The organism is Sulfurimonas hongkongensis (assembly GCF_000445475.1).
Classification (GTDB): domain Bacteria; phylum Campylobacterota; class Campylobacteria; order Campylobacterales; family Sulfurimonadaceae; genus Sulfurimonas; species Sulfurimonas hongkongensis.
This window is the reverse complement of sequence record NZ_AUPZ01000013.1, coordinates 230686-288356: the sequence shown is the minus strand read 5'-3', so window position 1 is coordinate 288356 and position 57671 is coordinate 230686. Positions and strand designations below refer to the sequence as shown.

Sequence of the window (57671 nt, the reverse complement as noted above, 5' to 3'; positions counted from 1 at the left end):
GATGCAGACAAAAAAAAGTGGCATTTATAATGTAGGAACAGGAGTGCCAAGAAGCTTTCAAGACATAGTTGATATTTTACAACATGAGTTAGGAACTAACCTAAAGTGTGAGTATATCCCCAATCCTTTTGTTGGAAGTTATCAGTTTCATACGGAGGCTGATATAGGGAGCACAAAAGAGGCTTTAGGGTATGAGCCAGCCTACGAGATGGAAGATGCTATAAAAGATTATGTAGGCGAGATAAAAAGAGTCTATGAGCAAGAAGTCAAATAATGAACGCATTTAAAAACTATATTCCAAAGATTTTAGTTATCGGTGATTTGATGATAGATCACTACTTATGGGGCAGCTGTGAGAGAATTTCTCCAGAAGCGCCAGTTCAGGTTGTAGATATCGCTAAGGAGACTACCCTTTTAGGTGGGGCTGGAAATGTTATAAACAACCTAAAAGCTCTTGGTGCTGATGTGAGTGTTTGTAGTGTTATTGGCGATGATGACAATGGAGTTGAACTAAAAGAGATGCTAAGTGCCATCAGCGTTGATAGCTCAAATATTATAGTTCAAAAGGGAAGAAATACCTCTAAAAAGAGTCGTATCATAGCAGTTAGTCAGCAGATACTAAGATATGATAAAGAGAGTAAAGATGAGATAAAAGAAGAGAGCACATTTAAGATAATAGAGTCCATCACTAAAAATATTGCTTCTTTTGATACACTGATTTTATCTGATTATGGCAAAGGGGTTTTAACAGCTTCACTTTGTCAAAGCGTTATAACTTTGGCAAATGAAAATGGTGTAAAGGTTTTAGTAGATCCAAAAGGAAATGACTTCTCAAAGTATAGAGGTGCATATCTTTTGACTCCAAACAAAAAAGAGGCAATGCTAGCCACTAATATAGATATAAAAGATGATGAATCCTTAGAGGCGGCTCTTGTTAAACTTAAAGATGAAGTAAATCTAAATATTTCACTAATAACACTCTCAGAGGGTGGAATAGCTACATATGAAAATGAGTTAAAGCGTTTTGCCACTGTAGCAAAAGAGGTTTTTGATGTAACTGGTGCTGGAGACACGGTTATTGCATCTATTGCATTTGCTCTTAGCACTTCAAAAAGCATTGAAGATGCAGCATCTTTTGCAAACCTTGCTGCTGGCGTTGTCGTTGGAAAGCTAGGTTCTGCTACAGTTACACTTGATGAGATAGAAGAGTATGAAGCCACTCTGCATAAGAGCACCTCAGATGCACATATAAAGAGTTTTGAAGATATAAACAAAATAGTAGAACGTTATAGAGCAAATGGCAAAAAGATTGTCTTTACAAATGGTTGTTTTGATATTTTACATGTTGGTCATGTTAAGTATCTTCAAGAGGCTAAAAGCTTCGGAGATGTGCTTATAGTTGGACTAAATTCAGATGCCTCAGTTTCTAGACTTAAAGGACCAAATCGCCCTGTAAATCTTGCCGAAGATAGAGCTTATATACTTGCAGCTCTTGAAGCAGTTGACTTTGTAGTCCCTTTTGAAGATGATACTCCTTATGAACTTATAAAGATGATAAAACCCTATACTCTTGTAAAAGGTGGAGATTATGAGGGGAAGGATGTAGTTGGAACTGAGTTTGCTTGTGAGTTAAAGCTTGTTGGTTTTGTCGATGGCAAAAGTACAACAAAAACAATCCAAAAAATACAAGGAACTTCATGTTAAAAAAACTTGGACTAATAGCACTTTGTGCAGCTTCTGCTTTTGCAATGCACAATGTAGAGCTAAATATTAACGATAAAGATTTAGAATTTGGTGCAAAAGTTGATATGGGTCAGTTCAATGAAGCAGTTGATCCTGATACTGTTTTTATAGGTGCTAAGATACTTCATGGCGATGAAGATCATAGTGATTTTAATGACAATGGTGACATGAATGCCTATTATGAAGCTAACTTTCTTATGCAAAAAAGAGTTGGATCTTCAGACTTAGTTTTAGGTCTGGGTATTAAATTAAATGGGACTAAAAACTTTAGCAGTATTCCACTAGGAATAGAAGCTACTTATAAAATACTTAATGGTGCGATTCCACTATATCTTAAGGGAGCTGCATATTATGCACCTGAAGTTCTATCAATGCAAGACGCAGAAAGCTTTTTAGAGTACCGTGTGTCCTTAGATGTTGAGTTAATCACTAATGGATATGTAACTGTTGGGTATAGATCAATAGATACTAACTATGATAGTAACAAAGGCGGAGATATAAATTATAATAGATCTGCTTATATTGGGGTAAGATTCGCTTTTTAATCTCTTTTTTTTCTAGCGTACTTAAAAAATAATTTTTGTGTTGATATCTCATCAGCAATCTCTTTTTTTTCTAAGAGGTATTGGCTCAAAATCTTTGCTAAGTATGGAGCAAAAACAAAACCTCTTGAGCCTAAAGCATTTATGATATAGATGTTTTGATGGTAGAGTAGAGACTCTTTTGGAATTTTTGTTCCATTTTTTATAGATGGATGTTTCTCTAGTGTAGCCTCATAATCTATAAGCTCTCCAACTACAGGAAAATAACTCTTTATGCTAGCTCTAGCACCTTTGTATGTTTTTATAACTTCTAAATCTTTTAACTCTATTAGCTCGTATGCTTTTTTTAGAAGATACTCAACTTGTGCCTTTTGATCATCTACGTAAAAACTGCATTTATCACAACTTGTATTGCAAAGCATTTGAGTAGAGTCGTGCCTTTGCTGAGTAGCTCCGATGGCTATAGTGTTATCTTTTTTATTTGTAGAGATGGAGATAGATTTATGGATATTAAAAGGGATTTTTGTAGTTGTTTTTGCATCTAGTCTTAGTCCAAAAATAGGGTTTATCTCTATATATGGAGCATCAACTAAGGAACTACTTACCCCTTGAGTTAGTATGACGCTTTTTGCTCTTACTCCATCAGCTTCATATACTCCTTCTTTATATGTTAGCTCTACTATCTCTTTTTTGTAAAAGTCACATTCCGCTATCATTTTCTTTGAAATCTCAGCTGGATTTATATGTCCAGCATTTTTATAAAAAAAGCCTTCAATCTCTTTAAAATCACTACAAAGAGTTTGAAGTTTTTTTGATGAGTAGTGTTCATTTTTTAACTCATTTAGAGTCTCTTTTGAGAAGTTTTTATCTGCAACTCTCAAAACTCCTCTTTTTATAAGAGACTCACTTGATAGTTTTTTATAAAAGTCTAAAGAAAAGCTAAGTGAGTCGTTTACAAAAGAGTTATAAAGATTTTTCTTTCCTGCAAGTGGGGAGAGAAATGCACCAGCAGCACCACTGGCACCTGAAGCAACGCCATCTCTATCTATGATGGCTACATTTTTTCCAGCTTTTTTTAAAAAATGAGCGATGCTACAGCCTGCTGCTCCCGCTCCTATTATGAGGTAATCATACACTTAGGTATCCATGCCCTTGATTGTCTCTATAACCTCTAAAGACGTGATGCTCTTCATGCACTCATGATGTTTAAGTGGACACTCTCGCTTCATACAAGGTGAACACTCCATCTCATGTCTTATAAGGGAGTTTTTTTCATTCATCCATTGTGAAGTCTCTTTGTGCCTTGTTGGTCCAAAAATGGCAACTGTAGGTACTTGATATGCAGCTGCGGCGTGCATAGGACCACTATCATTAGTGACAAATAAAGAACAGCCTGCTATGTTTGCACAAAGCTCTTTTATATCTGTTTTTCCCGCTAGATTTTTGTAGTTATTTATATTGAAAGATTTTAAATACGACTCTATCTCATTCGCTACATCAACCTCATTTGGTCCGCCAAAGATTATGATATCGTATCTATCTGAGAACTCACGAGCGACCTCTGCAAACCTTTTTGGGTACCAGCGTTTTGCACTTCCATAAGTGGCACCTGCGTTTATTCCTAAAGTTGGTTTATCAAAGAGTTTTGGCTCAATATAGAGCTTTAGTTTTAAAGCCTCTCCATCCCAACTATCAACATCACACATCGCAAGCTTGGCATACTGTTTTACAAGATGCTGATTGGTCTTGATGTTTGGAGTGTGAGAGAGTAAAAACATGGAGTGCCATGAGCGTCTTGAGATGCAAGTAACTGTTTTGCTAAATCTTAAAAGAAGAGTTGCATGAAGTTGGTTTCTAAAGCTTATAGCCAGATGAAATTCGCCTAGTTCACGAGCTAGTTTGTATGTAGCTAAAAATCTGTTTGGTGCTTTTTTTGTCTCATCTACTATGGCACGTTCGCAAAGTGGATGATGCTTTAGAGCTTCGATGCTAACATGGCTACCAACAAAGGTAAATTTAGGGTTATGATAGTATTTTGCTAGAAGCTCAATGGCGGGAGTAGCCATGATGGCATCTCCTAACCAATTTGGTAAAATAATTAGTATCCTCATTTTGTCCACCTGTTTTTTTCTAAAAGTCCAGCTTCTGCTGTATCTATTGCAAAAAGAAGTTTCTTCATTTTAGCTATAAGATTTTCATTTTCTACATCTTTTTCAACTATATTTTTAAAGTTGTACTTTATATAGCCACTGTTAGTGATGAGACCTATAAGATTTCCAGCGTAAAAATAGACAAATCTCTCACTTATATCTTTATCAAAGAGTGAGCTTCCCATCGTTGTTATCTCAGCCTTTAGACCCAGCATATCTACTATTGTTGGAAAAATATCGTTATGTCCACCTAAAGTTTTAATCTCTTTTGGTTGAAAAATCTTTGGAGCGTAGATTATAAGCGGAATCCTAAAATGTTCTATTGGCATTAAGGGTTTGTCATCTGGGCGATACTTTCTTGCAATAGGATTTAGTGCATCTCCGCTTCCATGATCTGAGGTAAAGATAAAAATAGTCCTATCAAACCACGGCTCACTCTTTACACTCTCCATAAAGCGCTTTATAGAGTCATCTGCATATATGTAAGCATTTAGAGCTCCATTATAGTTTTTAAGATCATGTGGATATCTCTCAAATTTTGCACTTGGGAGATAAAAATCTGAGTGAGTGCTGCTAGTAAAGGCAAAGCTTAAAAAAGGCTCTTTTAGGGTGTTTAGTTTTTTATGGTAAAAGTCAAGCATATTGAAGTCGTATGTTCCAGTGAGTGGACCTCTGCCCTCATCTACAACTTCAACATTTGGCATATCTCCTGCACCATAATATTCATCAAAACCAGATAGTGCACTTACTGCATCTACTCTATATGAACGTCCGTTAGAAGCTTGCATAGAGAGAGTTGAGTAGCCATTTTCTTTTGCAACATTCCCAAGATAGCTGAGGTTAGAGAGTTCTAAACCTTTGCCTAAATATTGAGCTCCAGCTGGAATAGTGATGCCTGTAAAGATAGAAGTTATACCAAAAATTGAGCGGTAGCCATTTGAGTAGAAGTTTGTAAACTTTAGACCTTCCTCGCTTAGTTTTTTAAAGTAAGGAGTTACATTTAACTCTTTGTAACGAGTAAATCCATCAACATGCTCAGCCCCAAAAGATTCTAAAAGAATTATAACAACATTGTACTTTTGGACACTCTTAAAAGGATATTTACGAAGGAGTGGATACTCTTTATCTACAAAAGGTGCATTTGGAGTCTTTAGCGCATCTTTACTTATCTTTATGGCATCTTCAAGACTCATAAGATTATGTTTAGCTGTTTTTTTAGCAGTTCTATAAATGGTAAAAAAACCATTGAGTGCTAAGTTTCCACTACTTACTTTGTTTACCGCAAAGGCATCACTACTTCCAAAACTCTTGCCTCCTAGGTTGTTTCTGATGCCAAGAAATATAACTAGGATAGTTATAAAGGTGAAAAGGGCTAACTTTTTTGAAGAGATAAACTCTTTAGGACAATGCGAGAAAAATCTATAAACAGAGTATAAAAATAGAGCACTTAAAAGAGATGCACCAAGAGTGTAAAAAAGCATAGAGCCAAACGCCATGTTGATGATAATATCCATATCATCACCTAAATGAAAAATCTCGTTTGAGATATGTCTATGTATATAGTCATAGTAAAGTACATCACTAAAACTAATAACAAAGATAATGTTTAAGATGACAGCCCAAAGAAGAGCAACTATAGCTCTGTGTTTAGGTCTTTTAAGAAAAATTAGAGCTAAAACAAAGATAGAAGAAAAAGTAAAAATCGTTATCATATCTACACGAAAGCCCATAAAGAGTGACGCGTAAAATTCAGTAGTGCTTAGATCTGCAAAGTCCTCTGTGTAGAAGTTATAAAGAGTTAGTCTGATGGACATTAGAACTAAAAAACTAAACAGGATTAGCGAAGATATTTGGGTGAATTGATTTTTATGCACCATTTAGATTCTTTTTATTCATATTCGCAATTATACCGAGTCATTGATGTATATATATAGTGGTGATGAGCCAATATTAAGAGTTTTGTCTTGTATCGCGAGGCCAGTCATTGAGTAGACACTAAAGTACTCTTCATTTTTTAGAGTAGTATCTTTTAGCGACCAGTGGATTTGTAGTAGTTTATTTTCTACTAAACATTGAAATATATAGTAGCCTCTTTTTATATCAAGCCTTAAAAACTGTGCATCTTTTAGGTTATCAACCATAAACCTATAGACTTCAAAAGCCTCTCTTTTTCTAAGTCCTTCTCTGTTGTCAACCAAACCATAACCAGCAGCAATAAGCTGATGCCATGAGAGAGAATCAACCTGCTGAGATGCAAAAGCTAGAAGATGATATCTTAGCATATACTCAGCATAAAGTTTTTCACTAACACACTCAAATTCGCTTGTTGGTGCGTATGGTGCAGTATTGCTGATGGGCCAGTTTGCTTCTGTTATGTGTAGTGCATGTTTGCTCTTTAAAGAGAGCCAAACCATTGTACTAAGCCAAGCTATTTTATCTGAGAGATTAAAGCCTAGTTGAGTATTCTCAGGTGCACCGCGTCTATCAACATAGAGTAAAGATGCTACGCCATCATACTTGTAGTTAAAAAAATTAAAAAGAGTGTGAGCTAAAAAATGAAATTCAAAGTCTATTACTCCACTGCCAATAAGCTTTATATGTTTAAACTCACATTTCTTTAAATCATAAGCTACTTTATAAAAACGGTTATACTCATCAACACTAAAAAATCCCCATTTAGCTCTGTTGATGGTTGAGCCAATCTCATAAATATCCACAAGCCTATCAAGAGATGCAAAGATAGCTCTTAAGTCTCTCTCTAAGAGTTCTAAATCTTTTATATGTTCTCTATCTTGAAGAATTTTTAAGATGACTTTTCTCTTTTTATTTTTTTTTAGAAACTCTTTTAACTCAGGTATAGTATCAAGCTCCCAAAGTTTAAGTCTAACTAAAATTCTCTCAACTCCAAGCTCATCTAAGAGTTTTAAGCTCTCTATACTCTCTCTTTGATAATCAACTCCCATGGAAAAAAAACTCTTTGATGCTACATGTTTTCTTCGTATATAGGGCATAGCAATTATGGAGATGGGAAATACAAAGAGTGAGATAAGAAATGTTTTAAAAAAAGAGAAAAACTCTCTCTTTCGCATTTTTGTTTTAAAAACTCTATCTTTTAGTTGCGCTGGTTGGTCGGAATACTCATCCCACTCAAAAGGTTTTTTCAATCTTTTTTCATCCATTTTAAATTTTTAAATAAGGCGGATTATAACCTTTTTAAGGTAAAATCCCTAAATTAAATTTTTTAGGGATTGTTGATGAGGATTTCAGTTATAGGAACTGGTTATGTAGGTTTGGTTAGTGGAGTCTGCTTTGCTCAGATGGGTAATTCAGTCGTTTGCGTTGATATCGATGCAAAGAAGATTGAAGAGCTAAAGCAGGGTATTATCCCAATTTATGAACCTGGTTTAGAAGAAATGACGCTAGAAAATTACAAAAACAAAACTCTAAACTTCACAACAGATGCAACTAGGGCTATTAGAGAGTCTAAGATAATTTTTATAGCAGTTGGAACTCCTATGGGTGAAGACGGAAGTGCGGATCTGAAATATGTTTTAGCAGTTGCAAAGACCATAGGTGAATCTATAGAGGACTACACAGTGATAGTTGACAAATCAACTGTTCCAGTTGGAACTGCCGAGAAAGTAAGAGCTACTATACAAGAGCAACTTGATATTAGAGGTGTAGATATAGAGTTTGATGTAGTCTCCAACCCTGAATTTTTAAAAGAGGGTGCTGCTATAAAAGACTTTTTACACCCTGATCGTGTAGTTATCGGTGCTGATAATGAAAAAGCAATGAATATTATGAGAGAGTTATATGCTCCTTTTATGAAGCATCATGACCGTTTTATTGCTATGGATATAAAGTCAGCTGAGATGACAAAGTACGCTGCAAACGCGATGCTAGCGACCAAGATATCTTTTATAAATGAGATGAGCCAGATTTGTGAGAGAGTTGGAGCAGATATAAATAAGGTAAGAAACGGTATAGGAAGTGATTCTCGCATCGGTTATAGCTTTATCTATCCAGGTTGTGGCTATGGAGGGAGCTGTTTTCCAAAAGATGTTCAAGCGCTTGCTAAAACTGCTAAAGATTTTGGATATAGCCCTAGAATACTAGATGCAGTTGAAGCAGTAAACTTAGACCAAAAGTATGTAATCTCTAACAAAGTTATAGCAAAACATGGAGAAGATTTAAGCACAAAAACCTTTGGTGTTTGGGGGCTTAGTTTTAAACCTGAGACAGATGATATGAGAGAAGCAAGCTCTATTACTATCATAAATGAGCTAACTAGTAGAGGTGCAAAAGTTGTAGCTTATGATCCAAAAGCCAGATATGAGGCTGAGAGTTTTTACTTAAAGGGTAATGATAACGTCTCTTATGTGGACGCAAAGTATGATGCACTTAAAAATGCAGATGCACTCATTTTAGTTACTGAGTGGCAAGAGTTTAGAAGTCCTGATTTTCAAAAGATGAAAGAACTACTTAAAGAGGCAGTTTTCTTTGATGGAAGAAATCAGTTTAGCAAAGCTAAGATGCAAGAGTATGGTTTTGAGTATATTCAAATAGGTGTGAACTAAGCCTTGAATATTTTAGTCTGTAGAACCGATAAGTTAGGAGATTTTGTAACGGCACTCCCTTGCATCTACGCGTTAAAAAAGCACAATCCTAATAACAAAATTATCGTTTGTGTAGCTCCACTAAACAAAAATTTGGCACTCTCATGTGAGTTTATAGATGAGGTTGTAGTTGATAGTGGTGAGAATATTTTGAGCTTTGCATCTAATCTTCGTAAGTTAAATATAGATGCAAGTATTACTCTCTTCTCAAACACTCGTATAGCTTTTGCACAAGCACTAGCTCTCATCCCAAAACGGATTGCCCCTGCAACAAAAATAGCCCAGATTTTCTATACTCATAGGGTAAGGCAGAGACGTAGCGAAGTTAAGATGGCGGAGTTTGAGTACAACTTAGAACTGACTAAGGAACTCTTTAGTGATATAGATTTGAGCTATAAAAAACCTCTTTTAAAGTTTAGTGATGCAAAAGATATTTATAAGATATTTTGTATAAATAATGATATCGAAAAAGAGGTCATTGCTTTTCATGTAGGCTTTGGTGGTTCATCTGATGCAAACTGGACTTTAGATGAGTATGAAGAGCTTATACATGCAGTTTTGATAGAAAATAGATACCAAGTCGTACTAACTTTTGGACCAGATGAAAAAGAGCTATATGAAGAGATGCAAAACAGATTTGTGAACTACAATGTTGTGTGTTACTTCTCACAAGAGAGCGTTAACTATTTTGCAAAACTCATAAGTAACTTTAGACTCTTTGTAAGCACTTCAACAGGAACTTATCACTTAGCATCTCTTGTTGGCACACCAACGATGACATTTTTTGCAGACACTCTTTTTGCGAGTTCTAAGAGATGGAGAGGTATTGGAGATGAAGAGTTGCAGCAGAATTTTATGATACCACTTGATAAAAAAAAAAGAGAGATTCTTTTTAAAAAAGTTTTAAATATCCTAAAAAAAATTTAGTCTATTTTTACTCTTTATTTAGTTTATAAAGTTTGAAATATTTACTATAAAATCTTAAAAAAACTTTCTAAAGAGCATCCATTTCATACATATCCCATAAGTAGGATTATATTAAAATAATGATACTATAACCGCATTAATTTTTTGGGGTGTATTTTTGAGAAAAATTTTAGAGCTTTGTTTATCTCCAGATATTGGTGGACTTGAGCTATATATGGTTAGAGCATCTCACTATTTGCATGAAAGTGAGATGGATGTAGTAAGTGTTATAAATGAGTCAGGAAAACTAGAGCAGTATTATAAAGATACCCAGCATAAATATGAAAAAATAAAAAGAAGTTCAACCTTACTTACTTTTTTTACTGCTAAAAAATTGGCAAAAATTATAGATGATAACTATATAACTATCGTGCATCTTCACTGGACAAAAGATATACCAGTAGCTGTTTTAGCAAAACTTATTTCAAAACAAAATCCTAAACTTATACAAACTAGAAATATGACAATGACTAGATTTAAAGATGATTTTTATCATAGGTTTTTATATAAAAATATAGACTTAATGCTTGCTGTTACAAGTCAAGTTAAAGAGCAAATAGAAAAGTTTGTTCCAATCGATGTAAGACCAAAGGTTGAAGTTCTATATATGGGTGCTAAAAAGCCATCAATAATAAGTGACGAAGAGATAGAAAGTATTTGTGATAAATATAGTTTGAAAAAATCATTTATAGTCGGAATAGTAGGGCGAATAGAAGAGAGAAAAGGACAATACTTAGTAATAGATGCCATTAAAAAACTCACAGGTAAAAACATAGATGCAAAAGCTCTTATTATAGGACATACTATGAGTGATGGCTATTTAAGCTCTTTGAAAAGTGGCATAGAAAAAGATGCTATAAAAGATAAAATAGTCTTTACAGGTTTTACAAGAGAAGTCCAAAAACTTATGCAAGCTTGTGATGTAATAGTTTTAGCAACAGATAGAGAAACTTTTGGTTTAGTTTTAATAGAAGCAATGCAGTGCGAAATAGCTGTAGTGGCAAGTGATAGTGGCGGACCTTTAGAGATTATTGATAATAACAAGAGTGGACTTTTATTTAAAACTAATGACTCACATGATTTAGCTAAAAAACTTGAGTTACTCTATAGTGATAAAGCATTAAGAGATAGTCTTGCAAAAGCTGGTGCAAAAAAAGCATCGATTCTCTTTGATGCATACAAACAATTTCAAGAGCTAAAAAATGTTTTAGTAAGGATATGAAAGCAAGCGTTATTGTTGCTGCCAAATTATTTAAATAGAGGAGGAGGGAGGCGACTCGTAGATTTAGGCTACATTAACGTATTAGAGAGAAGAATTAGAAGTTTAGGTGCGGGTTAATCTTTAATACTCATCAATAACTTTTGCTCTTTGTTGAGCTCATATAGTTTGATATATTTATAAAAATTTGTAGTCATATGAGAAAATGCAATTATCAACCCTACATAGCCATCTAAGAAGCCACGCTTAAATATATATGTTCTTATAAAAGAGTAGGCTCCATTGAAAAATGCTTTAGCTGGGGAGGAATTTTTCTTGCCAACATTGTTTTTTGCAAAAAGTGTAGAATAGTGGTCTGCTTTTTTTATAAATTGCGAAATAGTATGATAACTGTAGTGCTCAACACTACCTTGGAGCTCTTTTGTAATTAGCCCATCAGTAATGATGTCCTCATGAACATCGTTACTGTTGTAGTGTGTGATTTTTTTATTATAAAGTCGTTTGATTTTTTGGTTGTTCCAGCCACAATGTTTGATTTGTATATTTTTATAAAAGGCTTTAAAATTAAGTTTGTAAACTGTATTTGAATTGAGCTTGGCTGTTGTGAGAGTTTTGAAAAGTTCGTTATCCACCACTTCATCACTATCTATAATGAGTACCCAGTCATTTTTAGTAAAACTTGCGGCTTGATTTTTAGTCCAACCAAAACCTTTAAACTCACCTTGAACTAAATGTACATTGGAAAAAGATTTTGCAATCTCTATGCTATTGTCGGTTGAGCCATTATCATATACCACCACATCATTAAAGCCTTTTAAGCTTTTTAGTGTTTTAAAAAGGGTGTCTTCATTGTTTTTTACTAGTACTACTACGCTTATATTCATGATAATCCTAAAATCTTTTTACAAAAGCTTTGAAGTGATATTTTAATCTATTTTTAAATGAAAACAGTGAATCAATTTTGCTAAGATTATCTCCATCAACTCGGTAAATTATACCTTTGATTCCTCGAAAATCCTTGTGAAGAGCGTTACCAATTCTAAAAAGATACTTATAATGCTTATGAGCTTCTTTTGCAATATCATCACTATACTTACCAAAAGGAAAAACGAAACTATCTACTTTTATATTTAGTTCCTTTTCTAAAATATGTTTAGATGTAACTAACTCTTCTTCTAAATCAACATTGTCTTCGAGTAGATTCGTATGTGAATGTGAATGTGAAGCAATTTGAACTAATCCACTATCAATCATTTCTCGTAACTCTACAAAGGTGCAAAAAGTTGCTTTGGCACTGTTATGAAACAGGTCATTATGCTCAAAGCCTAGTCTAACATCTTGTGTATAGTTTGTGTCTTCTAATATATATTTTGTAGGCACCGCCAAAAGAGCTTTTAAGTTGTACTTCTTTAGCAGAGGGAAGATAAAATAGTAAAAATCAGCATAAGCATCATCAAAGGTTAGGCAAACACTTTTAGCAGTTAGCTCTTCACCAGGAAACACAGAGGTATAGTTTTGTGCAATATATTGTAGATGTGCTTCAAAAATCTCTAAATTATTACTGCATCTATCACTATTTACATGATGGTACATTATGCTAGTCAACAATTTCTATCCCTTTTAGTCTTTTTTTCATATTGATTTTAGCTTTATGTTTTTTAGAATATAAGAGTGCCATTTGGATAGATTTCTCTTCATTTTCGTTCATACAGTGGGCGTATTCTTTTATCATTATAGTTAAATCATCATCACTAGCCCACAGTTTTGAGAAATTTTGTAATCGTTTAGCAAGTGACAAAGAGATGAATTTCATTCGATTGATATCGACTATTTTAAATATAAAATCATCATCTACTTGTTTGATAAGTATGTTTCCAGGACTATAATCTTGATGAAAGATTTTGGCTTCATGTAGCAAAAAAGTAAACCTTGCAAAGGCTTGGAAAATCTCTTCTCTTTTTGAGAAATTCTTATCAAGCAGAGGTTCTCTTATTGTAAAATCATAAGAGAATTTCTCAGCAAGAAAATAGCTTTTTTGTAAAAGTCCAAAAGTAAAGAACTCAATATATCCGATAGGATTAGGTGTAAATTCTCCGATTTTAAGTGCGTAGTCATATGATTTTTTTGCTTTAGAATCTTTGAAAAAAGTGTATACAATACGATTGATGAGATGAGGTACTTTAAATGACTTAACAACAATATCACTCTTTTCATAGTTTATAATTTTGAGTTCATTTCTAGCTTTGTGAATCGTTTCATCAACTAAATCAAAATTTGTTTGTATTGTTTGCAGTAAGGGTGTGAACTTTTCAAACCCTTTGTTTATTTTATAGTTCATATAGGTCACTTTTAGTAGAAAATAATCTCTTATTTGTTAAAAACTTCGCCATTATAACAAAGCGACTCCTAAAGAGCTGTTAAATATTTAGGACATTATGTTTTACATCGACTTATTTCACTATTATTGTCTGATTCATATTTTGAAATAGCAATAAAAATCCCTGAAAAAAATGCAAAAAATATCATAGAAGCCATAACATGTAAACTATCTCCAACTGCTGATAATAAAATATATAAAGATATAAAGGTAACATTTAGATTTCTATATATAATTGATTTAAACTTTAATCTTAAAAGAGCTATAAATAGACCAATAAATAAGGTAAGCCCAACAATTCCAAGTTGTGCAGCATATTGAATAAAGGTATTATGAAAATCTATATAGTTACTATCAAAGTTTTTAAAATATAAAAAATTATATTTTTCTATATATTTATCTATAGATTTTGCTTCATCCCCAACACCTGTTCCAATAGCTGGATTATCTAAAAAAACATGCGTTCCAATAATCCAAAGAGAAACTCTTATGGACAAAGATTCTGTAAAATCACTGTTTTCTACCATATTTTTCATATCTATATATGTATAATTCATTCTATCATGAAAAACAGGACTGAGATTATAAGCACTTGTAAAGATAATTGCACCAACAATAATCGAGCCAATAATAGCTCTTAATTTATGTTTTGTGTTTAATAATGCGACTACAAATAAAGATATAAAAAAAGCAATTTGACCAGTTCTTCCACCATTTACAAACAAGTTTGATAAAGAGCCTAGCATATAAATAGTATAAACTATTTTCATTTTTAAGTTAGTTGAAAAGAGTATTTTATGTAAAAGTATAAATACTGTAAATGCTAAATAAATGCTATAGTCAATGTGTCCTATAAAAGGGCTTGGAATACTTGGAAGCACTCCTTCTTTTGACCATATTTCAAAAAATATACCATAAGATACTATCTCACTAATTAGCATACTTATTAAAAAAGATGAAAGAATATAATCGAGATACTCTTTTTTTAATGAAGTAAATATTATAGGAATTATTAATAAATGCCAATATTTTCTTATATAATCTAGTGCGAAAAGTTTTTCACTGCTCCAAAGTACTGATAAAATACTAAAAAGTAAAAAAGTACCTAAAACAACTAAAAAACGATTATTTATAATTTGTTTTAACTTATACTTAAGATTACCCTCTAGTAGCCAAAAAACAATTAATAATATCTCTATAGTCACAACACCTGCTTTTGAGATAGGTAAGCAAAATGCGTAAAGAATTAAAAGATAGTTGAGACAAGAACTATAATCGATATTTTTTACTAAGTTTTTAATCATTTTAAATTTTCCAAATATATTTTTATTAAATAACCCAAATTGATAGTTAACTAAAAGGATTAGAAGTTGCCATAACCATAAGAAATATTAGGATAGAGGAACCTTATAGAAGACGACATAATAACAATAGTTTGTTTAGTGGAAGATATATTAAATGTTATGCATGTAAAAGATTGCAAAAAACTGGGCAATCAGAGCTGGAGTGTCAACTGATCTAGAATTTAAAAAGAAGACATAATTATTAGATCATATTTCACTAAATAAGTTTGAAAAAAGGTATAATTCAAAGTCTTTAAAAGTAGGTTTTTACTGGTTTAGTAATTGTCAAGTTTATTGGGGACATTTCAATTATATTTATAAGTAAGGATTAAATACATGGATAAAAAGCAAACTATAAAACTAAGTGTAACTGTGATTACCTATAATCAAGAAAATTTTATTAGACAAACGCTTGATAGTATTGTGACTCAAGAACTTGATGTTCCTTTTGAGATCATTATAGGAGATGATGCTTCAACTGATAAAACACCTCAAATAATAAAAGAATATGCAGACAAATATCCGGAACTTATTAAACCTATATACAGAAAAAATAATCTTGGACATACTGGTAACTACATTGAGACTACAAAAGAAGCAAAGGGCGAATATATAGCACACTTAGATGGAGATGACTTAATGTTACCAACTAAGCTTCAAAAGCAAGTTGATTTCTTAGATGAACATCCTGAGTGCAGTATGGTTCATCATATAGTACATTTAATTGACAAGCAAGGTAATATAACTGGTAAAACGAAAGCAAGGAAAGGTACAGTCGGAGGCATAAATAATATTATAGTAAGAAATAATATTGTTAATAGTTCTAATATGTTTAGAAAAATATCATTGGATGAACATTTTTATAATATACCCTATAGTCTGATGTTGCATGACCCCTTAGCCCATATGATAAAAACTCAATATGGAAAAGTTTGTTTAATCCCAGAAGTGCTAGGAAGTTATAGAGTATATTCAGAGTCGATATTTAAAAGCGGATCCCAATATCGACTTTTTAATGCACTTTTATATACAATGGATTATGCAAAAAATTTAAAAGGGGCTTCAAACGAAGCTATAAAAAAGGGTAGAAGTATTTTATATCTAACTCGTGTTCGCTTACACTATAAAAAGAAAAACTTTACACGAGCTAAATATTATTTAAAACTAGCTAGGGACCTGGTCCCATACTCGTATGATTCTTGTAGATTTGCTTTGAAGTTATGGATTAAATAGTCTACTTATTCTAACAGTTGAAGATATTGGTTTTGTTCTCGCTCTTGTGTGAAAACTTCTTTTGCAAGCTCAATATTTACCTTAGCAAAATCTATTTCTTTGTCTAAATTTTGAGCAATATAGAGTAGTTTTTTACTTAAAGCTTTAATATTTGCATCTTCAACTAGATGTATATGAAATCCCAACTCTTTAAAGTTTGTAACCGCGGTGTTATTAAAAGCTAAAACGATTATTCCATGTGATATAGCTTCCATAATAACATTACCAAAACCTTCACCTTTTGAAGGAAATATAAATATATCATGCTTTGAATATTCATCATATATATTATTTGTAAAACCACAAGGATTAAAAGAATTTTTGTATGAAAGTGTTTGTAAAAAGGATTCAAATTCATTTTTGTACGTATCGAACATACTTCCATAGCTATTAAGAGAAAAGACAATTTTATTGTCATATAAAATTTTACAAGCTTGAAGTGCTTCTTTTAGTCCTTTTCCTGGTGCTATTCTGCCAACATGTAAAAGTTTTAACTCACTAGTATATATTTTCTCTTTATTCGAAATCTCTTTTGACATAGATGGGTATATAGTTACAAGTTGAGTTTTTTTACCAAAGGGAACTATCTCTTTTACATTTTTTGATAGATGTTTTGATATTGCGACATGGTAAGCTACATCTGAGTATATTAGTTTATGAAACCAGTCTTTTTTTGGAGTTGACTTTGTTGTACCATGTCTTACTATTAAGTTTATATCAAGTCCTAAAAAAGAAAAATATAAAGATTTAAGTTCTGAGGCGCCTAAAAATATAACATTTTTGATATTGTTTTTTTTCACTATATCTCTAACAGTAAAAATTATTGATGGGCTAAAAGTAGATTTAAAAGATATGGTTTTATAATTTAAACTAATATAGTCGCTGTTGTTTAAACATTGCTCATGTATAAAATGCTTTTCTTTTATAATTAAAGTTATCTCAGTAAATTTAGATAGCATAATAGCAAGCTTTAGTGAGTCAAGCTCCATCCCTCCTTTATTGGGAGAGAGGCATATGATTGCTGTATTTTGTTTGTTCAAGTAGTTACCTTGTAAAATATAATAGTAGTTTTATTATAAACTTTTATTGTAGCCTAAAATGTTAATTCGTAAAAATTAAAAAGTATTAAGACATATTAGAGGTTTTTTTTGAAGCAACTACATAGTATTGGTCAGTTATAAGTTCTTCAAAAAATACTTTCATGATAAATCTAGACAACCTAAGCCTTTTTAAGTAGCCTAAAGGAGAGGTGGTGTTACTACTTATTATATTTTTTATAAAAAAACCTTGATTTTCAAAGAGTTCTATAATATTTTTCTTTGTGAAAAATCTTAAGTGGGTTTTGTCCAAAATACCAGAGTTTTCGTATCTAAAATCACCTTGAAATAGGATCTTTTTCATAGTTTTCCATTCACGAATATTTGGAAGGCTTGCAATTATAACACCATCATCTTTTAGGTATTTTTTTAACTTTTGTAATGTGGTATATGGGTCCACTAAGTGTTCTAGCACATCACCACATAATATAACATCAAATGAAGATTCTAAAAAAGGTAGTTTCATATTTTCAATATTGCCAATAATAAACTCACATAAGAGCTTACTATCTTGGTTAGAGTTAGCAATTTCACACAACTCTACACCATATATTTCTTTAGCAAAACCATGTTCTTTAGCATAAATTAAAGTATTGCCTTCCGCGGCTCCTACTTCTAATAAATGACCCTCTCTATTTGATACTGGGATGAGATTTAAAAGCTCTACTCTTGCATGCTGGAAATAGTTTGTTGCTTTTTTTTCATACATTATTTAACTCCAATTTTTCTAAATACCACTCAACGGTCTTAACTATTCCACTATTAAAGTCTTCATCAGCTCTCCAACCTAGTTCACTCTCTAGCTTAGTAGCATCTATAGCATAGCGTCTGTCGTGCCCAGCCCTATCTTCTATAAAAGTTATAAGTTCTTTATAGCTAGATCCTGAATCAAGTTCAGGATGACTGGTTGTCGTCATTTCTTGCTCTAACACGGAATCTCTTTTTGTATGGCATTTCAAACGTGGATATTTTTCATCTAATATCTCACATATTTTATTTGCTATCTCAAGATTAGTTCTTTCATTTCTCCCACCAATGTTATAAACATTACCCTCTTTACCTGTATGATAAACTAAGTCTATTCCTTTACAGTGGTCAAGTACATAGAGCCAGTCACGAACATTTTTGCCATCTCCGTATATTGGAATACTCTTGCCAGCTAGTGCTTTTCTAATAATAGTAGGGATGAGTTTTTCATCGTGCTGTTTTGGTCCATAGTTGTTAGAGCAGTTTGTTATAACTGTGTTCATTCCAAAAGTCTCTTGGTAGCTTCTAACTATCATGTCGCTTGATGCTTTAGATGCTGAGTATGGAGAGTTTGGGGCATATGGAGTCTTCTCTGTAAAGAGATCTGTTTCGTTTAGTGTTCCGTAGACTTCATCTGTTGAGATATGGTGGAATCTTGCATCTTTATATCTCTCTTTATAATTAAAAGGTTCATACATCCAGTACTCTTTAGCTACATCTAAAAGTGTGAAAGTTCCATTTACATTTGTCTCTATAAATAGACCTGGATTTTTGATGGAGTTATCAACATGGCTCTCTGCTGCAAAGTGAATAACACCATTTATATCATACTCTCTAAATATAAATTCAACTAGTTCACGGTTGCAGATATTACCTGTTATAAACTTGTAATTAGGGTTGTCCTCACACTCTCTTAGATTTTCTAAGTCACCTGCGTATGTTAGCAAGTCAAGGTTTATGATGTTGTACTCTGGGTACTTATCTAAAAAGTAGGGTACAAAATTACTTCCGATAAAACCCGCACACCCTGTTACTAAAATGTTTTTACTACTTAGCATTTACTGCCTCATTGTTCTGAATCTCAGTTTTTATCATCTTCTCTCTCCTAAAACTTTTAAACACTCATCTAAGCTATCTTTGTAAAAAGGAATATTTATGTCAAAATCTTTTTTTATTTTTGATTTGTTTAAGATGCTAAAGTGTGGTCTTGGCGCTGGTGTAGGGTATTTAAAGCTCTCTATAGGATGGATGGTACACTCTCTTTTTGTCATCTTCATAATCTCTTTTGCAAAATCATACCAAGAGAGGACACCTTCATTTGAGTAGTGGTAAATCTCTACATTTTCATTTTTTACTTTTGGAACTATTTCTAAGATAGTCTTAGCCAAATCTCTAGCATATGTAGGAGTTCCAACTTGATCATAAACAACACTTAACTCATCTCTGTTCTTAGCAAGAGAGAGCATAGTTTTTACAAAGTTTGCTCCAAAAGAAGAGTAAACCCATGAAGTTCTTATGATAATGGAATTTTTTGGGTTTATAGCTTGTAGGGCTTTTTCTCCAGCAAGTTTAGTTTTCCCATAGATTGATTTTGGTGCTGTAGCGTTATCCTCTTTATATGGTTTGTGATTTGTTCCATCAAATACATAGTCAGTTGAGATATGAATAAGTTTAATGCTTTTCTCTTTAGAGATTTGTGCTAAATTCTTAACTGCCTGATGATTTATAGCATCTGCATTTTTTTCATCTGTCTGGGCTTTGTCTACTGCTGTATAAGCTGCACAGTTTATGATGATGTTTATCTTATTCATATCAATAAACTTATTAACAGCTTCTTTATCTGAAATATCTAGTGTCGTTTTGTCTGTAAAAAAAAAGTAATGTTCATTATTCTCAGCTAGATTCCGTGTCGGAGCACAAAATGACGTAAGTTCTCCATCATTCTCAGCTTGACTGGGAATCTCATTTATTAACTCTCTTATCTCAGAACCTAACTGACCATTACTTCCTGTTACTAAAATATTAAGCATAGTAATTCACACCATATTCAAACAAATCGTTTGTTTCTTTTAACTTTGGTTGTTTGGTATCTTTTTGTGAGAGTTTTAGCTCATCATACGCTATTTGCCAATCAATGTCTAGATCTACATCATCAAAAGCTATACCTTTATCATTTTTTGGTGAATAGTAATTGTCTACTTTATAAGCAAAGATAGTATCATCTTCTAAAACTACAAAGCCATGTGCAAAGCCACGAGGGATAAATAGTTGTTTTTTACTTTTAGCATCTAGCTCAATTGCTACATGTTTGCCAAAAGTTGGACTTCCTCTTCTTATATCTAATGCGATATCTAAGACCCTTCCTTTTATTACACGCACAAGTTTAGTTTGAGCAGCGGGGGCTAGTTGATAGTGAAGTCCGCGAAGAACACCGCGAGAGCTTTTAGACTCGTTGTCCTGGCAGAACTTTATCTTATAATCTAAAAACTCTTCAAGCCTATCTTGTCTAAAAGTTTCAACAAAGTATCCTCTTGCATCTCCATGAACTTCTGGTTCACAAATAATGACATCAGCTATATTAGTTCTTGTAAATTTCATTCTTCTAAAATCCCCTCTTTAGCTCTTCTTATAAGATACTCTCCATATTGGTTTTTCTTTAATGGTTCAGCTAGCTCAAGAAGTTTTTTCTTTGAGATATAACCCATCTCATAAGCTATCTCTTCGATGCAAGCAACTTTTAAAGCTTGGCGATTTTCTATAGTTTGAATAAATGAAGATGCCTCTAAAAGGCTCTCATGTGTGCCAGTATCTAACCATGCAAAACCTCTTCCCATTAGCTCAACTTTGAGTCTATTTTCATCTAAATAGTCTTGGTTTAGAGTTGTTATCTCTAACTCACCTCTAGCACTAGGGCTTACAAGTTTTGCTTTTTTTACTACATCGTTTGGGTAGAAGTATAGTCCTATAACTGCATAGTTTGATTTTGGATGTGTAGGTTTTTCTTCTAATGATGTAACATTTCCTTTTGTATCAAACTCTGCAACTCCATAACGCTCAGGATCTTTTACATAGTAACCAAATACAGTTGCTTTGTTTTGCTCTTTTGCATTTTTAACACTTTGAGATAAAAGATTAGTTAAACCATGACCGTAAAAGATGTTATCACCTAAAACTAAACAAGCGTCGCTATCTCCTATAAACTCTTCGCCTAAGATAAAAGCTTGCGCAAGTCCATCAGGTGTGGGTTGTTCTTTGTAACTAAAACTCATCCCAAGATCACTTCCATCACCTAGTAAATCTTCAAATCTAGGTAAATCATGAGGAGTAGAGATGATTAAAATCTCTTTGATGCCAGCTAACATGAGCACTGAGAGCGGATAGTAGATCATAGGTTTATCATAGATAGGAACAAGTTGCTTACTAATACCTTTTGTTATGGGATAGAGTCTAGTGCCACTTCCACCCGCTAAAATTATACCTTTCATTTGTCTACTTTTACCTCCAATTGGTTGCTTTTGCTTCTTCTATATACTCTTTAATGCTACGAGTCGGCTTCCACCCAAGAGCTTCAGTTTTAGCAGTCATTACATCTGCTGTCATTCTATTGCCTTTTCTCTCAGGTAGCATCTCTATCTCTGCTCCAAACATCTCAGCTATCTCTTTGATGCTAAAAGCCTCAGGACTTCCGATGCCAAACTCATCCCCGTAACCATTTTTCCCAACTAAGATAAGTCCATTTATAATATCATCTATGTGAGTGAAATTTCTTTTTTGAGTTCCAGGGCTTACAATTGTGAGCTTTTCTTTGTTTTTCATCTTCTCTTTAAAAAGAGCTATAAGAGTTGCATACTTTCCTGTTTGAATCTCTCTTGGTCCATAAACATTATAAAAGTAAGTGATGGCATAGGGGACATTAAACCATGCTCCATAGTTTTGTACGAGTTCAGTGTTTGAAGCTTTTGTCCACGCATATGGAGATGCACTTCGCCCAAGACCTCCATCCCCAAACTTTGTAGAACTTCCTGCATAGAGGATTTTGCATCCATGCTTCCTAACAAATTCTAAGACTGCGAAGATTCCATCTTTGTTAAACTTCCAAACTTTATCTATATCATCAAAGCTCTGTTCAACTCTTGAGTACTCGCCTAGATGATAAACTATGTCTGGTGCAAATGAGATAAGTTTGTCTATGTCTGAGGTTAAACCCTCGATATAGGTAACATTTGGAACATGATTGTCTTTTGAGCCAGTAAAATAATTGTCTAGTGAGTAGACCTCATTACTCTCATCTCTAGAGAGTCTCTCACAAAGGTGACTCCCTACAAATCCTGCTCCGCCAGTTACTAAAATCTTCTTTATCATATTTTTTTAGCCTTTTTTATAAGATCTTCATTTTTTGCATGAGTCCATTTCCCTCTAGGTTTGTCAATATATTGAAAATACTCATTTGTAAAACTACCTTGAATGCAAGTAATTTTGTAATATCTATGATTAACATTACTATTTCCTATCGCTTTATTTATTACCATAGGACCAGTTAAACTATAAACACCACCATCTAAAGTTTTATTTTTTATATTTTGTACAATTATGGATATACTTTTTTCTAGTACTGGATTGTTCTTTTGACTAGCTATGAAATAGTTGGTAAAATGTTGTTTATTTAGTAAAAATATTTCTGTGTCATCTTCTTTTATTATTTTAGATAGTGGCCATACAAGATGAGCATCAATATCCATATAGATACCACCAATATCATTTAAAACAAATACTCTCCAAAAATCAGCTTGTGAAGCACCGTCTGTTAGTTGTTCAAAAGCATCACTTACTTCCTTAGATGCATTTGTCTTCATGTATTGCAGTCTATCTTCTGTACTAACATAACGATATTCATAACTCAAAGACATAAGACGGTTAAATAGGTAATTTAAATATACAGGTAAACTTACACTATTAGTATAGTTAGTTTGCCAAATAATTTTTGGGATTTTAGTTGTTTTATTTGAAGGTAAAATAGGCTTACTTATCTTTGGGATTTCAAAGCGTTTTTTGGGAAAAATAAAATGAAATAGATAGCATAAGGATTTGGAGATTGTTCCAAAAAATTTGGTTAAACGGTTTACAAGAATTATAGGAAATGACACTGGAACTACCCTTTAGTTTTATAGGCTATAAATTAATCAGAGGATTAAATTGAAATTCTAACAAAATCATATTGTCATTAACTTGAAATCTATGTAAGTATTGTAAAATAGCGTTATTATTTAACGGAGATATTTTGAAAAAAGTTTTAAAGCGTTTTTGGCCCTATATAAAAGAGTATAAACTACAATATCTTTTAGTCTTATTTGGCATCATATTAACGGTTGCTGCTACAACTGCAACTGCTCACATTATGAAGCCTCTGATGGATGATATGTTTATCGATAAAAAAGAGCAGATGCTCTATCTTATCCCTTTTGGACTTACTGCTATCTACTTTTTAAAGGCTTTAGGACGTTATATACAGTCTGTTTATATGAGTTATATTGGTCAGCATATTGTCTCAAGGCTAAGAGAAATTCTTCTTGCAAAAATCATCAGTATGGATATGGGTTTTTTGTATAAAAACAGAAGTGGAGAGCTGATATCTAGAGTTATAAATGACATCGGACGCATAGAGTATTTTGTATCAAATATGCTTCCAGAACTCTTTCGTGAGAGCATGACTGTTATTGCCCTTGTAGCTTATGTTACATACTTAAACCCAATGCTTTCATTTTACTCCTTAGTTCTTGTTCCCTTAATTATATACCCTTTGATTTTAATAGCAAATAAATTAAAAAAATACTCTCATCGTTCACAAGAAAAGAGTGCAGATGTTATAACTCGCCTTACAGAGATTTTTAACTCTAGTGAGATTATAAAAGCAAATGCTACACAAAAGCATGAACTTGAGCGTTTTAGTGGTGAAAACTGGAAGTTTTTTAAGATAAATATGAAGGCTGTATATGTTGGGGAGATAGTCTCACCTATGATGGAGATTATCGGTGCAACTGGACTCGCTTTAGTTATTTTTGTAGGTGGTAGAGAAGTTTATGATGGTCAAATGAGTGTTGGAGAGTTTACAGCATTTTTAACCGCAGTAGGACTTGTATTTCAGCCAATTCGTCGAATCAGCTCCATCTATAGACGTATTCAAGATGCAGTAGCAGCTAGTGAGAGAGTCTTTGAAATTCTTGACACTCAAAATAAAATCATAGATGGAGATACTCTCTTAAGAGAGGACATAAAAGCTATAGAATTTCATAATGTTTCTTTAAAATATGAAGATATTTATGCATTAAGAGATATTAATATATCTATAAAGCAAGGTGAAAATATAGCTTTAGTAGGAGATAGTGGTGGGGGAAAATCTACTTTTATAAATATGCTCCTTCGCTTTTATGATGCTGATGAGGGTGAGATTTTAGTAAACAACAAAAACATAAAAGAGTATAACCAAGACTCATTAAAGCATCACATCTCTCTTGTGAGTCAACGCATCTATATCTTTCAAGATTCACTCGCTGCAAATGTAGCTTATGGGCAAGCCATAGATGAAAAAAGAGTAGAAAATTCCTTAAAATTAGCAGATGCATCAGAGTTTGTGTCATCTCTTGAAAATGGTGTAAATACTATGATGGAAGAGTTTGGATCAAACCTCTCAGGAGGTCAGCGTCAGCGTATAGCCATCGCTCGTGCCATCTACAAACACTCATCACTCTTGCTCTTTGATGAAGCAACTTCTGCACTCGATAATGAGAGTGAGAAAAGAATCCAAGCTGCACTTCATGAGTACACAAAAGATAAGATAACCATCACAATAGCTCATAGACTCAGTACTATAGAGAGTGCTGATAAAATCTTAGTGATGCAAAAAGGAAGAGTTGTTGCATCTGGAACCCATGCTGAACTTTTAGTAGGTAGCGAAGTTTATCAAAGATTGGCAGGAAAATTTGAGCATTAACTAGCTTTAAATTTATAACGATATAATTGCTTAAAATTTCATAAATGTATTATTAGGCTAAGGGATAAAAGATGTTAGATTTTTCAAAATTTTTAAAATACTCAAAACCGGGACCTCGTTATACGAGCTATCCAACTGCTTTAGAGTTTAGTGATGCTTATGGATATGATGAGTATATACAAAAGTTAGAGGCACAAGATCCATCTCGCCCAATTAGCTTATACTTTCACCTTCCTTTTTGTAGAAATGCTTGTTATTTTTGTGGCTGTAATGTTGTTTTTACTTCAAAAGAAGACAAAATGCTTCGTTATATAGACTACCTAAAGCGAGAGCTAAATATCCTCTCAAAACATCTTGATTGTTCACGTGAAGTTCTGCAGATGCACTTTGGTGGTGGAACTCCTACTTTTTTTAGTGCTGCGCAACTTAAAGAGATTATAAATGAGATAAAATCTTATTTTCCTAATTTTCGCTCAGATGCAGAGGTTAGCTGTGAGATAGATCCTAGGCATATCGATGAAGATCAGATGCGAGTGATGAGTGAAGCTGGTTTTAATCGTGTGAGCTTTGGTATACAAGATTTTAATGAAAAAGTCCAAACTGCCATTCATAGAATCCAACCATACTCTATAACAAAAGATGCGATGGATCTGGCAAGAAAGTACAACATGATTTCAGTTAATGTTGACCTTATTTATGGTCTGCCATACCAATCTTTAGAGACTTTTAAAGAGACATTAGAGTTAGCTTTAACACTTGACCCAGATAGATTTGCAGTCTTTAACTACGCTCATGTTCCATGGCTTAAAAAGACTATGAGAAAGATAGATGAGACAACTCTTCCGCTTCCAGATGAAAAGCTTGCTATTATGCAATACACTATAGACTTTTTAACTTCTCATGGGTATAGAATGATAGGAATGGATCACTTTGCAAAGCCAGAAGATGAGCTGTTTAAAGCCATAGAAAAAGGTGAGCTTCATAGAAACTTTCAAGGCTACACAACTAAAGGCGGAGCAGATCTTATAGGAGTGGGGCTTACTTCTATAGGCGAGGGTATTGATAGTTATAACCAAAACTTTAAAGTGATGGGTGAGTATGAAGAAGCCATTGATAATGGGAGGCTTCCATTTGAGCGAGGTATTGTCTTAAATGAGGATGACAGAATCAGACAATACGTTATCATGGAGCTTATGAGTAACTTCAAACTAGATATAAAAAGGTTTGAGAAATTATTTAACATAGAGTTTAAGAGTTACTTCGCTGATGCTATAGAAGCACTAAAACCATTTAGAGATGATGATTTGCTAACTATGGATGAAGACTTCATCGAGTGTAGTCAAACAGGAACTCTACTTATTAGAAATATTGCGATGCCTTTTGATGCTTATATGAAAAAACATGTCGCAAACTCTAAAACATTTTCAAAAACGGTGTAAAAAATGAGCAAAACCCCTCAAGACATCTTTAACTACAGAGGTGTGACTGATGAGTGCATAAAGTGTGCAAAATGTATCCCAGTCTGTACCATCTACAATGTAAATCCTGACGAGGTGACTTCTCCGCGTGGTTTTTTAGACTTGCTTGGAGCCTATCAAAGAGGAAACTTAGAGCTTGATAAAAATGCAAAGGATATATTTGAGAGCTGTTTTTTATGTACAGCTTGTGTAGAAGTTTGCCCAAAATCACTCCCAACAGATATGGTAATAGAGCAGGTTCGCTCAGACATTGCTAAAAAGTTTGGCATAGCATGGTATAAAAAACTCTTCTTTTTACTTCTTCGTCATCGTTGGATGAACGACATAGCTTTTAAACTAGGTTGGGTTTTTCAAACTTGTGGTTTTAAGATAAGAGCAGACATAGACTCTATGAACTCAAGATTTTCCATCCCGATGCTAAAAGCTGATAGGCTTCTTCCAAGCCTTACAAAAACCTCATTTTTAAACTCATATCCTGAGAATATTTCAAATGGTGGAAAGAGAAAAGTGGCTATTTTTATAGGATGTTTAGCAAATTATAACTATAAAAGCATAGGTGATTCACTCTTAGAGATATTAGAGACTCTTGAAATTGATGCTTTTTTAGCAAAGAGTCAAAAGTGTTGTTCTGCTCCTGCATACTTTACAGGTGATTTTGACACGGTTGATTATAATGCTAAGTTTAATATTGAGTATTTTGAGAGTTTTTCAAAGGATGTTGAGGCTATTATAGTTCCAGAAGCCACTTGTTCAGCAATGCTTAAAATCGACTATGAGCACTATTTTCACGACCAACCAGAGTGGAAGGCAAGAGCTATAGCCCTTAGAAGTAAGATCTTTATGGCTACGGAGTGGCTTCAACACCATACACATTTAGAGCAACTCTTAAAGAGCAAACAAAAAGATACTCGTATAGTTACATATCACGATCCATGTCATGCTAAGAAGATGCAGGGGTTATATTTAGAGCCTAGAAACCTCATAAGTAAAAACTACAACATTGTAGAGATGAGTGATCCAGATAGATGTTGTGGTTTTGGTGGAGTGACAATGCAGACTGAAAAATATCACTTTGCTAAAGCTGCCGGAGCTCCAAAAGCTGCGATGATTAAAGAGACAAAAGCAGATGTAGTTAGTGCTGAGTGTAGTGCTTGTAGGATGCAGATAAATGATTCTATGGGTTATGCGGATGTTGAGACTGTCTTTAAAAATCCTATAGAGTTGATTGCTGAGGCTTTGAGAGAGTAGATGAATGCTTGGAATAATATCTATGAGAGTTTTGACCCTGTAGCTTTTTATATCTTCTCTTTTCCAGTTCACTGGTATGGCATGATGTATGTTTTAGCACTTGTTAGTGCTCTTTACATCGGAAAGTATTTTATAAAAAGAGATAAGTTAGAATTTGAGGGGATTGATAACTACTTTATCTATGTAGAGATTGGCGTGATTTTGGGTGCAAGACTCGGTTATATCCTCTTTTATGATACACAAACACTATATTACCTCTCTCATCCATGGCAGATTTTTAATCCTTTTGTTAATGGTGAGTTTGTTGGGATTCGTGGTATGAGTTATCATGGTGCTATTATTGGGTTTTTGCTTAGTTCATATCTTTATTCTAAAAAGCATAAGATGGCATTTGGTAGTATTATGGACCTTGTTGCCATCAGTGTTCCTTTGGCTTTTGTATTTGGTCGCATAGGTAACTTTTTAAACCAAGAGTTGGTGGGACGACAGACTGATGTAAGTTGGGGGATTTTAGTTGATGGAGTGCTTCGTCATCCATCACAACTTTATGAGGCAATCCTTGAGGGGTTTGGTGTTTTTATAGTTGTTTATGTCTATAGAAGATACCAAAAATTTAGTGGAGAGTTGATTTTGGTCTATGCTATTAGTTATGGCATATTTAGAGCAATAGCTGAGATCTACCGAGCACCAGATCCGCAAATTGGCTATGTTTGTTGCCAGATGGTAACTCAAGGGCAGGTTATGAGTCTTACTATGAGTTTAGTTGGTGTAGCTGCATGGGTTTACTACTACAAAAAAGCAAAAAAAGCTTAAATCTTTCTATCATTTCTATGGAGTTTTTTATCTCTCTCTACTGAGCCTCTCCAAATAAAGTTTACTAAAAAGTAAGCCAAGAGTGAGCCCACGGTAGAGTAGAAAAAAGCCCCAACATAGAGGTCTATAAAGATGGCATCTATATTGTTAGTAAACCACTCTAGTGTCATCTCAACTTCAAGAGTCTCACTTCCTAGAAAAAATGAACCAGTTTGGTACTCCATATAGTACATTGGTGGCATAGTAAAAGGATTGCTTAGCCAACACATAGCAAGAGCTATGGGGACATTAAATTTGAAAAATGGCATCATAGCAATGACTAAGAGCATCTGCATAGGCATAGGTATAAAAGCTATAAATATACCTATAAATACAGCTTTTGAGACCATCTTTCTATTGGTGGATAGGTATTCTGTAGGCACTTTGTATTTTTTGATAAACTCTTTTAACTTTTGGCTTCTTGAGATTTTTTTAAGATTTTTTCTAACCATGATACAACTCGTTTTTTAAGTGATGAAATTATATCTTATACAACTTACAATTTGGATAATTTAAGACTCATCTTCTAAATATTTACTAGGTTCTCCAAAGTAGTAACCTTGTGCAAAATCAACATCAAGCTCTGCTACTTTATCAAAAACATTTTTTGAGTAAACAAACTCGGCTACAGTTTTTATATTCATCTTTTTGGCAAAGTCTACTATGGTTTGGGTGATGAGCTCCGAGTCCTTGTTTATATCTATATTTTTTATCATAGAACCATCTATCTTGATGTAGTCAACTTTTAACTTCATAAGATACTCAAAGTTAGAATATCCCGTTCCAAAATCATCAATAGAGACTTTGGCATCATAAGACTTGACTTCGTTGATAAACTTGATAACTTCATCAAAATTTTCAATACCCTCAGACTCAATAATTTCAAAAACAACTCTATTGCCCATCCCATATGTAGCTAATTTTTTAAGTATAAGATTATGAATATCTCTGTTTAGTATATCTTCTACTGAGATATTTATAGATACTAAATGTGGGGATTTTTTAAACTTATCAAATGTTTTTTCTATCATAATTTTAGTGAGCTTATGATAGAGCTTATTCTTTTTAGCAAGCTCTAAAAAGTGAATAGGGGCTATATATCTACCATCTTTATCAACTATACGCATGAGAGATTCATATTTTATTGTTTTTTGAGTTTTAACATCTACTATAGGTTGAAAAAGAGGCTCAACTCTATCTTCATCTATGGCAGCTTTTAGTTTCTTGGTCCAAATCACATTTCTTTCATAAACTTTTGACATAGCCATAGACTCATTGTAGAGCAAAAAGTTCTTTTTCTTTCTCTTTGCTACAACTAGAGCGGTGTCTGCATTTACAAGAAGCATATCAGTCCCGTATGACATTCCAATAGTAGCACTTAGGCTAACCTCTGCTTTTGATCCAAGAGAGAATGTTTTTTTTGAGATTTTTTCACTTATAAGCTCTGCAAAAGTTACAAACTCTTTTAAATCTACATCCTTTTGACAAAGATATGCAAACTCATCTGCATGTAGTCTATAAAGATTACCCTCTTTTGGTGTAAGTTTTTTTAAGAACTTAGCAAACTCTTTTAGAAGCATATCTCCGATATCGTCTCCATATAGGTCATTTATCTCTTGAAAAGAGTCTATATTTATGATCATCAAAAATGAGTGAAGTCTAAGTTCTAAAACCTCGGTAAGTCTTCTTCTATTTTGAAAAGATGTTAAATTATCATAATAAAATTGACGCTCAATAGAGTCAAGCATAGAGTTAAATATTTGCTTTATAGAGTCAAGTTCTTCTATATTGTCATTTACTTCAACTCTCTTAGTTATATCCTGAGATGAGGTAATACTTTTTATCATATCTGAGAAGTTTCTTATGGGTTTTATAAGAAGGGTATCAAGCTCAATGAAGATTGCTAAAAAGATTATAAGTGAAAAAACAACTATAAAGACTATGAAAAAATTTATCATCTGCGTAAGTGATATCTTTAAGTTAGTCGTGGGAAAAGAGATGTTTATAACTCCTAAAATATCTCCTCTTTTTGCATTTACGTGACACTTTAAACACTCAGCTTTAGCAACTATGGGATAGTAGTAATTTATAAGCTCTGAGCTTGAGATGTCTAAAATCTCCTTTCCTTGCATGGCCTTTTTAAGGTTTGGATTTGACTTGATGGCTACTTTGTCTTTTTCAATCTCTCCATAAAGAGCATCTACTAAAGAAGATCTATACGCATTTACTCTCATGCTCTCTTCTATAGAGTTTAGTCTTATGATTATTTTTTCTAAATCCTCTTTGTTCCAGCCCATTTGCATGCCAGTATAGAGTGTTTCAAAAACAAGTCTACTGCTTTTTTTGGCATCTATTTGTGCTAAGTTAGAGATGGCACTTTGTTTCATGTACTCACTGTAAATATACGCCGCGCCTATAGTAAAAAAAAGTGTTGTAAGTATTATTTTAGCAGTGATTTTTTTATAGGTTGTTTTTTTGGACATAAAGTTTTAAATCCTCTTGAAGCATAAATAAAGTCTATTATCATACTCTAATTTGAAATAAATAAAAAGCAAGTAGGTTTATTTGTTTAATAATATGCTAAAATCGGATTTATATTCACATAAGGTCAAATAAAGATGTCATTTGAAAAACTAGGACTTATAGAACCGCTTCTTCAAGCTATAAAAGAGTTAGGTTATAAAGAGCCAACTCTAGTACAAAAAAGAGCTATTCCTTTAGTACAAGCTAAGAGTGATATCTTTGCAACTGCACAAACTGGAACAGGAAAAACTGCAGCTTTTGCTTTGCCAATTTTGCAAAAACTAAGAAATGCAAGAGAGGATGAGAGCAAAGGTATAAGAGCAGTCATTCTCTCTCCTACTCGCGAACTCTCCATCCAGATACATCAAGATATACTAAACTACTCAAAATATATGAACATAAAGAGTGCAGTTATTGTTGGCGGAAAAGATATAGAAGCACAAAGAGCTTCGCTAAGAAGAGGGGTTGATATAGTTGTAGGAACTCCGGGGCGATTTATGGAACTTATGGAGAGTGGCATGAGTCTAGCAGATATTGTAGTTTTTGTAGTTGATGAAGCCGATAGAATGTTAGATATGGGCTTTTCAAAAGAGATAAGAAAAATCCACTTAAAACTTCCAAAGAGGCATCAAAGCCTACTTTTTTCAGCTACTTATAGTGATAAAGTAAGAAAACTCTCAAAACAGATACTTACAAAACCAGCATTTATAGAAACGGCCAAGAAAAACACTACGGTTGAGACTATAAATCAAGTAGCATATCTGGTAGATAGTGACAAAAAAGCCCAGCTTTTAGCATACTTAATAGGCTCAAGAAACTTTCCACAAGTTTTAGTCTTTACAAGAACAAAGGCGAGTGCTGATGAACTCTTTGTTGAGCTTAAAAAAGATGGTTTAAAGTGTGGAATCATTCATGGAGATAAAACTCAAGCAAACAGATTAAAAACACTCACACAGTTTAAAGAGAAAAAGATAAAAGTCCTCATAGCTACAGATATCGCATCTCGTGGGCTTGATATTGAAGAGCTTCCATATGTTATAAACTACGAACTTCCATCGATTCCAGAAGATTATGTTCACAGAGTCGGAAGAACGGGACGAGCTGGTCGTGATGGAGAGGCTATTTCGCTTTTAGATATTTACGAGAAGTATGATATACGAGATGTTGAGAGACTCATCGGTCAAAAAATACCACAAGAGACAGTAGAGGGTTTTGAGCCAGATCCAACCATCAGACGAAAAGATCAAGATGAGTTAAAACTCAAGAGTGAACATAAAAAACAAGAAGTTAAAAGAGATAGAAAAAAAGCATATATAAAACCAACTTCAAAGAAGAAGAAGAAAAAAACCACAAAAAGAGATGCTAAAGGTTAGCAATCATCTTTTGTGGTTGATTCTTGAATAGTTTTGTAAAACCAACCAAGACCTACGAGCATAATAGTTGTTCCTATAAGCAGATAAAAGGCACTTAGCATTTTTGAAGCATCATCAAGAGCTATTTTAAACACTACCATCAGGGTCTCGATTGAGAGGGCGATGATTATTGAGATTAGAAACTTTCCAAGAACTTTATATTGTTTATCCTCTGTTTGGTGAAAAGATTGGTACATAACCTCATGCTCAAAAATTTGTTTTGCAAGGTCATAGATGGCAAGACCAAGTGTCATGGATATGATGGAAGTAAATATATCGTGCAAAAAATCTGAGGTTGAGAGTGAAAATAGTAGTGTAAAAAATATATATCCACCATAGGCTATAAGTGCAATAGCTACAAACGCTAGCATTGTAGAGCCAAAGAAGTAGATAGTTCGCTTTACTTTGTCATGAAAGCTGTTGTACTCTATAAGCTTTAAATCCTCTAAAAGATGTATAAGATTGATATCAAAAACATAATAAATAGAGTCAACATACTGAACAACACTAAGACTCGCTTTTCCTGTTTTGTGATGGATGTATGGGTTTGAGATATAGATATCATCACCATCAAGTTGAAGTTTTATAAAGTAGTGACTCTTGTCATTTCCAATTTGTGAAGAGTCAGACTCTTTTTTTGAGATAACGGGGGTAGACTGTTTAAAATCTGAATCAACTCCATACATCAACTGTATAAATCTATTTTTCTTTAAAATTTCTAAAGAGTTATCCATATAGTTTCTAGGAAGACTATTTATAAAAGTTTTTAAAAAAGAATCAACATTTATTTTTTGTGTTCTATATGCGTTTATAACTTCTTTCATGATTGCTTCCATATATTATAGATTTGCCAAGTATGCGAGATTATAGTTTAGTATATTTAGATTATTAGAAATAATTATGGACTCTTTATTTGTTTAAGCTAGATTAAATATTGGAAAAAAGTTACAAATTTACCCACAAAATAAAAATTTATCCATATTTATCTAAAATTTTTAGCATGCTATGTTCATGCTATTTTTGTGCTTTAGTATACAAGGGTAAAAAATCACAAAGGGAAGATGTATGAAAAAGCATATAACATTAAGCCTAATGGCAATAGGATTCTTAAGCTCAGCAAACCTTCAAGCCGCTGAGGATTTAAGTACGATGTTTAGTGAGGGAAAGGTGAGTGGACAAATTAGAGCTTTTAGTATTTCTAGGGCAATGGATTATAGTACGGCTACAGCAGATGACTTTACAAGAAATGCGAATGCTATCGGTGGTCATTTAAAGTATGAAACTGCAGATTTTAAAGGTTTAAACTTTGGAGCTGCTTTTTATACTACAAATGGTTTTTTAAATGAGAGTGATAAAACTAGTAAAAAGTTTGATCCAACACTTTTGGGAAAAGATAATGAGAGTTACTCTATTTTAGGTGAAGCCTATATCGCCTACGACGCTAAAGATTTAGGAACCCAAACAAATATAAAGTTTGGTCGTCAAAAATTAGATACTCCAATGGCTGGCTCAGACGATGCAAGAATGCTGCCAAACCTTTTTGAGGCAGTAGTAGTAAGCAACACAGATATCACAGATACAACTCTTATAGCAGCTCACGTAACTCGTTTTGCCCAAGGTACATTCGGTCGTGCTTACGGTACGGGTGGGATTTTGGGTGCAACCTCAGGTTACTCAGCAGTTGATGCTTCAAATCAGGTAGGTGATTTTAATAATGTAGGTAGTTATGCTGTTGGCAAAAGTACTGATGGTATTTCAATTGTTTCTGCAATATATAAAAAAGGTGCATTTAAAGCCCAACTTTGGGATTATTATGCACATGATATTTTAAATGTTATCTATGGTGATGTTAGTTTTTCATGGAAATGCTTACTTAATGACAATGTAACACCTTTTGTAGCAGCTCAGTTTATTAAAGAAAATGATGTTGGAGACAAACAACTAAAAGCAATAGGGGGTAACGGTAAGGTAGATAGTTCATACTGGGCTGTTAAAACTGGAGCTTCTATAGAAAACTTTACAGCTTTTGTAGCATATTCACAAACAAGTGAAAATTCCGCAGGTGATGCATCTTATGCAAATGCCATCATTTCTCCATGGGGTGGAATGCCAGCATATACTCAAGGTATGGTAACTCGTCATCAGTTTTTAGCAGGAACAAAGGCTTATAAACTAGCTGCTTCATACAACTTCAAAGCATTTGGACCAGACTTTAAAGCTGTTATTTACTATGCAAACTTTGATATGGACAAATACAACGGTTATACCGAGGATGATGCAAGTGAAAGCGGTTTTGATCTGATATACAACACAGACTTTGTTAAAGAGTTACAACTTCGTCTTCGCGGAAACTATGCAAGAGACTTTAATGTAAATACAACTAGCGATACAGTTAGTTGGAACGAATACAGATTTATAGTTAACTATAATTTTTAGTATTTATTCTACCTCAAAAGAGGTGGAGCGAGAGAAAACGTAAATAAAATTAAGGAAATAAAGTATGAAAAAAGAAATGGTGGAACACATCAAAGCAAATCCTCATTATCAAGAACTCATAGCAAAAAGATCTAGCTTTGCTATTAAACTAACTATTCTTATGTTGGCGGTATATTTTATATTTATCCTAACTATAGCATTTAATCCATCAGTCCTTGGAACTCCACTGTCTGCTGACTCTGTAACAACTATAGGTATCCCAATAGGAATGGCAGTGATTGTTTTTGCTTTTATCTTAACTGGTATCTATACAAAAAGAGCTAACGGCGAATTTGATGAGCTTAGCAACAAAGTTAAAGAATCACTAAAGGAAGATAAATGATGAATATAAATAGAATATTTTTATTTTTAATACTTGGCACGATTGCAGTATTTGCAGCTGGTGCTATTGAGGGTGAAGTTCAAAAGCAAGCCCTTAATGTATCTGCTATTGTAATGTTTATAATCTTTGTTGGTGGAACTCTTGGTATCACTTACTGGGCTGCAAAACGCACAAAGAGTGCGAAAGATTTCTATACTGCTGGTGGTGGAATCACTGGTTTTCAAAATGGTATGGCAATCGCAGGTGACTATATGTCAGCGGCTTCTTTTTTAGGAATTTCTGGTCTAGTCTACTTAAAAGGTTATGATGGACTTATCTACTCTATAGGTTTTTTAGTTGGTTGGCCAATTATCCTTTTTATGATTGCAGAGCCTCTAAGAAACTTAGGAAAATACACTTTTGCTGACGTTGCTTCATATAGACTTCGCCAAACTCCCATTCGCTCACTTGCAGCTTCTGGATCTATTGCAACTGTTATTCTTTATCTAATCGCTCAAATGGTAGGTTCGGGTAAACTTATACAACTTCTATTTGGTCTTCAGTATGAGATAGCTGTTATTATAGTTGGTGTTCTTATGATACTTTATGTAACATTTGGTGGTATGCTTGCTACTACTTGGGTACAAATCATTAAGGCATTTTTACTACTCTCTGGTGCTACATTTATGGCAGTAGCTGTTATGGCACACTACAACTTTAACTTTGGCGAGCTCTTCTCACATGCTACAGAGTTAAAAGGCATAGAAATAATGTCTCCGGGTGGGCTCGTCTCAGATCCGATCTCGGCCATCTCGCTTGCCATCGCTCTTATGTTTGGTACTGCGGGACTTCCTCATATCCTTATGAGATTTTTTACAGTTAGTGATGCAAAAGAGGCTAGAAAGTCGGTTTTTTATGCAACTGGTTTTATCGGTTACTTCTATATCCTAACTTTTATCATTGGTTTTGGCGCTATCGTTATGGTCTTTCAAAATCCTCAATACTTAGATATGGCTAAACAAGCTATAGACGGAGGTTATCCAATTTTAGGTGGAAACAACATGGCAGCAATTCACTTAAGCCATGCAGTTGGTGGTGACTTTTTCTTAGGGTTTATCTCAGCGGTTGCTTTTGCTACTATTTTAGCTGTTGTTTCAGGTCTTACTTTAGCTGGTGCATCTGCAATCAGTCATGACCTCTACTCATCTGTTATCAAAAAAGGTAAGGTTGATGGTATTACTGAGATGAAAGTTTCAAAAGCTGCAACTGTAGTTTTAGGTATTCTTGCTATTATTATGGGTATCGCGTTTGAGAAACAAAATATCGCATTTGTTGTTGGTCTTGCTTTTGCTATTGCAGCATCTGCTAACTTTCCAATACTTTTTCTTTCAATGTATTGGGGTAAACTTACAACTCGTGGTGCAGTGATTGGTGGCTCAGTAGGTCTTGCTACTGCTGTTATACTTGTTATCTTAGGTCCAATTGTATGGGTTGATATTTTAGGAAATGCTACGGCAATCTTCCCTTATAAATACCCAGCACTATTCTCAGTATTAGCTGCTTTTATCTCTATATGGTTCTTCTCTATAACTGACTCTTCTCACGATGCTAAAGCTGAGAGAGAAGCTTTTGAAGCTCAGTATATTAGAAGTCAAACAGGTATTGGTGCAGAGGGTGCTTCTGAGCATTGATTTTACGCACTCAAACGAACAAGTCCGTTTGAGTGGCAGGGACAAAAATTGTCCCTTGCAACCCCCTAAAGCTACGAAAATAAATTTTCGAGAGCCTGAAAATTGTAGAGAGTAAAATCTCTACCCTTTAATTTTTAAACTTAATAAGGAGATGTAAAGTTGAGTATATTAGATCAACGAAAACTTATAGAATCCATACATCCTTTTGGACTCTTAAGTAGAGAGACACTTGATAATCTTATGCAAAAGATTGATATAGCCTACTATCCAAAAGACACACTGCTCATCTCTAAAAATCTCCCATCCATCGCTTTTTACATCATTATAAAAGGCTCAGTAACAGAGTATATAGATGATGAAGTTCAAAATGTTTACTCTCATGGCGATACTTTTGATGCAGATGCACTTATATATGGAAAATGTGAAGGAAGATTTGTAGTAGATGAGGATCTTATCTGTTATGAGATTAAAAAAGATGATTTTTTAGAACTAATGCAAAATAAAAAGGTGCAAAACTACTTTCTTCAAGACTTTGTAACAAGACATCAACAACTTAAAAACTATGATATGCAGAGTGATTTTTCTGGATTTTTAATGGCGAGAGTCTCAGATATATTTTTACATAAAGCTTGTGTAGTTGAGTCACATGAGAGTATATTTAGTGCTTTGAGCAAACAAGAAAAACTAAAAGCACATGTAATCATCGTAAAAAAGGAGAATGAATACTCCATAGTTACAGACACTGACCTAAGAAAACATGTGCTCTTAGGTGGGGCTGATGTAGAAGATGAGATAGTAACGATTGCTACAAAGGGGCTTATAAGCATTGATATTGAAGATTTTTTGTTTAACGCTCTTTTGATAATGACTCAAAATGGGATAAAAAGAGTAGTTGTGATGAAAGACAATAAGGTCTTTGGAGTGCTAGAGCAACTAGACCTTCTTAGCTACTTCGCAAACCATTCGCACCTCGTAGCAGTGCAGATAGACAAAGCTCAAAATATCGATGACTTAAAAATTCTGCAAGCTGATATGAAAAACATCATAATAACACTTCGTGCCAAAGGTGTAAAGGTAAGATATATTACAAAACTAATCTCAACTCTTAATATCAAAGTCTATAAAAAAGTCTTTGATATGTGTGTTGAGAAGGAGTTACAAGAGAATTGCGCTTTAATAGTTATGGGAAGCGAAGGAAGAGAAGAGCAGACTCTAAAGTCTGACCAAGATAATGCTCTAATCATTAGAAATGGCACAGATGTAAAACTCTATGAAGAGCCTATGATGAAGTTAAACTCATATTTGTTAGAGCTCGGTTTTCCAAAGTGTCCTGGCAATATCATGGTAAGTAACGAGTTTTGGAGAAGAGATGAGAGTGGATATAAGAAGTTAATAGCTGGATGGACACAGAGTATGGGTGAAGCTGATGTTCAAAATTTAAGCATCTTTTTAGACGCAAAGTGTGTAGCAGGAGATGAAGAGCTTTTAAGCTCACTCATTACGCATCTCCATCAGCACTTCCATCAAAGAGATGATGTTTTAGCTCATGTTGCAAAAGCAGTTCTTAATTTTGAGACTCCACTCACTATGTTTTCAGGGTTTGTTTTAGAAAAAGGGCAACAAAATAGACTTGATTTAAAAAAAGGTGGACTTTTTGCACTTGTTCATGGAGTTAGAACTCTATGTTTGGAGTATGAAATAACCCAAACAAACACTATAGAGAGGATAAAAGAGCTCAATAACAAGGGCATTATTGACAAAGTTTTTGCTACAGAGCTTATAGAGAGTTTTGACACACTTAGTGCGATTCGCTTAAAGGCAACGTTAGAGGCGAAATCTTTGGATGAGAGTGACTATATAAATCCGCAATCTTTGGAGAAGATTCAAAGAGATCTGCTAAAAGATAGTTTTAAAATCATAAACAAGTTTAAAAAGTTTATGAGCTTTCACTTTCACTTAAATATGGTCTCATAATGCTATTTTCTTTTATACAAAAGATGAAAACAAAGGCAAATCGTTCAAGACTTAAAGAGAAAAAGTATGAGTTTTTATTTCAAGAGGATTTGAGTGGCGAGTATGTTGTTTTTGATACAGAGACAACAGGATTAAACCCTAAAAAAGATGAGATTGTCTCTATAGGGGCAGTAAAGGTAAAAAACAATAAGATACTAACTTCACAAACTTTTGAAGTTTTTATAAAAAACTCTTGTGAAATGAGCTCAAAAAGTATAGAGATTCACCGCATAAGACCGATAGATCTAGAAAATGCTAAGACTACGGAGGTCGCAATTCGTGAGTTTTTAGACTTTATAGGTTCAAGACCACTCGTTGGTTACTACTTAGAGTTTGATGTTAGTATGATAAACAAATATATTAAGCCAATGTTGGGTATTACTCTTCCTAACAAAAAGATAGAAGTCTCTGAAATATACTTTGATGAGACAATTTCTTTGATACCTCAAGGAAATATTGATTTGAGATTTGATACAATTTTAAAAAATTGTGGTGTCCCCAATATGGGTGCCCATAATGCAGTCAATGATGCAATCATGACAGCCATGATATTTTTAAAATTGAAGAAAGCTTAACGTAGTCAAAGGGAATAGTTGCTTTGATGTACTAAATAATAAAAAAAGGAAAAAAAATGATAGAAAAAAAACAAGTTTTTAAACCAAACAAAGAGTTTGCAAAAGTGGCAAATATTAAAAATATGTGTGAATATTATGAACTTCAAGAGAGTGCTATGGAGGATTATGAGGGTTTTTGGGGCGATGCAGCTAAAGAAAAGATCGACTGGATAGAACCATTTACTGATGTATTAGATGAGAGCAAAGCACCCTTTGTTAAGTGGTTTGGTGGTGGAAAGTTAAATGTTGCTCAGCAGTGTATCGATCGCCATTTAGAGACTCGCAAAAATAAAGCGGCTATCATTTTTGAAGGCGATAGAGGAGATATTCAGACTATTACTTACTTAGATTTATATAAACATGTAAACAGATTTGCTAACCTTTTAAAAGAGGATTTTGATGTAAAAAGAGGAGATAGAGTTATTATCTATATGCCAATGATTCCAGAAGCTGCTTATGCGATGCTAGCATGTGCTAGAATAGGTGCTATTCACTCTATAGTTTTTGGTGGATTTTCTTCAGAAGCTCTTCGTGATAGAATCGAAGATGCGGAGGCCAAAGTGGTTATAACAGCAGATGGAGCTTATAGAAAAGAGCGTCCTTATATGCTAAAGCCAGTTGTTGATGAAGCGCTTGAAGGTAAAACTCCAGTTAAAAAAGTTCTAGTTGTTGAGAGAAACAATGAAGATGTGGCTTGGGTGGCAGGGCGAGACTACTCATACAACGAGCTCATAAAAGATAAGTCATCAGTCTGCGAGGCTGAGGTTATGGATGCTGAGGATCCGCTATTTTTACTATATACATCAGGCTCAACTGGAAAACCAAAGGGTGTTCAACACAATTCTGCTGGATATATTCTTTGGGCACAGATGACTATGGAATGGGTTTTTGATGTAAAAGAAAATGATACTTACTGGTGTACAGCTGATATTGGTTGGATTACTGGACATACTTATATAGTTTATGGACCACTTGCTATGGGAGCTACTACTGTAATGTTTGAGGGTGTTATCACATTCCCAGATGCAGGGCGCCCTTGGGCAATGGTTGAAGATCATAGAGTTAACCAATTTTATACAGCTCCTACTGCAATCCGTGTTTTACATAAAATGGGAGAAGATGAGCCTGCAAAATATGATCTTAGCTCTTTAAAAGTTCTAGGAACAGTTGGCGAACCAATAGATCCTCCAGCTTGGAAATGGTACCATGAAGAAGTTGGCGGAGGCAGATGCCCTATAGTTGATACTTACTGGCAGACTGAAACGGGCGGACACATGGTCTCTCCTCTTCCAGGTGCTACTCCTATAAAACCAGGATGTGCGACTCTACCACTTCCGGGTATTATGGCTGAGGTGCTTGACCCCGCAACTGGAGAAAAATCAGAAGTAGGTGAGACTGGATATATGTGTGTAACTCGCCCTTGGCCAGCACAAATTCGCAATGTTTGGGGTGATGAAGAGAGATATATAACGTCTTACTATAGCGATGTGAAAAAAGATGGCAGAGCTGTATATTTTACAGGTGACGGTGCTATGTATGATGAAGATGGCTACATTACAATCACAGGACGTACAGATGATGTTATCAATGTAAGTGGACATAGAATGGGAACAGCTGAAGTTGAAGCTGCCATCAAGAAACACTCAAATGTTGCAGAGGTTGCAGTTGTTGGTAAACCGCATCCATTAAAAGGTGAGGGCATCTTTGCCTACATCGTTTTAAAAGAGGATGAAGGTCTTGCCGATGAAGTTGAAGAGGTTAGAACTATTAACAATATTATCAAAAAAGAGATTGGAAATATCGCTCTTTGTGATGATATGGTTTTTGTATCAGGACTACCTAAAACTCGCTCAGGAAAAATCATGAGAAGAATCTTGCGTATTATTGCTAAAGGTGAAGTTGTTACCCAAGATATCTCAACTCTTGAAGATCCAAGTATAGTGGCAACAATAGCTAGTAAAGTTCAAAGTTGTTCTTTATAAATAAGACTTAGGATTTGATATACTTTCATAAATAAAATATAAAAGAGTTTAGATGCAGTTATGTGTAGCACTTGATTTGCCCACAAAAGAAGAGAACTTAGAGCTGGTTAAAAAGATAAAGAAGTATGATGTTTGGCTAAAAGTCGGGCTTCGTAGTTATATAAGGGATGGAGAGAATTTTTTAGTCCAAATCAAAAAGATAAATCCTGACTTTAAAATATTTTTGGATTTAAAACTCTATGACATACCAAATACAATGGCAGACGCAGCAGAGTCCATCGTGGGCTTGGGTGTTGATATGTTTAATATTCATGCATCGGCTGGTAAAAGAGCTATGAGTGAGGTTATGAAGAGACTTAGCAAGTATGAGACTAGACCAATAGTCTTAGCTGTAACAGCTCTTACCTCTTTTAGCGAAGATGAGTTTTTAGAGGTTTATGAAAAGGATATTGCATTTAAAGCTGACCAGTTTGCAAAAGATGCAATGAGCAGTGGACTTGATGGAGTAGTGTGCTCAGCCTTTGAGAGTACTTCTATTAAGAGTGCTACAACTAAAGAGTTTATGACTCTAACTCCAGGTATTCGTCCTTTTGGAGAGGATGCAGGTGATCAACAAAGAGTAGCAAACGTTGCATATGCAAAAAATGCTATGGTTGACTTCATAGTAGTTGGTCGTCCAATTTATCAAGCTTCAAATCCATCAGAAGTTGTTGAGAGAATAATAAAAGGGCTTTAAAAACTCTACTTTTTTTGATATAAAATATATACTCAAAAGTTCTAATATTTAAGCTTGTTATTATCAAGGAGTGACTATAATTGCACTCTTCAACGGATAGATGGGTGAGCGGCTGAAACCACATCCCTGCTAAGGATGCGTATGGGTAACTGTACCGAGGGTTCGAATCCCTCTCTGTCCACCATGAAGCCCTATTTTTAGGACTTTGTAGCCCCTTAAAAAAATAACTAAAATCCCTTGCTTACCCCTAAAGTTAAAATTATTGATAAATAGAGATACTTCTATCAAAATCTTTGTAGTTTGATTGTAGATAAATTACGCCAATTCAAGTTTGAGCTTTTTGCAGTTAACCTTTTCTGTTTACCCGCCTATTGAATTTTAAGAGTGTTGCACTTTAAACTTGAATTGGCGTATAAATACTACTTATAAGTACCCTCACGAGTAGTTACATGTAAGACTAAAATCACAAGCCTGTCTTCATACTTTTTATATATAACTCTATATGTTCGGAGTTTTAAGCGGTAAAGTGTCTCTTTTTGTCCTTTAAGCTTTTTAATTTTAGCAGAGCGCATAAGTGATTTTTCATTAGTAGAAGAAAAACTTTGTGCAAACGCTTCAAGAGAATCAAGTATGAAAGCTTGATTTTGTTTATCTATTGATTTTAAATCTTTTTTAGCAGAATTAAAAAACTCAAGAACATACAAATTAAAGTCCTAATTCTTTTCTTAACTCTTCAAGAGATATAGTAGGCTCGTTATCATTAAGTCTTTTTTCGGCCACCCTAATATCTAGGTAGTCAAAATACATATCAAGTGCAGAAGAAATAATATGACTTTTCTTTTCATTTAACTCTTTAGCATAATGATTTATATCTTCATTTACGGAAGCTGGTAATGTAATGTTTAATCTAACTGTACTCATTTTGTCATTCCTTGTTTATGTGTATAATTATACACCAATTTTAGGTAATAAAAAATAACTAAAATCCCTTGCTTACCTTTAAGAGTCAAACTGTAGATTTGCAAACGCAATCTTAAACTTTTTATATAGTTTGTATTCTATAAACACTGCAAAAATTCCCAGAACTGCTAAAAAGATAAGCATATTTAATAGTCTTATCCCAAGGTAGTCAAATATCATAGCAGTTACAGCACCTCCAATAATGGCAGCTGAGACAAAAAACGATCTTAGCATAAGGTAGTCTTTAATATCTATCTCATTTTTCATAAAGTCAACTGTGTGAATCCTTGATATCTCAAAAGTTATGGCTTGAAGTGTGAAGATACTAAGTATGACATAAGTAAATACTACCATATCATACATCGAGAGTGAGTAACTGATAACTTGGATAATGTCTAAAATGATTACAAAAAGGTAGATATTGTAAATTTTCATTCTTTTAAAAAGAGGCTGAATTAGGCCATCAGTTGCACCAAGAAGCATATAAAAGCTTATCATAAAGGCAAGTGTAAGCTTCTAGTTTTGTGATATAGGGCATGATAATCCAGTCTATATATGTTGTAAAAAAGAGTACAATGATTTGGAGTTTTAAAAATTTGCTCTTATTTAGTTCAGTATAGATATTTTTATAATTTTTCACTGCCATAGTTTAACTCCATAAGATAAGCATCACAGCCATCTTTATAAAAAGCTTTTAATTTTTTTGCAACTTTAAAACCATTTTTTTCATACAGAGAAAATGCAACGATATTATCTACTCTTACTTCTAAGATAAACTTTTGAAATCCTAAATCCTTAAGATTTTTTGAAGCTTGCTGTAGCAGAGCTTTTGAGATGCCTCTTCCTCTAAAAGAGTCTTTTACTCCAAGGGAGTATAGTTTTGCATCTTTTCTTTTTGTAAGGATTAAAATATACCCAGCAAGAGTACCTTCTACTTCCGATAAGAGTACAAGAGAGTTTTTAGCGTGGTAGTAAAGGGAACCTTTTGAGAGAGGGTAGTTTTTAGAGCAAAAGAGTTCTCTCTCTAAGCCGTACAAAGCATTAACATCAGATGTTTTAGCTTCTCTTAGTTTCATTTTTGGTAGATAGTATATTTTGCAACAAGCTTAGAAGGACGATATGACATCTTTACCTTACGAAGGTTTTCAAAGCCCATATCATCGCCTACATTTATATATGTGATCTTATAATGATCTTTTAATATCTTAGAAAATTCTCTAAATATAAACTGTGCACATCCTAAAATCTCAAAGTCTGTTTTTTCTATGATAACAGTAGCTGTGTCCAATCTTATACGCTCTCCAACTGTAAAACCTTTTAGCTCGCCATTTATATATATAACTATCCCAAGCAAAGATAGCTCTGCGTAGTGTTTTAGCATCTGTTTAACTGCACTTCTCTCTTGATGTATTCCCTCTAAGTAAACTTCTGCCTCTTCTTTTGGCATATATCTAACTCTATCTGATGTCCATTTATTAAAAAGATTCATAATCTCAACTTTATGTTTAATGCTGTCTAACTCTTCTATTTTATAGTCAGGATAAGACTTTACAAACTTGTTTATTTCAGTTCTTTTTGTGTGATAACTGTTTCCTCTAAGACCTATAAGAGCTTCAACTTCATAGATATAATCAACTAATTTTTTCTCAACTATATAAGACTCCAACATCTCAAACATGCTCTGAGCTTCATCAGCATCTTGGATAAACTCTTCTACCATCGAGCCTTGGACATAGTCTATGCGTGAGTAGTAGTGCGAAGAGTTGTTTTCATTCATAATTTCAAAACACTTTATGATGGCATCTGTGATGTTTTTCTTTTTTCCCAAAGGAGGCAGTAGCATTGTAAGCTCTCCGCCAGTCATAACAAAAAGACAAAAACATTTGTTTATAACAGCATAAAATCCACTGCTATTTGCAAGCCAGATAAAATTTGCGGCAAAAGTATAGTCGCTAAGCTCAGCGTCTACCCTTGAGAGATACTTCTCCATAATAGGTCTTGTATCTATTGTAAACTTTTTTAATTTCTTTCTATTTACAGTTAAACTTCCCACTTAAAATCCTCTTTTTTTATATAAAAATCATCAATGGAACTATACATCTTTTTTAGAGTTTTGCAGTTGCAAAATGAAGGATATTTAACTGAGAAATAAGGACAAATAAATAGTTGTTTTGAGTTCATATTTACAAACTATATTTTGTCTTTACAATAAAGGTTGAAGTAGCTGTTATTTTAAAATATCATGGAGCTTATAACCATCCTGCATGGTTTTGTTTACCTCGCTCCACTCCTCTTTTTCAATGGAACTCTTTAGCATCTTAAGTTCACCTTCAAAGAGTTCTATTGCTTCAAGAAGATTTGTTTTGTTTTGTCTAAAGATATCTTCCCACATATTTGGCGAACTTTTTGCAAGGCGACTCATCGAGCGGAAACCACCAGCTGCTAGGGCTATGATATTGTTTTTATTCTCTTGTTTCATAACTGTATTTGCTAAAGAGTAGGAGATAGCGTGAGGCATATGAGAGATAAAAGCAGCGTGACGGTCATGCTCAACAGCTCTCATAAAGTACTTTTTCATGCCTAGTGCTTTGAAGATTTTTTTACTAACTTCTCTTTGGATTTCACCACTATCTTCTAAATCACACAAGACTACAACTTGGTCTTCATAAAGTCCTTCTATGGCTGCCGTTGGACCGTAGTTTTCTGTTCCAGTCATTGGATGTGCTGCTATAAAGTTTTTTCTAATGGACTCTGGAGTAGATGCAACTATCTTTGACTTAGTACTTCCAAGGTCTATAATAGTAGTGTCTGATGGCACATTTTGTAGTTTCTCTAAAGCTAAGATAACCCCATCAACAGGGATAGCTAGAAAGATGACATCATAGTTATAAACCTCTTCAAACTCTACTATCTCACTAACGAGCCCAAGCCGAAGTGCTACTTTTTTGTGCTCTTTGTTGTGATCACTTCCAACAACTCTCTTTACAAAATCCAATTTTTTCAGACTCAAAGCTAAAGAACCACCCATGAGTCCAAGTCCCACTATTGCTACATTCATATTTATATTCTTTTTTTTGTGAAATTATACATGAGTTTTTGGTTTTTAGCCTAATTTTTAAGTAAAAAACCTTTGTTTAAAAAAATTTTGGCATAATCTCAAGACAAAAGGATTTTAGATGTTTGATAAGGTAAGTTTAAAAGATATAAAAACTATAGCAAAAGTTGCAGGCGATGAAATTATGAAAATCTATGAAAGAGATTTTGAAATTGAGTATAAAGAAGATAACTCGCCACTCACAGAAGCTGACATTAAGTCAAATGAGATTATCTGTAACTCACTTTTTAGTCTATATCCAGAGATTCCAATCCTCTCTGAAGAAAATAGCATCGTAGAGTATAAAGTTAGAAAAAAGTGGAACTATTACTGGTGTATTGACCCTATAGATGGAACAAAAGAGTTTATTAAAAAAAATGGAGAGTTTACTGTAAATATAGCTTTGATACGTAAAGATACTCCAGTCTTAGGTGTTGTTTATGCTCCAGCACTAGATTTGATGTATGCGGCTAAAAAGGATGAGGGTGCTTACTTAAATGATAAAAGGCTACCTTTATATACAAATGAGAATAAAAAAGAAAAACTTTTTGTTGTGGCATCAAAATCACACCTCTCATCTAAAACTCAAAAATTTATAGACGCTCTTGATACAAAAGAGGTAGAACAAGTCTCAAAAGGGAGTTCACTAAAACTTTGTATGGTTGCAGATGGAAGTGCTGATATCTATCCAAGACTTGCTCCAACTATGGAGTGGGATACGGCAGCAGCTGATGCAATAGTAAGGGAAGCTGGAAAGATGAGTTATGATTTTAAGACGAATAAGCCTATGGTGTACAACAAGCAAGACCTTTTAAATCCTTGGTTTGTTATAAAGTAGACAAATGACAAAATTTATAGCTCGTGTAACTTAAGATTAACCATATAAAAGGTAAAATCTTCACTTATTTTATATCTATGGAACTTCAATGAGAATATTTTTAGCACTACTGCTAACCCTACTTACTATTAATCTATCTGCTATGACTATAAAGTCTATTGATTATGTTGGAATGGTACACATTTCAAAACCTGTTGCTCTTAGAATGCTTGAGTTTAGTGTTGGAGATGATGTCGATATAGAGACTATAGATGAGTCTATAAAAAAGTACTTTAAGCAAGGCTATTTTGATGATGTTTGGGCTGAGTTTGATGATGGCAAGCTTACCTTTCACTTTAAAGAAAAAGCTATCATCTCAAAAATTGAGTTAAAAGGTTGGAAAGAGAGCGATAAAGATATTTTAGAGACAGTAGTTCAGATTAAAAAAGGCTCACTCTATGATAAAAAGAAACTCCAAGCTGCAAAAAAAAGAATTCAAGAAGCCATAGCACAAAGTGGAAAGATAGATAGTGTTGTCGAGGTAGAAGAAGAGATACTTGACAATGGAAGCATAAAAGTAACTTTTATAGTAAATGAAGGTGAAGAAATAGTTATTCAAAAAATAGACTATAGTGGTGTTTTAGGGCTTGATAGTGATCTTTTCAATGACGTTATAGCGAACAAAGAGAAGCAGTTTATGGGTTGGTTTTGGGGTAGAAATGATGGGGAGATGAAACTTCTAGATCTTTCATATGACCCGCTTAGAATCCGTGACTTGTATATGCAATATGGGTATTTAGATGCAAAGGTTGATGAGCCATTTACTAGAGTAAACTTTGACCACTATACAGCTGAGATGAGCTATCAGATAGAAGAGGGCGAAGTTTATACTATTAGTGGCATCTCTATAAATCAACTTAAGCAAGTTATAGATGAAGATAAGATTAAAGAGATTGTAAGCTTAGAAGTAGGTGAGCCTTTTAATATCAAGACCTTTCGTGAAGATGCAGAGAAGGTAAAGACTCTTATTGCAGACCTAAGTTACGCTTTTGTTCAAGTTGTTCCTGACTTAAAAAAGAACAAGGATGACAATACAGTTGAAGTCGTCTTTAAAATCACACCCGGCGATAAAGTAAAGATAAGAAATGTAGTTATCTCAGGGAACAATAGAACACTAGATAGAATCATCAGAAGAGAGTTATACCTCGGACCTGGTGATATGTACTCATTAACTGATTTAAAAGATTCAAGAAATTCACTAGGAAGACTAGGTTTTTTTGATGGAAATACTATAGAAGAAAAAAGAGTAGATAACTCTACTATGGATCTTGTTGTTAAGGTAAAAGAGGCTCCAACTGGGAACATCCAACTCGGTGGTGGATATGGAAGTTATGGTGGACTTTTAGTTACTGTGGCAGTAAACGATAGAAATATTTGGGGTTCTGGTATAGACATGGGAGTACAAGTTGAGAAGTCTGAGACTTCACAAAACTACTCCTTTAATATCTCTAATTCAAGATTAAATGATAGTGACTTTAGTGGTAACTTCTCTATATTTAAATCATTTTATGAGTATAATGATTATAGTGTTGATTCTCAAGGTTTAAGCTTTGGAGTAGGGCATAGATTTACTAGATATATTAGCGGATACTTAGGCTATAGTTTCTCTGATAATAGTTATAGTGATGTAACTATTGACCCCGAAGAATTAGACCCAAGATACTTTGAAAGCTATTCTAAAAGTTCAGTTATTGTAAATGTTAAGTTTGACAATACAGATGATTATTATCTTCCTAGAGAGGGATATACTATGAGTCAAAGTTTTGAAAATGCAGGGGTTGGTGGTGATGCAGACTTCCTTAAAAGTAGAACGAATTTTGCCAAATTTACTGGACTAGAAGAGTATATAGGCTTTGATGCTATCTTTAGATATAAGGCTAGATTTTATTATGCAGAGGATACTGGCTATTTACCAATCGCAGATAAATTTTATATGGGTGGTATGGGAAGTGTTAGAGGATATGAGTCTTATTCAATTTCCCCAACTGAAGACAGAACTGATGGCAGCGTAGCTAGAGTAGGTGCAAAGCAGACCTTTTCTAACAATGTAGAGGTGAGTTTTCCACTAGTCCCAAAAGCAAAAATGAGGCTTGTTACTTACGTAGACTGGGGTTTTATAGGTGATAGCTCCTTAAGTGAGTATTCTAGAGGTGGCTATGGTCTAGGACTTGAGTGGTTTTCGCCAGTTGGTCCTATTCAGCTTATGTTTTCACAACCTTTGGCAGAAGAAGAAGGAGACAAAACTACCGCATTTGAATTTAGCATGGGGCAGAGATTTTAGTAGAGAATCTTAAAAAATAACTTTTAAATTCTCTATGGTGTCTAGTTTATTAAAAGACTCTCTACTTAGATGGAGAGTTTCATCTGCATTAATATTTAATATCCCATCTTCAAAAACAAAATTATATTTTAAATTTCTAGGTCTATGAGCTACAAGTGAAACGCTTAAAGAGAGTATAAAGCTAAGAGCATCTAGAGTGTTTTTTTCTGGTAGAAGTTCTTTATATTTTTGTATATGAGAAGAAGATGGAAGTTTCTTTTTAGCGTATTTGCAAAGTGTAGAAATTAGAGTTATCTGTTTATGAGTAAAACCATATTCTAACGCACTTTGGAGTATGTAGTAGCTATGTTTATTTTTAGAGTAGAAATGAATAGAATTACCACAAGGATAAAGTTTTGCAGCTATGCTTAAATCTCTTCTATAACTTTTATCTATAGCAAGATGTTTGTGAGTAAGATCAAAAATTTTCTTTACAAGGAAGCTTAACTGGCTTGCTATAGCTTTCTCGCTTATGTGTGAGTCTAAGATATATCTAGTTGAGATACTGTAATGCTCGGGAAATCTATCCTTAGAGTTTCTAAGTAAATCTGCAAGAAATGCGCCTTCTCTTACCCCGACTCCACTTGTTACAATATCTTTTATAGAGAGTTTTTTTAAAACTCTTTGAAGTATTAAAGCACCTGGCCTTATAATATCAAATCTATCTGCTTTGATACCTAGCTTTTTAAGCTCATTTTTTGTTGCATCCATAACTTGTGAGAGATAATCATAAAGCTCCTTTGCACTATAACTAAAAGCATGTAGTTTGTTTAGAGGATGTTTTTTTCTTGTTAAAATTGCACTAGAGAGTGCTCTGAAGGTACCGCCAATACCAACTAAAGCAGAAGCATTCAGACCATCTAAAACACTTAGTTTTTCATCTATATACTCTATAGCTTCATCTTTTTTTCTATCATCGCAGAAGAGCTCTTTTATTCTGATAGTTCCAAGATTTAATGAGATTGTATTTGAGATATCTTTATTATTTATCAGTGCAAATTCTGTCGAGCCACCACCAATATCAATAGTAAGAGACTCTTGTTGAGCTGGAAGAAGGTTTGCACAGGCAATTGCCCCAAGATAAGCCTCTTTTTGGCCATCTATAATTTTTATATTTAGTTTTAACTCTTTTTTAGCTCTTTGCAAAAACTCTTTTTTATTTGGAGCATCTCTTAGAGCTGAAGTAGCTATGCAGAGAGTTTTTCTAGCTTTATATGAAGATATGATGCTTAAAAAATCTCTTAGCACATCTATGGTTCTACTCATGGCAATTTCGGAGAGATTGCCACTGTTTTGATAGGCATTTTCAGAGAGTCTAACTTTGCTTTTAGACTCATTGAGTAGATGAAAAGCAAAGCGAGAAGTTCTTTCATAAACAACTAATCTAACTGAGTTAGAACCAATGTCTATAACTGCTACTCGCTTTGGCATAAAGAAAACTTTACTCTTCGTCTTGTAGATTTTTGTATTTAAATTGTAACTCTGCAATTGATTCTACATTGTCTTTATCCAAGACTATACAATCAACAGGGCACACAGAGATACAAGCAGGTTCATCATATATACCAACACACTCGATACATCTATCTGGATCTATAAAGTAGATAGGATCACCCTCTTCTATAGCCATCGTCGGACACTCTTCACGACATGCATCACATGCAATACACTCATCATTTATTAGTAGAGCCATTCAAAAACCTTATATTTTATAGTAATCTTTTATATAAATTCTTATCTATATATTAGTGTCCGATTTATATCAGATTAAAGCTTTATCTTCTTTTAAATTATCTAGCTTTTAGGAAGTAAGCATGACAATTTTGAGTTTATCTCTAGTGATGAGATAGTTCCATCTATTCCATCGGTTCTGTTTTTCACGCGTATCTTTGCGCCTAGTGCGTCAGCCGCACTTTTTGCCAAAAAAAGACCAAGTCCTACACCAGACTTATTTCCTTGTCTTGTAAAAGGAGCAAAAAGATCAACGCTCTCATCTATACCACAACCCTCATCTATAACCTCTATGAGTAGCCCAAATTCACTTTGAGAACTTCTAAGGGTTACAGCTTTGTTTTTTGGAGTAAATTTTAGTGCATTTTGTAAAAAATTTTGAACTATTTGATTTAGAAGTGAAGTCTGCAGAGTAGCCATAAAAGCATTTGGTTCAAAGTGCATACGAAGAGTTTTACCTTCATTTTTGGCGAGTAGATTAAAGTCGTTTGCTTTTTCACGCAAAAGAGATATAACATCAACTTCTACAGGTTTCTCAAGCTGTGCACCTTCTTGACGGCCAATGTTTAAGATATCTGAGACTATGATATTCATCTCATCTATGGTTTTATTTGTGATTTTTAAAGCTTCTATGTACTCCTCTGGAGTTCTTTTTTTTATAAGAGTAACTTGGTTTTTAAGCTTAATGACTGCTAGAGGAGTTTTTAACTCATGAGCCGTTCCGATAAAGAGTTCTTTTTGATACTTCACAAAGTTTTGTATTCTAGATATTAGATGGTTTATGGTGCTTCCTAGTTGTTCAAACTCTTGTGGTAGCTCCTCTACTTTAATGGGTCGCATAAGATGTTCATTCATATTTGAGAGTCTTAAACTGATGGTCCGTATGGGTGATATTAACATCTTTGATAGTGCGATAGCGTAGATAATTACAAGGATAAAACCTACTATATTTATGATAAAAATATAACGCAAAATTTTATTAAGAAGCATTTTTGTAGAAGTTACTTTTTTTGTGATTTTGAGGTAGCTTAACTCTTCAAAGTTAAAGGGATAGATTAAGGTTAAGTATGTTTGTTTGTTTTTTGTGCTTTCATAGAGATCTATATCTTGGTTTACTCTTTTTATATGTATGACTTCTACTTCGATGCCAAGTAGTGCATCTGTAGTTTCTGAATCTGCATTAAAAAGGGATTGGTTATTTGCTATATTTTTAGCATATTGTTGTAGCTCTTCACGCTTTTCATCATAAATGGAGTTCTCAATATAGAGATATAAAAAGGATGAAAATATAAATATAAGTGACATAGATGCAAAGATAAGTTGGATGAGAAAGTTTATACGAATACTTCTTTTTAAAAACATAAATAAGCCTAGTGTTAAATATGTGAAATTATATCTAAAATGAAGTTTTATAAGGTAAAAGAGACTTGTCTAAACGAGCAATTTATTATTGACATTTAAGTGTGATTTATCTCAAAAAACTCGTTTTTTTGTAGCTTTTAGGTATGCTAACCAATGGCATACTCCATGCTAAGGGGGTTGTGGGGACAATCTTGTCCCTGCCACTAAAATGGGCTTTGCTCAATCTTTAATGTAAAAATCTCAAAAAACTCGTTTTTTTGTAGCTTTAGGGGGTTGTAGGGACAATCTTGTCCCTGCCACTAAAATGGGCTTTGCTCATTTTAGTGTTTAAATTAATGTACCTCTTTAGGAAAACAAAAACGATAGCCACGACGACGAACGGTCTCAATAGTAGTTATACCTAGAGGTTTATCCATCTTTTGTCTAATTTGGTTTATCGCAACTTCAATAACATTTGGAGTAACAAGTTCAGGTTCTTCCCAGATTGCATCAAGGAGCTGTTCTTTTGAAACTATTTGATCGCGATGGCGAGCAAGATGAGTTAAAACTTCAAAAGGTTTGCCTTTTAGCTCTATCTCTTGTTCTTTGTAAGTTATTTTTTCTTCTTCAGGATTTATTATTAAATCTTCAATCTCTATAATATTGCTTCCGCCAAAACGAAGGCGAGCCTCTATGCGAGCAATTAAAACATCAAAATCAAAAGGTTTTCTGATATAGTCATCAGCCCCATTTCTTAGAGCTTCTATCTCGCTTTCATTATCATCTCTTGCAGATAAAACTACTACAATAGTCTTTGGAGTGTTTGTTTTTATATCGCCGATAATATCAACAGAGTTACCATCTGGTAGCATCCAGTCCATTAAAACTAAATCATAATTACGAATATCAAGATAGTACTCTCCATCTTTAAGAGTCTCTACTACATCGCTTTGGTAACCAAACTCTTTTAATCCCTCAGCTAGCATCTTGTTTAATGTAACTTCATCTTCTATAATCAGAATTCGCATAAATTTTTTCCTATAAGTGAATATTTGCGAAATGATATCATATTTTTAGCTAAGTTTAAAGTGTTTTTCAAGTATATTTAATAATTCTTTAACTTATAATTAAGATATGGGAGTAAAATGTTTGCTTACACTAACCTTTGCATCCCTTAAAATGGAGGGTTTTGTAATTTTTAAGTAGATGCTGTTTATGGCTAAAAATTCTTTAGTTAAGTTTAAATTTATAGCCTCAAGAGCATCTTCTATAAGTAAAAATTCACTTTTTATCATAATAATCTTTACAGTATCTACTATCTCTGCATAGTTTATAAAACCATTTTCATGGTTATACTCTATTAAAATATTTACAATAACATCTTGGGGTGACACTCTCTCAAAATCTAAAATTCCAATAATGCACTGAAATTTCAGATCTTCTATATGAATAGTCATTTATCAGTCCTTGCTTTGGTCAAACTACTCTTACTTCTTGTCCTTGAATCAGGCGAATAATGTTTGGGATATGTTTATAAAAAAGTATAAATACTATAAAAACAACAGGAGCATGAGCCATCTCGGGATGCAATATAAAACTAGCAACTAAAAGTGACGCAACCGCAGTTAGTGAAGAGATGGAAGAGATGCGGATAGTCTTAGCGCCAATCGCCCATACAATAAGAGCTATAATAGTCTCTAGTGGAAGCATAAACATCATAACACCAAAACCAGTAGCTATACCTTTTCCACCTTCAAGTCCTAGGTAAGGACTAAAACAGTGTCCAATAACAGCTAAAACTGCAATAGCCCAAAGCGTAGCTTCGCTAAGACCTACAAAGTAAGCAGTAACCAATACCACTACACCCTTTATAGCATCTAAAGCTAAAGTAGCAATGCCTAATTTTTTTGCTAGGACTGGGTCTTTTTCCTTTACAACTCTTAAAACATTTGTAGCACCAATACTTTTGCTACCACTACTCTTTATATCAACTCCAGCAAATTGCTTAGCCAAGAGAAGCCCAAAAGGTATACCGCCAACTAGATAAGCAGCTATAAAAAACTGTACATTTGTATTTAATAAAAATTCCATAAAAACCTCAAATATTAGTTGTGACATTTTACTTTAGTTATAGTTATAAGTTTATAAAATGCGATATAATTTTAAAATTAAAAACTAAGGGAAGTTTGTTGAAGTTTACAAATGAAGAATTAAAGCAAAAAATTATTGAGTTAAAAAAGAAATTAAGTGTAACTCTTGTTGCACATTTTTACCAAAGAGATGAAGTTTTTGAGATGGCAGATATCACAGGGGATTCATTAGAGCTTGCTATAAAAACAAGAGATGATGATGCTGAGTTTGTTGTCTTTAGTGGTGTTGGCTTTATGGGACAAAGTGTAAAAATTCTCTCTCCACATAAAAGGGTTGTGATGCCAAAGGCAGCTTGCTGTGCTATGGCTAGAATGATTGACTCCATGTACTATGATGATTCAGTTAAGTTTTTAGAAGATCATGGGATAAAAAAAGAAAATATTATGCCTATTACTTATATAAATTCAAATGCTGATGTAAAAGCAAAAGTAGGCGAGATGGGTGGTATGGTTTGTACAAGCTCAAATGCTAAAACAATCATCACAACAGCGATGGGAGAGGGTAAAAAAATTCTTTTTGTTCCAGATAGATGTTTAGGCCAAAACATAGCAAATCAGATGGGGCTAAAATCATGCGTAATAGGGGATGGTAAAGACCCAAATGATGTAGATATTATCTGTTATAACGGTTTTTGCTCAGTCCATCAACTCTTTAGTGTAGAAGATATTGAATTTTACCGTAAGAAATATCCAGGTATTTTAATAGCTGTGCATCCTGAATGTGATCCAGCTATTTGTAATGCTGCAGATTTTGTAGGTTCAACTTCTCAACTAATAAAATATATAAAAGAGTTGCCACTAGAGCAAAAAGTTGCAGTTGGGACGGAGTTTAACCTTGTAAACCGTCTAAGGAAGAAAAACACATATGTTCTCTCATCTACAAAACCAGAGTGTCCAACTATGAATGAGACAACCTTAGAAGATGTTTATCTAACACTAAAGTCCATAGATGATGGCGAACCTTTAAATGAGATAGAGATAGATCCAAAAGTTCAAAAATGGGCAAAGGTAGCGCTAGAGAGAATGTTGGCACTATGATAAAAGAGTTTGTATCAGCCACGCTAAGAGAAGATATAGGTCGTGGAGATTTGTATGCATTAGTAGAGCCAAGCGTAGGTGCAAAGGCTAAAATAATAGCTAAGAGTGATGGAGTTGTAGCTGGAGAGATCTACCTAAACGCACTAAGCGAGATAAAGAACTTTGAGATTATCTGGCATAAGTGTGATTCGCAAAGTTTTGTAAGTGGTGATATTATAGCCACACTAAGTGGAGACTCGCACACAATTTTAAGTATAGAGAGAACACTTTTAAATATCTTATTACACGCAAGCTCCATAGCTACACTTACAAGAAAATACGCAGATATAGTAAAACCATATGGTGTAAAACTGCTTGATACTAGAAAGACTAGACCGCATCTAAGAGTTTTTGAAAAGTATGCTACAAGAATCGGCGGAGCGGTGAATCATCGTATGGGTTTAGATGACTCGCTCATGATAAAAGATACTCACCTAAAAACTATCAAAAACCTAAAAGACTACATTAACAAAGCAAGAAAAAAAATACCTTTTACTGCAAACATAGAAGTTGAAGCTGAGACTTATGAGATGGCAAAAGAGGCGATGGAGAGCGGTGCTGATATAGTTATGTGTGATAATATGTCACCTGATAAAATAGCTAGGGTAGTAGCTTTTAGAGATGAGAATTTTTCACATATTTTACTAGAAGCGAGTGGGAATATTTCACTTGAAACTATAGAATCTTATGCAAAAAGTGGAGTTGATGCCATAAGTAGCGGTGCGTTGATTCATCAAGCTAATTGGATAGACTTATCCATGAAGATTGATTAAGAATTTTACAAAAAACCTAATATAGGTTTTTTGTGTGTTCTTCTAGGAGAGTTAAATGGCAGATGATGCAGAAAAAACCGAAGATTGCTACCATTTGAACAAAAAAGGAACAAGTCCCTTTTTTTACGCTAAGCGCTATGCTACTAAAGAAAAACCTAATATAGGTTTTTTGTATGTTCTTCAGGAGAGTTAAATGGCAGATGATGCAGAAAAAACCGAAGAACCCACCTCCAAAAAGATTGAGGATGCTAGGAAAGAGGGGAATGTTCCAAAGTCTCAGGATGCTTCTGGGGTTGTAACTCTTTTTGTAGCTATATTAGCTTTTTTGATGCTTTTTCCTTATATGGCTACTCATGTTTTAAACCTTTTTAAATACTACTTCTCACTTGTAGGAACTCCACTAGACAAGCTTTTTATGCTTGATATTGCCATAGTTACGATAAAAGAGTTTCTCTTAATTATTATGCCAATTGCCCTCTCAGTTGCTTTAGCTGGGGTTGTAGCTGCTTTGTCTCAGTTTGGTTTTTTGTTTACTCTCCAAGCTATCGAGCCAAAATTTAGTAAGCTAGATCCCATCAAGGGAATGAAAAATCTGATATCCATAAAAAAATTTATAGAGGGAATTAAGGTCACTTTTAAATCTTTTACCACTTTGGGAATCGGCTTTGTGTTTTTCTTTTACTTTATATTAGAGCTCCCAACCGTAGCACTTTTTGGTTTAGGCGACCAACTCTCATGGCTTAGAGATAAGGCGATAATTTTAGCTTTTGTTATGCTTTTTATTGTTTTTGTTTTCGCAATTATTGATATTATTATTGTAAGAAAACAGTACTTTGATGGACTAAAGATGAGTAAACAAGAGGTTAAAGATGAGATGAAAAACATGGATGGAGATCCAATGGTAAAGGGAAAAATTCGTCAAATCCAGATGGAAGCATC

At 33.9% G+C, this 57671-nt stretch carries 57 protein-coding genes and 1 tRNA gene (2 of these 58 only partly in view); 26 read left to right on the top strand and 32 right to left on the bottom strand.

From position 1 onward, the window contains the following. The 3 genes in view from rfaD to M947_RS21750 are tightly spaced (each overlapping or abutting the next) and all read left to right on the top strand, a layout consistent with a single transcriptional unit that may run on beyond the window. A protein-coding gene (gene rfaD / locus M947_RS21760) for an ADP-glyceromanno-heptose 6-epimerase (RefSeq protein ID WP_021288275.1) crosses the window boundary here: on the top strand, positions 1-274 show its 3' end. The gene continues 734 nt to the left of window position 1, outside the view; only the last 274 of its 1008 coding nucleotides appear in the window; its start codon lies beyond the left edge, outside the window; its stop codon occupies positions 272-274. After that, complete coding sequence (gene rfaE1 / locus M947_RS21755; RefSeq protein ID WP_021288274.1) at positions 274-1704, top strand: D-glycero-beta-D-manno-heptose-7-phosphate kinase; 1431 nt, start codon at positions 274-276, stop codon at positions 1702-1704. The genes rfaD and rfaE1 overlap by 1 nt, the downstream gene beginning before the upstream one ends. Then, positions 1698-2288 carry a YfaZ family outer membrane protein gene (locus M947_RS21750; RefSeq protein ID WP_021288273.1) on the top strand — a complete coding sequence of 197 codons (591 nt, stop codon included), beginning with the start codon at positions 1698-1700 and terminating at the stop codon, positions 2286-2288. Before rfaE1 ends, M947_RS21750 begins: the two co-directional genes overlap by 7 nt. Here M947_RS21750 and M947_RS21745 read toward each other — a convergent pair. From M947_RS21745 to M947_RS21730, 4 genes are read right to left on the bottom strand one after another with little or no spacing between them, the layout of a single operon-like run. Then, positions 2285-3421: an NAD(P)/FAD-dependent oxidoreductase gene (locus tag M947_RS21745; protein WP_021288272.1), complete on the bottom strand. Its 1137-nt coding sequence runs from the start codon at positions 3419-3421 to the stop codon at positions 2285-2287. The genes M947_RS21750 and M947_RS21745 overlap by 4 nt on opposite strands. After that, complete coding sequence (gene waaF / locus M947_RS21740; RefSeq protein ID WP_021288271.1) at positions 3422-4396, bottom strand: lipopolysaccharide heptosyltransferase II; 975 nt, start codon at positions 4394-4396, stop codon at positions 3422-3424. Then, positions 4393-6312 (bottom strand): LTA synthase family protein, encoded by a 1920-nt coding sequence (locus M947_RS21735; RefSeq protein WP_021288270.1) that lies wholly within the window; start codon positions 6310-6312, stop codon positions 4393-4395. Before M947_RS21735 ends, waaF begins: the two co-directional genes overlap by 4 nt. A 27-nt stretch (positions 6313-6339) precedes the next feature. Continuing rightward, on the bottom strand, positions 6340-7599 hold the full coding sequence (locus M947_RS21730) for a hypothetical protein (RefSeq protein WP_031348123.1): 1260 nt from the start codon (positions 7597-7599) through the stop codon (positions 6340-6342). Positions 7600-7689: 90 nt separating this feature from the next. On the opposite strand from M947_RS21730, the gene M947_RS21725 reads away from it, so the two are divergent. The 3 genes from M947_RS21725 to M947_RS21715 all read left to right on the top strand — a co-directional run bounded on the left by M947_RS21725 (position 7690) and on the right by M947_RS21715 (position 11242). Next, positions 7690-9015 (top strand): UDP-glucose dehydrogenase family protein, encoded by a 1326-nt coding sequence (locus tag M947_RS21725; RefSeq protein WP_021288268.1) that lies wholly within the window; start codon positions 7690-7692, stop codon positions 9013-9015. A 3-nt stretch (positions 9016-9018) separates the two neighbouring features. Then, positions 9019-9981 carry a glycosyltransferase family 9 protein gene (locus tag M947_RS21720; RefSeq protein WP_021288267.1) on the top strand — a complete coding sequence of 321 codons (963 nt, stop codon included), beginning with the start codon at positions 9019-9021 and terminating at the stop codon, positions 9979-9981. A 157-nt stretch (positions 9982-10138) separates the two neighbouring features. Continuing rightward, positions 10139-11242: a glycosyltransferase family 4 protein gene (locus M947_RS21715; protein WP_021288266.1), complete on the top strand. Its 1104-nt coding sequence runs from the start codon at positions 10139-10141 to the stop codon at positions 11240-11242. 113 nt (positions 11243-11355) lie between these two features. Here the strand turns inward: M947_RS21715 and M947_RS21710 are convergent, their stop codons facing one another. From M947_RS21710 to M947_RS21695, 4 genes are all read right to left on the bottom strand, one after another. Next, positions 11356-12123, bottom strand: coding sequence for a glycosyltransferase family 2 protein (locus tag M947_RS21710; RefSeq protein WP_021288265.1), 768 nt, complete (start codon positions 12121-12123; stop codon positions 11356-11358). A gap of 7 nt (positions 12124-12130) precedes the next feature. After that, on the bottom strand, positions 12131-12847 hold the full coding sequence (locus tag M947_RS21705; RefSeq protein WP_021288264.1) for a polysaccharide deacetylase family protein: 717 nt from the start codon (positions 12845-12847) through the stop codon (positions 12131-12133). Next, complete coding sequence (locus M947_RS21700) at positions 12837-13577, bottom strand: hypothetical protein (RefSeq protein ID WP_021288263.1); 741 nt, start codon at positions 13575-13577, stop codon at positions 12837-12839. The genes M947_RS21705 and M947_RS21700 overlap by 11 nt, the downstream gene beginning before the upstream one ends. A gap of 95 nt (positions 13578-13672) precedes the next feature. Then, positions 13673-14920 carry an O-antigen ligase family protein gene (locus tag M947_RS21695; protein WP_021288262.1) on the bottom strand — a complete coding sequence of 416 codons (1248 nt, stop codon included), beginning with the start codon at positions 14918-14920 and terminating at the stop codon, positions 13673-13675. A 375-nt stretch (positions 14921-15295) separates the two neighbouring features. Here M947_RS21695 and M947_RS0112095 point away from each other — a divergent pair, with 375 nt between their 5' ends. Continuing rightward, a complete protein-coding gene (locus M947_RS0112095) occupies positions 15296-16192 on the top strand; it encodes a glycosyltransferase (protein ID WP_021288261.1) in 897 nt (298 codons plus the stop codon). 5 nt (positions 16193-16197) lie between these two features. Here M947_RS0112095 and M947_RS21690 read toward each other — a convergent pair whose 3' ends face one another. From M947_RS21690 to M947_RS0112090, 8 genes are all read right to left on the bottom strand, one after another. Then, positions 16198-17031: a glycosyltransferase gene (locus tag M947_RS21690; RefSeq protein ID WP_162139354.1), complete on the bottom strand. Its 834-nt coding sequence runs from the start codon at positions 17029-17031 to the stop codon at positions 16198-16200. Positions 17032-17356: 325 nt separating this feature from the next. After that, positions 17357-18037 (bottom strand): class I SAM-dependent methyltransferase, encoded by a 681-nt coding sequence (locus M947_RS21685; RefSeq protein ID WP_021288259.1) that lies wholly within the window; start codon positions 18035-18037, stop codon positions 17357-17359. Beyond that, positions 18030-19133, bottom strand: a complete 1104-nt coding sequence (rfbB, locus tag M947_RS21680) for a dTDP-glucose 4,6-dehydratase (RefSeq protein WP_021288258.1) — start codon at positions 19131-19133, stop codon at positions 18030-18032. Before rfbB ends, M947_RS21685 begins: the two co-directional genes overlap by 8 nt. Before the next feature lie 33 nt (positions 19134-19166). Next, positions 19167-20105 (bottom strand): dTDP-4-dehydrorhamnose reductase, encoded by a 939-nt coding sequence (gene rfbD, locus M947_RS21675; RefSeq protein ID WP_021288257.1) that lies wholly within the window; start codon positions 20103-20105, stop codon positions 19167-19169. Next, positions 20098-20673 (bottom strand): dTDP-4-dehydrorhamnose 3,5-epimerase, encoded by a 576-nt coding sequence (gene rfbC / locus M947_RS21670; RefSeq protein WP_021288256.1) that lies wholly within the window; start codon positions 20671-20673, stop codon positions 20098-20100. Before rfbC ends, rfbD begins: the two co-directional genes overlap by 8 nt. Continuing rightward, a complete protein-coding gene (gene rfbA, locus M947_RS21665) occupies positions 20670-21560 on the bottom strand; it encodes a glucose-1-phosphate thymidylyltransferase RfbA (RefSeq protein WP_021288255.1) in 891 nt (296 codons plus the stop codon). The genes rfbC and rfbA overlap by 4 nt, the downstream gene beginning before the upstream one ends. Before the next feature lie 10 nt (positions 21561-21570). Then, on the bottom strand, positions 21571-22437 hold the full coding sequence (locus tag M947_RS21660; protein ID WP_021288254.1) for an NAD-dependent epimerase/dehydratase family protein: 867 nt from the start codon (positions 22435-22437) through the stop codon (positions 21571-21573). Next, a complete protein-coding gene (locus tag M947_RS0112090) occupies positions 22434-23219 on the bottom strand; it encodes a glycosyltransferase family 32 protein (RefSeq protein WP_031348120.1) in 786 nt (261 codons plus the stop codon). The genes M947_RS21660 and M947_RS0112090 overlap by 4 nt, the downstream gene beginning before the upstream one ends. 134 nt (positions 23220-23353) lie before the next feature. Here M947_RS0112090 and M947_RS21655 point away from each other — a divergent pair, with 134 nt between their 5' ends. The 4 genes from M947_RS21655 to lgt all read left to right on the top strand — a co-directional run bounded on the left by M947_RS21655 (position 23354) and on the right by lgt (position 28602). Then, entirely contained in the window at positions 23354-25063 is a 1710-nt protein-coding gene (locus M947_RS21655; protein ID WP_021288252.1) for an ABC transporter ATP-binding protein, read from the top strand. A 71-nt stretch (positions 25064-25134) separates the two neighbouring features. Beyond that, a complete protein-coding gene (gene hemN, locus M947_RS21650) occupies positions 25135-26502 on the top strand; it encodes an oxygen-independent coproporphyrinogen III oxidase (protein ID WP_021288251.1) in 1368 nt (455 codons plus the stop codon). 3 nt (positions 26503-26505) lie between these two features. Continuing rightward, on the top strand, positions 26506-27789 hold the full coding sequence (locus M947_RS21645) for a (Fe-S)-binding protein (RefSeq protein WP_021288250.1): 1284 nt from the start codon (positions 26506-26508) through the stop codon (positions 27787-27789). After that, positions 27790-28602, top strand: a complete 813-nt coding sequence (gene lgt, locus M947_RS21640) for a prolipoprotein diacylglyceryl transferase (protein WP_021288249.1) — start codon at positions 27790-27792, stop codon at positions 28600-28602. Here the strand turns inward: lgt and M947_RS21635 are convergent. Together M947_RS21635 and M947_RS21630 are read right to left on the bottom strand one after the other, a co-directional pair. Continuing rightward, positions 28599-29093, bottom strand: coding sequence for a DUF2062 domain-containing protein (locus M947_RS21635; protein WP_021288248.1), 495 nt, complete (start codon positions 29091-29093; stop codon positions 28599-28601). The two genes, lgt and M947_RS21635, sit on opposite strands and share 4 nt — an antisense overlap. 60 nt (positions 29094-29153) lie before the next feature. Next, positions 29154-31124: an EAL domain-containing protein gene (locus M947_RS21630; protein WP_021288247.1), complete on the bottom strand. Its 1971-nt coding sequence runs from the start codon at positions 31122-31124 to the stop codon at positions 29154-29156. 135 nt (positions 31125-31259) lie between these two features. On the opposite strand from M947_RS21630, the gene M947_RS21625 reads away from it, so the two are divergent. Then, positions 31260-32537, top strand: a complete 1278-nt coding sequence (locus M947_RS21625; protein WP_021288246.1) for a DEAD/DEAH box helicase — start codon at positions 31260-31262, stop codon at positions 32535-32537. Here M947_RS21625 and M947_RS21620 read toward each other — a convergent pair. Next, complete coding sequence (locus M947_RS21620; protein ID WP_021288245.1) at positions 32534-33400, bottom strand: hypothetical protein; 867 nt, start codon at positions 33398-33400, stop codon at positions 32534-32536. The two genes, M947_RS21625 and M947_RS21620, sit on opposite strands and share 4 nt — an antisense overlap. A 241-nt stretch (positions 33401-33641) precedes the next feature. On the opposite strand from M947_RS21620, the gene M947_RS21615 reads away from it, so the two are divergent. From M947_RS21615 to M947_RS21580, 8 genes are all read left to right on the top strand, one after another. After that, the gene (locus M947_RS21615) at positions 33642-35012 is read left to right on the top strand and encodes an OprD family outer membrane porin (RefSeq protein WP_021288244.1); all 1371 of its coding nucleotides are present in this window, start codon (positions 33642-33644) and stop codon (positions 35010-35012) included. Between the two features lie 64 nt (positions 35013-35076). Continuing rightward, entirely contained in the window at positions 35077-35394 is a 318-nt protein-coding gene (locus M947_RS21610; RefSeq protein ID WP_021288243.1) for a DUF485 domain-containing protein, read from the top strand. Then, positions 35394-37064: a cation acetate symporter gene (locus tag M947_RS21605; RefSeq protein WP_031348119.1), complete on the top strand. Its 1671-nt coding sequence runs from the start codon at positions 35394-35396 to the stop codon at positions 37062-37064. The genes M947_RS21610 and M947_RS21605 overlap by 1 nt, the downstream gene beginning before the upstream one ends. Positions 37065-37223: 159 nt before the next feature. Continuing rightward, entirely contained in the window at positions 37224-39038 is a 1815-nt protein-coding gene (locus tag M947_RS21600; protein ID WP_021288241.1) for a putative nucleotidyltransferase substrate binding domain-containing protein, read from the top strand. Next, entirely contained in the window at positions 39038-39652 is a 615-nt protein-coding gene (locus tag M947_RS21595; RefSeq protein ID WP_021288240.1) for a 3'-5' exonuclease, read from the top strand. The genes M947_RS21600 and M947_RS21595 overlap by 1 nt, the downstream gene beginning before the upstream one ends. Before the next feature lie 56 nt (positions 39653-39708). Next, positions 39709-41673 (top strand): acetate--CoA ligase, encoded by a 1965-nt coding sequence (gene acs, locus M947_RS21590; RefSeq protein WP_021288239.1) that lies wholly within the window; start codon positions 39709-39711, stop codon positions 41671-41673. A 52-nt stretch (positions 41674-41725) separates the two neighbouring features. Then, positions 41726-42409 carry an orotidine-5'-phosphate decarboxylase gene (gene pyrF, locus M947_RS21585; RefSeq protein WP_021288238.1) on the top strand — a complete coding sequence of 228 codons (684 nt, stop codon included), beginning with the start codon at positions 41726-41728 and terminating at the stop codon, positions 42407-42409. Positions 42410-42503: 94 nt separating this feature from the next. Beyond that, positions 42504-42593 (top strand) — tRNA-Ser (locus tag M947_RS21580). A gap of 235 nt (positions 42594-42828) precedes the next feature. Here M947_RS21580 and M947_RS21575 read toward each other — a convergent pair. The 7 genes from M947_RS21575 to M947_RS21550 form a co-directional block, all read right to left on the bottom strand. Then, positions 42829-43113: a type II toxin-antitoxin system RelE family toxin gene (locus M947_RS21575; RefSeq protein ID WP_021288237.1), complete on the bottom strand. Its 285-nt coding sequence runs from the start codon at positions 43111-43113 to the stop codon at positions 42829-42831. 1 nt (position 43114) lies between these two features. Next, on the bottom strand, positions 43115-43330 hold the full coding sequence (locus M947_RS21570) for a hypothetical protein (protein WP_021288236.1): 216 nt from the start codon (positions 43328-43330) through the stop codon (positions 43115-43117). A gap of 78 nt (positions 43331-43408) precedes the next feature. Continuing rightward, positions 43409-43852: a hypothetical protein gene (locus M947_RS21565; RefSeq protein ID WP_021288235.1), complete on the bottom strand. Its 444-nt coding sequence runs from the start codon at positions 43850-43852 to the stop codon at positions 43409-43411. After that, on the bottom strand, positions 43833-44015 hold the full coding sequence (locus tag M947_RS23715; protein ID WP_021288234.1) for a hypothetical protein: 183 nt from the start codon (positions 44013-44015) through the stop codon (positions 43833-43835). The genes M947_RS21565 and M947_RS23715 overlap by 20 nt, the downstream gene beginning before the upstream one ends. Then, positions 43996-44445, bottom strand: a complete 450-nt coding sequence (rimI, locus tag M947_RS21560; RefSeq protein ID WP_021288233.1) for a ribosomal protein S18-alanine N-acetyltransferase — start codon at positions 44443-44445, stop codon at positions 43996-43998. The genes M947_RS23715 and rimI overlap by 20 nt, the downstream gene beginning before the upstream one ends. Next, positions 44442-45422, bottom strand: coding sequence for a DUF2156 domain-containing protein (locus M947_RS21555; protein WP_021288232.1), 981 nt, complete (start codon positions 45420-45422; stop codon positions 44442-44444). Before M947_RS21555 ends, rimI begins: the two co-directional genes overlap by 4 nt. Before the next feature lie 174 nt (positions 45423-45596). Then, positions 45597-46427 carry a prephenate dehydrogenase gene (locus tag M947_RS21550; RefSeq protein ID WP_021288231.1) on the bottom strand — a complete coding sequence of 277 codons (831 nt, stop codon included), beginning with the start codon at positions 46425-46427 and terminating at the stop codon, positions 45597-45599. Positions 46428-46545: 118 nt separating this feature from the next. Here M947_RS21550 and cysQ point away from each other — a divergent pair, with 118 nt between their 5' ends. Further along, positions 46546-47301 carry a 3'(2'),5'-bisphosphate nucleotidase CysQ gene (gene cysQ / locus M947_RS21545; RefSeq protein ID WP_021288230.1) on the top strand — a complete coding sequence of 252 codons (756 nt, stop codon included), beginning with the start codon at positions 46546-46548 and terminating at the stop codon, positions 47299-47301. Positions 47302-47389: 88 nt separating this feature from the next. Then, positions 47390-49621, top strand: coding sequence for an outer membrane protein assembly factor BamA (gene bamA / locus M947_RS21540; protein WP_021288229.1), 2232 nt, complete (start codon positions 47390-47392; stop codon positions 49619-49621). 9 nt (positions 49622-49630) lie between these two features. Here bamA and M947_RS21535 read toward each other — a convergent pair whose 3' ends face one another. The 6 genes from M947_RS21535 to plsY all read right to left on the bottom strand — a co-directional run bounded on the left by M947_RS21535 (position 49631) and on the right by plsY (position 54823). Continuing rightward, positions 49631-51091, bottom strand: a complete 1461-nt coding sequence (locus M947_RS21535; protein WP_021288228.1) for a Ppx/GppA phosphatase family protein — start codon at positions 51089-51091, stop codon at positions 49631-49633. Positions 51092-51101: 10 nt separating this feature from the next. Beyond that, entirely contained in the window at positions 51102-51353 is a 252-nt protein-coding gene (locus M947_RS21530; RefSeq protein ID WP_021288227.1) for a YfhL family 4Fe-4S dicluster ferredoxin, read from the bottom strand. A 101-nt stretch (positions 51354-51454) separates the two neighbouring features. Continuing rightward, complete coding sequence (locus M947_RS21525; protein ID WP_021288226.1) at positions 51455-52753, bottom strand: sensor histidine kinase; 1299 nt, start codon at positions 52751-52753, stop codon at positions 51455-51457. Between the two features lie 332 nt (positions 52754-53085). Next, positions 53086-53760: a homeostatic response regulator transcription factor HsrA gene (gene hsrA / locus M947_RS21520; protein WP_021288225.1), complete on the bottom strand. Its 675-nt coding sequence runs from the start codon at positions 53758-53760 to the stop codon at positions 53086-53088. Positions 53761-53859: 99 nt separating this feature from the next. Further along, positions 53860-54189, bottom strand: coding sequence for a dihydroneopterin aldolase (locus tag M947_RS21515; RefSeq protein WP_021288224.1), 330 nt, complete (start codon positions 54187-54189; stop codon positions 53860-53862). A gap of 19 nt (positions 54190-54208) precedes the next feature. Further along, the gene (gene plsY / locus M947_RS21510; RefSeq protein ID WP_031348117.1) at positions 54209-54823 is read right to left on the bottom strand and encodes a glycerol-3-phosphate 1-O-acyltransferase PlsY; all 615 of its coding nucleotides are present in this window, start codon (positions 54821-54823) and stop codon (positions 54209-54211) included. A gap of 98 nt (positions 54824-54921) precedes the next feature. Between plsY and nadA the strand changes: the two genes are divergently transcribed. The 4 genes in view from nadA to flhB are tightly spaced (at most 55 nt apart) and all read left to right on the top strand, a layout consistent with a single transcriptional unit that may run on beyond the window. Then, complete coding sequence (gene nadA, locus M947_RS21505; protein ID WP_021288222.1) at positions 54922-55920, top strand: quinolinate synthase NadA; 999 nt, start codon at positions 54922-54924, stop codon at positions 55918-55920. Continuing rightward, positions 55917-56732: a carboxylating nicotinate-nucleotide diphosphorylase gene (nadC, locus tag M947_RS21500; protein ID WP_031348115.1), complete on the top strand. Its 816-nt coding sequence runs from the start codon at positions 55917-55919 to the stop codon at positions 56730-56732. The genes nadA and nadC overlap by 4 nt, the downstream gene beginning before the upstream one ends. A gap of 55 nt (positions 56733-56787) precedes the next feature. Further along, positions 56788-56925 (top strand): hypothetical protein, encoded by a 138-nt coding sequence (locus M947_RS23545; RefSeq protein WP_021288220.1) that lies wholly within the window; start codon positions 56788-56790, stop codon positions 56923-56925. Then, a protein-coding gene (gene flhB / locus M947_RS21495; protein WP_021288219.1) for a flagellar biosynthesis protein FlhB crosses the window boundary here: on the top strand, positions 56926-57671 show its 5' portion. It continues 304 nt past the right edge of the window; the window shows 746 of its 1050 coding nt (coding positions 1-746); its start codon is at positions 56926-56928; its stop codon lies beyond the right edge, outside the window.

What these genes read in the sequence shown, in the direction of transcription:
- rfaE1 (WP_021288274.1), top strand. Translation starts at nt 274, where the DNA reads ATGAACGCATTTAAAAACTATATTCCAAAGATTTTAGTTATCGGTGAT.
- M947_RS21750 (WP_021288273.1), top strand. Translation starts at nt 1,698, where the DNA reads ATGTTAAAAAAACTTGGACTAATAGCACTTTGTGCAGCTTCTGCTTTT.
- waaF (WP_021288271.1), bottom strand. Translation starts at nt 4,396, where the DNA reads ATGAGGATACTAATTATTTTACCAAATTGGTTAGGAGATGCCATCATG.
- M947_RS21735 (WP_021288270.1), bottom strand. Translation starts at nt 6,312, where the DNA reads ATGGTGCATAAAAATCAATTCACCCAAATATCTTCGCTAATCCTGTTT.
- M947_RS21725 (WP_021288268.1), top strand. Translation starts at nt 7,690, where the DNA reads ATGAGGATTTCAGTTATAGGAACTGGTTATGTAGGTTTGGTTAGTGGA.
- M947_RS21710 (WP_021288265.1), bottom strand. Translation starts at nt 12,123, where the DNA reads ATGAATATAAGCGTAGTAGTACTAGTAAAAAACAATGAAGACACCCTT.
- M947_RS21700 (WP_021288263.1), bottom strand. Translation starts at nt 13,577, where the DNA reads ATGAACTATAAAATAAACAAAGGGTTTGAAAAGTTCACACCCTTACTG.
- M947_RS21695 (WP_021288262.1), bottom strand. Translation starts at nt 14,920, where the DNA reads ATGATTAAAAACTTAGTAAAAAATATCGATTATAGTTCTTGTCTCAAC.
- M947_RS0112095 (WP_021288261.1), top strand. Translation starts at nt 15,296, where the DNA reads ATGGATAAAAAGCAAACTATAAAACTAAGTGTAACTGTGATTACCTAT.
- M947_RS21685 (WP_021288259.1), bottom strand. Translation starts at nt 18,037, where the DNA reads ATGTATGAAAAAAAAGCAACAAACTATTTCCAGCATGCAAGAGTAGAG.
- rfbB (WP_021288258.1), bottom strand. Translation starts at nt 19,133, where the DNA reads ATGCTAAGTAGTAAAAACATTTTAGTAACAGGGTGTGCGGGTTTTATC.
- rfbD (WP_021288257.1), bottom strand. Translation starts at nt 20,105, where the DNA reads ATGCTTAATATTTTAGTAACAGGAAGTAATGGTCAGTTAGGTTCTGAG.
- rfbC (WP_021288256.1), bottom strand. Translation starts at nt 20,673, where the DNA reads ATGAAATTTACAAGAACTAATATAGCTGATGTCATTATTTGTGAACCA.
- rfbA (WP_021288255.1), bottom strand. Translation starts at nt 21,560, where the DNA reads ATGAAAGGTATAATTTTAGCGGGTGGAAGTGGCACTAGACTCTATCCC.
- M947_RS21660 (WP_021288254.1), bottom strand. Translation starts at nt 22,437, where the DNA reads ATGATAAAGAAGATTTTAGTAACTGGCGGAGCAGGATTTGTAGGGAGT.
- hemN (WP_021288251.1), top strand. Translation starts at nt 25,135, where the DNA reads ATGTTAGATTTTTCAAAATTTTTAAAATACTCAAAACCGGGACCTCGT.
- M947_RS21645 (WP_021288250.1), top strand. Translation starts at nt 26,506, where the DNA reads ATGAGCAAAACCCCTCAAGACATCTTTAACTACAGAGGTGTGACTGAT.
- lgt (WP_021288249.1), top strand. Translation starts at nt 27,790, where the DNA reads ATGAATGCTTGGAATAATATCTATGAGAGTTTTGACCCTGTAGCTTTT.
- M947_RS21635 (WP_021288248.1), bottom strand. Translation starts at nt 29,093, where the DNA reads ATGGTTAGAAAAAATCTTAAAAAAATCTCAAGAAGCCAAAAGTTAAAA.
- M947_RS21630 (WP_021288247.1), bottom strand. Translation starts at nt 31,124, where the DNA reads ATGTCCAAAAAAACAACCTATAAAAAAATCACTGCTAAAATAATACTT.
- M947_RS21625 (WP_021288246.1), top strand. Translation starts at nt 31,260, where the DNA reads ATGTCATTTGAAAAACTAGGACTTATAGAACCGCTTCTTCAAGCTATA.
- M947_RS21620 (WP_021288245.1), bottom strand. Translation starts at nt 33,400, where the DNA reads ATGAAAGAAGTTATAAACGCATATAGAACACAAAAAATAAATGTTGAT.
- M947_RS21615 (WP_021288244.1), top strand. Translation starts at nt 33,642, where the DNA reads ATGAAAAAGCATATAACATTAAGCCTAATGGCAATAGGATTCTTAAGC.
- M947_RS21610 (WP_021288243.1), top strand. Translation starts at nt 35,077, where the DNA reads ATGAAAAAAGAAATGGTGGAACACATCAAAGCAAATCCTCATTATCAA.
- M947_RS21605 (WP_031348119.1), top strand. Translation starts at nt 35,394, where the DNA reads ATGAATATAAATAGAATATTTTTATTTTTAATACTTGGCACGATTGCA.
- M947_RS21595 (WP_021288240.1), top strand. Translation starts at nt 39,038, where the DNA reads ATGCTATTTTCTTTTATACAAAAGATGAAAACAAAGGCAAATCGTTCA.
- acs (WP_021288239.1), top strand. Translation starts at nt 39,709, where the DNA reads ATGATAGAAAAAAAACAAGTTTTTAAACCAAACAAAGAGTTTGCAAAA.
- pyrF (WP_021288238.1), top strand. Translation starts at nt 41,726, where the DNA reads ATGCAGTTATGTGTAGCACTTGATTTGCCCACAAAAGAAGAGAACTTA.
- M947_RS21570 (WP_021288236.1), bottom strand. Translation starts at nt 43,330, where the DNA reads ATGAGTACAGTTAGATTAAACATTACATTACCAGCTTCCGTAAATGAA.
- M947_RS21565 (WP_021288235.1), bottom strand. Translation starts at nt 43,852, where the DNA reads ATGCTTCTTGGTGCAACTGATGGCCTAATTCAGCCTCTTTTTAAAAGA.
- M947_RS23715 (WP_021288234.1), bottom strand. Translation starts at nt 44,015, where the DNA reads ATGGCAGTGAAAAATTATAAAAATATCTATACTGAACTAAATAAGAGC.
- rimI (WP_021288233.1), bottom strand. Translation starts at nt 44,445, where the DNA reads ATGAAACTAAGAGAAGCTAAAACATCTGATGTTAATGCTTTGTACGGC.
- M947_RS21550 (WP_021288231.1), bottom strand. Translation starts at nt 46,427, where the DNA reads ATGAATGTAGCAATAGTGGGACTTGGACTCATGGGTGGTTCTTTAGCT.
- cysQ (WP_021288230.1), top strand. Translation starts at nt 46,546, where the DNA reads ATGTTTGATAAGGTAAGTTTAAAAGATATAAAAACTATAGCAAAAGTT.
- bamA (WP_021288229.1), top strand. Translation starts at nt 47,390, where the DNA reads ATGAGAATATTTTTAGCACTACTGCTAACCCTACTTACTATTAATCTA.
- M947_RS21535 (WP_021288228.1), bottom strand. Translation starts at nt 51,091, where the DNA reads ATGCCAAAGCGAGTAGCAGTTATAGACATTGGTTCTAACTCAGTTAGA.
- M947_RS21530 (WP_021288227.1), bottom strand. Translation starts at nt 51,353, where the DNA reads ATGGCTCTACTAATAAATGATGAGTGTATTGCATGTGATGCATGTCGT.
- M947_RS21525 (WP_021288226.1), bottom strand. Translation starts at nt 52,753, where the DNA reads ATGTTTTTAAAAAGAAGTATTCGTATAAACTTTCTCATCCAACTTATC.
- hsrA (WP_021288225.1), bottom strand. Translation starts at nt 53,760, where the DNA reads ATGCGAATTCTGATTATAGAAGATGAAGTTACATTAAACAAGATGCTA.
- M947_RS21515 (WP_021288224.1), bottom strand. Translation starts at nt 54,189, where the DNA reads ATGACTATTCATATAGAAGATCTGAAATTTCAGTGCATTATTGGAATT.
- plsY (WP_031348117.1), bottom strand. Translation starts at nt 54,823, where the DNA reads ATGGAATTTTTATTAAATACAAATGTACAGTTTTTTATAGCTGCTTAT.
- nadC (WP_031348115.1), top strand. Translation starts at nt 55,917, where the DNA reads ATGATAAAAGAGTTTGTATCAGCCACGCTAAGAGAAGATATAGGTCGT.
- M947_RS23545 (WP_021288220.1), top strand. Translation starts at nt 56,788, where the DNA reads ATGGCAGATGATGCAGAAAAAACCGAAGATTGCTACCATTTGAACAAA.